Source organism: Pseudomonas sp. zfem003, from assembly GCF_032621675.1.
In the GTDB taxonomy this organism is placed as follows: Bacteria; Pseudomonadota; Gammaproteobacteria; order Pseudomonadales; family Pseudomonadaceae; genus Metapseudomonas; species Metapseudomonas otitidis.
Window position 1 is genome coordinate 728,109 of the sequence record NZ_JAVYJG010000001.1, and the last position, 43,134, is coordinate 771,242.

General features: G+C 67.6%; 24 protein-coding genes and 2 pseudogenes (1 of these 26 cut by a window edge). 12 read left to right on the forward strand and 14 right to left on the reverse strand.

The genetic code is table 11. The annotated features are described in order from the left end of the window. Positions 1-903, reverse strand: the 5' portion of a protein-coding gene (locus tag RTK35_RS03355; protein ID WP_044403718.1) for a zinc-dependent alcohol dehydrogenase family protein. 123 nt of this gene lie to the left of the window's left edge; 903 of the gene's 1,026 nt are visible here — the first part of the coding sequence; it begins with the start codon at positions 901-903; the stop codon falls past the left edge of the window. A gap of 166 nt (positions 904-1,069) precedes the next feature. Here RTK35_RS03355 and RTK35_RS03360 point away from each other — a divergent pair, with 166 nt between their 5' ends. Further along, complete coding sequence (locus RTK35_RS03360) at positions 1,070-1,987, forward strand: LysR family transcriptional regulator (protein WP_074967870.1); 918 nt, start codon at positions 1,070-1,072, stop codon at positions 1,985-1,987. A 26-nt stretch (positions 1,988-2,013) separates the two neighbouring features. Continuing rightward, positions 2,014-2,472, forward strand: coding sequence for an SRPBCC domain-containing protein (locus RTK35_RS03365; protein WP_052807549.1), 459 nt, complete (start codon positions 2,014-2,016; stop codon positions 2,470-2,472). On the opposite strand, the gene RTK35_RS03370 is transcribed toward RTK35_RS03365, so the two are convergent. Next, positions 2,460-3,602 (reverse strand): AAA family ATPase, encoded by a 1,143-nt coding sequence (locus tag RTK35_RS03370; protein WP_316907376.1) that lies wholly within the window; start codon positions 3,600-3,602, stop codon positions 2,460-2,462. The genes RTK35_RS03365 and RTK35_RS03370 overlap by 13 nt on opposite strands. Positions 3,603-3,607: 5 nt before the next feature. Beyond that, positions 3,608-4,471, reverse strand: a complete 864-nt coding sequence (locus tag RTK35_RS03375; RefSeq protein WP_107328400.1) for an RNA ligase family protein — start codon at positions 4,469-4,471, stop codon at positions 3,608-3,610. A gap of 297 nt (positions 4,472-4,768) precedes the next feature. Between RTK35_RS03375 and RTK35_RS03380 the strand changes: the two genes are divergently transcribed. Both RTK35_RS03380 and RTK35_RS03385 read left to right on the forward strand, forming a co-directional pair. Beyond that, a complete protein-coding gene (locus RTK35_RS03380; RefSeq protein WP_282886710.1) occupies positions 4,769-5,482 on the forward strand; it encodes a PH domain-containing protein in 714 nt (237 codons plus the stop codon). Between the two features lie 134 nt (positions 5,483-5,616). Beyond that, the gene (locus RTK35_RS03385) at positions 5,617-7,122 is read left to right on the forward strand and encodes an MFS transporter (RefSeq protein WP_222901705.1); all 1,506 of its coding nucleotides are present in this window, start codon (positions 5,617-5,619) and stop codon (positions 7,120-7,122) included. Here the strand turns inward: RTK35_RS03385 and RTK35_RS03390 are convergent. The 6 genes from RTK35_RS03390 to RTK35_RS03415 form a co-directional block, all read right to left on the reverse strand. Then, positions 7,112-7,342, reverse strand: a complete 231-nt coding sequence (locus RTK35_RS03390) for a hypothetical protein (RefSeq protein WP_222901704.1) — start codon at positions 7,340-7,342, stop codon at positions 7,112-7,114. The two genes, RTK35_RS03385 and RTK35_RS03390, sit on opposite strands and share 11 nt — an antisense overlap. Before the next feature lie 2 nt (positions 7,343-7,344). Then, on the reverse strand, positions 7,345-8,763 hold the full coding sequence (locus RTK35_RS03395; protein WP_316907377.1) for a hypothetical protein: 1,419 nt from the start codon (positions 8,761-8,763) through the stop codon (positions 7,345-7,347). Positions 8,764-8,802: 39 nt separating this feature from the next. Continuing rightward, on the reverse strand, positions 8,803-9,240 hold the full coding sequence (locus RTK35_RS03400; protein WP_044403734.1) for a nucleoside deaminase: 438 nt from the start codon (positions 9,238-9,240) through the stop codon (positions 8,803-8,805). A 115-nt stretch (positions 9,241-9,355) separates the two neighbouring features. Further along, on the reverse strand, positions 9,356-10,702 hold the full coding sequence (locus RTK35_RS03405) for an HlyD family type I secretion periplasmic adaptor subunit (RefSeq protein WP_142016356.1): 1,347 nt from the start codon (positions 10,700-10,702) through the stop codon (positions 9,356-9,358). Between the two features lie 4 nt (positions 10,703-10,706). Further along, positions 10,707-12,863: a type I secretion system permease/ATPase gene (locus RTK35_RS03410; protein WP_074967851.1), complete on the reverse strand. Its 2,157-nt coding sequence runs from the start codon at positions 12,861-12,863 to the stop codon at positions 10,707-10,709. 41 nt (positions 12,864-12,904) lie between these two features. Beyond that, complete coding sequence (locus tag RTK35_RS03415) at positions 12,905-14,254, reverse strand: TolC family outer membrane protein (RefSeq protein ID WP_044403740.1); 1,350 nt, start codon at positions 14,252-14,254, stop codon at positions 12,905-12,907. Between the two features lie 359 nt (positions 14,255-14,613). Here RTK35_RS03415 and RTK35_RS03420 point away from each other — a divergent pair, with 359 nt between their 5' ends. Further along, positions 14,614-30,834, forward strand: a complete 16,221-nt coding sequence (locus RTK35_RS03420) for a retention module-containing protein (RefSeq protein WP_316907378.1) — start codon at positions 14,614-14,616, stop codon at positions 30,832-30,834. Positions 30,835-30,959: 125 nt separating this feature from the next. After that, on the forward strand, positions 30,960-31,298 hold the full coding sequence (locus tag RTK35_RS03425; protein WP_074968056.1) for a tryptophan synthase subunit beta: 339 nt from the start codon (positions 30,960-30,962) through the stop codon (positions 31,296-31,298). A gap of 27 nt (positions 31,299-31,325) precedes the next feature. On the opposite strand, the gene RTK35_RS03430 is transcribed toward RTK35_RS03425, so the two are convergent. Further along, complete coding sequence (locus tag RTK35_RS03430) at positions 31,326-32,303, reverse strand: class I SAM-dependent methyltransferase (protein ID WP_316907379.1); 978 nt, start codon at positions 32,301-32,303, stop codon at positions 31,326-31,328. Between the two features lie 153 nt (positions 32,304-32,456). Here RTK35_RS03430 and RTK35_RS03435 point away from each other — a divergent pair, with 153 nt between their 5' ends. Both RTK35_RS03435 and RTK35_RS03440 read left to right on the forward strand, forming a co-directional pair. Continuing rightward, entirely contained in the window at positions 32,457-33,980 is a 1,524-nt protein-coding gene (locus tag RTK35_RS03435; protein ID WP_316907380.1) for a sensor domain-containing diguanylate cyclase, read from the forward strand. 122 nt (positions 33,981-34,102) lie between these two features. After that, complete coding sequence (locus RTK35_RS03440) at positions 34,103-34,597, forward strand: DUF1543 domain-containing protein (RefSeq protein ID WP_044400559.1); 495 nt, start codon at positions 34,103-34,105, stop codon at positions 34,595-34,597. Here the strand turns inward: RTK35_RS03440 and RTK35_RS03445 are convergent. Further along, positions 34,579-35,277: a GntR family transcriptional regulator gene (locus tag RTK35_RS03445; RefSeq protein ID WP_316907381.1), complete on the reverse strand. Its 699-nt coding sequence runs from the start codon at positions 35,275-35,277 to the stop codon at positions 34,579-34,581. The genes RTK35_RS03440 and RTK35_RS03445 overlap by 19 nt on opposite strands. Positions 35,278-35,281: 4 nt before the next feature. Beyond that, the gene (gene atzF, locus RTK35_RS03450) at positions 35,282-37,096 is read right to left on the reverse strand and encodes an allophanate hydrolase (RefSeq protein ID WP_316907382.1); all 1,815 of its coding nucleotides are present in this window, start codon (positions 37,094-37,096) and stop codon (positions 35,282-35,284) included. 252 nt (positions 37,097-37,348) lie between these two features. Between atzF and RTK35_RS03455 the strand changes: the two genes are divergently transcribed. From RTK35_RS03455 to RTK35_RS03465, 3 genes are all read left to right on the forward strand, one after another. Continuing rightward, a complete protein-coding gene (locus RTK35_RS03455; RefSeq protein WP_316907383.1) occupies positions 37,349-38,077 on the forward strand; it encodes an HD-GYP domain-containing protein in 729 nt (242 codons plus the stop codon). Continuing rightward, complete coding sequence (locus RTK35_RS03460) at positions 38,077-38,607, forward strand: HD-GYP domain-containing protein (protein WP_316907384.1); 531 nt, start codon at positions 38,077-38,079, stop codon at positions 38,605-38,607. The genes RTK35_RS03455 and RTK35_RS03460 overlap by 1 nt, the downstream gene beginning before the upstream one ends. A gap of 302 nt (positions 38,608-38,909) precedes the next feature. Further along, positions 38,910-40,502 carry a malate:quinone oxidoreductase gene (locus RTK35_RS03465; protein ID WP_316907385.1) on the forward strand — a complete coding sequence of 531 codons (1,593 nt, stop codon included), beginning with the start codon at positions 38,910-38,912 and terminating at the stop codon, positions 40,500-40,502. A gap of 62 nt (positions 40,503-40,564) precedes the next feature. On the opposite strand, the pseudogene RTK35_RS03470 reads toward RTK35_RS03465, so the two are convergent. Both RTK35_RS03470 and RTK35_RS30450 read right to left on the reverse strand, forming a co-directional pair. Continuing rightward, positions 40,565-40,855 (reverse strand): annotated as a pseudogene (locus RTK35_RS03470) (DDE-type integrase/transposase/recombinase); the annotation flags it as partial. A 30-nt stretch (positions 40,856-40,885) separates the two neighbouring features. Further along, positions 40,886-42,042, reverse strand: a pseudogene (locus RTK35_RS30450) (IS3 family transposase). Positions 42,043-42,140: 98 nt separating this feature from the next. Between RTK35_RS30450 and RTK35_RS03490 the strand changes: the two are divergent. Then, complete coding sequence (locus RTK35_RS03490) at positions 42,141-43,121, forward strand: IS5 family transposase (RefSeq protein ID WP_222899717.1); 981 nt, start codon at positions 42,141-42,143, stop codon at positions 43,119-43,121. Positions 43,122-43,134 lie beyond the last annotated feature (13 nt).

Sequence of the window (43,134 nt, forward strand, 5' to 3'; positions counted from 1 at the left end):
GGTGAGCTGGTTGATGTGCTCGAGGGCGCGGCGGACGGCCGCCTCATCACGCTCCAGGCCCGACTCCGGATCGCCACCGGTGAAATCCATGACGCAATGACGGAAGAACTGCAGGTGCTTCTTGAACGCCGCGCAGGCCGGGAAGGCCGCATCGTTGCCACCGTTCAGGCCGTAGAGGATCAGCTTGCCGCGCTGGGCGGCGACATCCCCCAGCAGCTTCATCTGCGGGCCGGCGCACTGGTCGAGGATGACCTCGACGCCCTGGCCGTCGGTGAAGCGCTCGACCTCCAGCACCAGGTCCTGCTCTTCGGTGACGATGATCTTGTCGGCCCCCAGTTCCTTGAGGAACGGGCGGCTCTCGGGGTAGCTGGTGGAGGCGATGACCACCGCGCCCAGCGCCTTGGCCAACTGCACGGTCTGCGGCGCCAGGCAATGGCCGGCCTCGGTGACCAGCACACGCTGGCCGGGTTTGAGCCGAGCCAGGTCCATCAGGGCGAAGTAGCCCATCAGCAAGGGGGTGTAGTGCACCGCTGCCTCGACCGGGGTGAGCACCTCGTCCGGGTAGCGCGTCAGGGCGCTGCGCGGCAGCAGCACCTGGTCGCCCCAGGTGGGGTAGCGGTTGGGGGTGCTGGCGGGAAAGCTGGCCACGGCCACGCCGGGTTCGAGGTCATCGACCCCTTCGCCCACGGCCTCGACCACGCCGGCCATCTCGAACCCGACACCCGACGGCAGGCGTGCCGACTCGGAGGCCAGGTTCTGACGCCAGAGCACGTCTTTCCAGCTGACGCCGATGGCACGGGTGCGCACCAGAACCTCGCCGTGCCCGGGCACCGGGGTGGGGAGCTCTTCCAGCTTGAGCACGTCGGCCTCGCCGAACTGATGGAAACGGATCATGCGGGACATCACGCACCTCGCCTGTGACTCTTTACATGGCCACGGACTCTATCCGGGCTTTGTCCACAAAACCACCCGTAGCGATCAATAGTCGTCATAAACGGTGATGATGCGGGCGCTTGACGGCGCCTGCGCGGAGCCTCATTTTTCACCCACTTTTTCCGGAAGCCCATGCATGAACAGGAACGACCTGCGCAAAGTCGACCTCAACCTGCTGATCGTCTTCGAGACGCTCATGCACGAGCGCAGCGTGACCCGCGCGGCGGAAAAGCTGTTCCTCGGCCAGCCCGCCATCAGCGCGGCCCTGGCCCGCCTGCGGTCACTGTTCGACGACCCGCTGTTCGTGCGCACCGGGCGCAGCATGGAGCCCTCGGCGCGGGCGGTGGAGATCTTCTCCCTGCTGACCCCGGCGCTGGACTCCATCTCCACCGCCATCAGCCGCGCCGCCGACTTCGACCCGGCCACCAGCAACGCGGTGTTCCGCATCGGCCTGTCGGACGACGTGGAGTTCGGCCTGCTCCCCGCCCTGCTCCGCCGCCTGCGTGCCGAGGCCCCGGGCGTGGTGCTGGTGGTGCGCCGCACCAACTACCTGCTGATGCCCAACCTGCTGGCCTCGGGGGAAATCTCCGTGGGCGTCAGCTACACCGACGAGCTGCCGGCCAACGCCAAGCGCAAGACCATCCGCCGCGCCCGCTCCAAGCTGCTGCGGGCCGACTCGGTCCCTGGCCCCTTGAGCCTGGAGGACTACTGCTCGCGCCCCCACGCCCTGGTGTCCTACGCCGGCGACCTCAGCGGCTTCGTCGACGAGGAGCTGGCCAAGCTCGGCCGCAGCCGCCGGGTGGTGCTGGCGGTGCCGCAGTTCAACGGCCTGGGCGCCCTGCTGGCCGGCACCGACATGGTCGCCGTGGTGCCGGACTACACCGCAGCCGTGCTCACCGCCGCCGGTGGCCTGCGGGTGGAGGACCCGCCCTACGGCAACCGCACCTTCGAGCTGTCCATGGCCTGGCGCGGCGCCCAGGACAACGACCCGGCGGAACGCTGGCTGCGCTCGCGCATCCAGATGTACTGCGGCGACCCCGACAGCCTGACCTGAACCGCGCGTACCGCAAGGAGACCGCCATGCAGGACACCCAGACCCTCGCCCTCCACACCCACCGACGCTTTGCGCAATCGGCCGACGCGGTCTACAGCGCCTGGCTCAACCCGGCGCTGGCCTGCCGCTTCCTGTTCGCCACGCCCGGTGGCGAGATGCGCGTCGTCGACCTCGATCCCCGCCCCGGCGGCCACCTGCTGATGGTGGAGTTGCGTAACGGCGAGAAGGTCGAGCACGTCGGCGAATACCTCGAACTGGTCCGCCCCCAGCGGCTGTCCTTCACCTTCGGCATCGGCCGGGACAGTGCCGAGCGCGACCGCGTCGACGTGGACATCAGCGCCCTGGACGAAGGCTGCGAGCTGCAGTTGACCCATCACCTGGACGCCCGCTGGAGCGAACAGGCCGACAACGCCCGCGCCGGCTGGGAGGCCATGCTGGCGCACCTGGCGGCGGCGCTGGAATCGGTGAAGCCTCACACCACCTGATAGACCACCCGGTTCGCCTCGCTGGGCACCGGCACCTCCCACTTGAACAGCATCCGCGCGATGTCCTGGTTGCGCAGGCTGCTGTCGCGCTGGCGATTGCGCCGGAGGATCTCCGCCTCCGGCTGCTCCAGGTAGACCAGCTCCACCCGCGCGTCGTAGGCGTAGAGCAGGTCCAGGGTCTTCTTGCGCATCTGTGCCGACAGGTGCGTGGCATTCCACACGAAGGGCCGCCGCGCCCGCAGCAGTCCCCGGGCCTGGTCGATGGCGTAGTGCGCAGCGGCCCCTTCGTTCTGGCCGTGGCGCAGGCCCAGTGCCTCGCGAGCGTCGTCGAAGGACACCACCGGCAGGTCCGGCCGGTGGCGCGCCTGCCAGGTGTTCTTGCCACTGGCCGGCAAGCCGGCCAGCACCACCACCTCGGAGCCCTCCACGGCCCGGTGCAGCGGGTAGTCCGGCAGCACCCGCGCACCACGGAAGTACTGCACCCGGGTGTGCTCGTCGACGAAGGCCTTGGGCGCGTGCAGGCAGCCCTCCTCCTCCGCCAGTTGCTCGAACAGGTCGATCTCGTCCAGCACCGCCTGCTTGCCGTCGAAGCCACGCCCCAGCATGTCCGCCCGCGCCACCGCGCAGAGCATCCACAGCGGCAGCTCCCAGGACAGCCGGTGCAGGGTGAATTCCACCGGGCGCCCGCTGCGGTCGCTGCTGAGGGCGAAGAACGGCAGCTGGTGCACGGCGATGATCCGGCAGATGCGCTCGCGCAGCTCGAACGGCACACCAGCGCGCCACAGCAGGATGCGCGCATCGATGGCGCCGCGCCGCGAATGGCCCGGCTGGCCGATGCGGCCGGTGCTTTCGTCGATCACCGTGGTGTCCGGCTTGGCGATGTCGTGCAGCAGCGCGGCGAAGAACAGCACGAAGCGCGCGTCCGCATCGGCAGCGGCATAGGCCGTCTGGGCCAGCAGCGCGCCCACCACCATCCGGGTGTGGATCCAGACGTCGCCCTCGGCGTGGTAGAGCGGGTCCTGCGGGGTATCGGCCAGCCGCCCGAGGGACGGGATGGCCGCCAGGCAGGCGGCGAAGTCCGCCGCCTGGCCGGGGTTGGGCACCAGGGCCCTGAGGGTTGCCATGTCCATGGTCTTCAGTCTCCTTGGGCAGCCAGGCTGGCCCAGGTCACCACCGGCTGCGGGGCGTAGAGGTCAACGCCCGGTGCCAGCAGGTTGGGAATGTACGGCTGCCGTGAATGGTGCAGGCCGCTGTCGAGAATCGCCTGGACGAAATCCGGGCGGACCCACTTGGCGCGGCCCAGGGTGTGCCGGGCGTCCTCGATCTTCAGGTACAGCCCCTCCATGTGCTCGGAGTGGTCGCCGTTGGCCAGCGCCCGGGCCAGGTCCAGCCCTTCGCGCCGTACGGTGCGCTCGAAGCTGGCGCGCCAGTCGGGCGAACGCGCCAGGGAGGGGCCGACCAGCCGCAGCAGATCGGCCAGCCGAGGCGGCGGCGGGCCCTCGTGGAGCACCGGCACCGACAGCACCGGGCCACCCGCCAGCAGCCCATGCCGCGCACGGGTGGACAGGAAGGCCTGTTCGGTGCGGTCCCAGATGTCGAACTCGAGGAACAGGTGCGGCAGCCGGTCGTAGAACACCGAATGCAGCTTGCTGCACACCTCGCCGAACATCACGTAGCGGTCTTCCAGGCGCTCCAGCAGCCAGGCTTCGTGGGCGCAGGCCCATTGCTTGAACTGGCCGAACTGGCGCTCGCGGCTGCCGCCGATCAGGTAATGCCCTCGGGATTGCAGCAACAGCTCGCCGCCGGGCGAGAAGCTGATGGCTGCGTTGGCGCCGTCGAGTTTTTCCTCCACCACCAGGTGGCAGCCGGCCAGGTCACGGTAGGCGAGCTGGTCGGCATCGCTGTCGCCGAGCTGCAGCCGCGACGACTCCAGGTGAGGCGTGCGCGGGTACTTGAACAAGTCGAGGTTGAGCGTCGAAACGCGGACGTGGTCCGTCATGGTCTTCTCCTTCTTGAAACAGGGAAAACCGACGACGTGATGCAGCGGGATCAGTGAGCGTGCGAATGCACGGCCAGCAACAGAGCTTGTCGAACCGTCGTCGGTGTCAGGCGAGTTGGCTGGCGCGGGGCATTGGCTTCACCACTTGAGGGAAGGGGGTGGATCGGAAGGGCGCGCATTGGACCGCCACACCACCCGGCCTGTCAAGGCCGTGAGCGTGATGCACCGCACACCGGGTTGCCCGGAGCCGAGTGCGATGGCACTCTGCGGCCCTTTTTCACACTCTGGAAAGCCTCCATGGATCGGATCGAAGCGGCGCTCACCACCATCAAGTCCCTGCTGCTGGGGGACGAGACCATCCTCCAGAGTTCGCACCAGCTGCGCCTTCACGCACTGAAGCACCGCCGCGAGGTGGTGGTCGCCACCAACATGCGGCTGATCATCTTCCGCCGCCGCCTGATCGGCGGTTACCGCATGCACGACATCCGCTGGCAGGACCTGCAGGACGCCGCCATCGACGAGAACCTGCTGCAGGACCTGTTCGGCGCCGAACTACGGTTGCGCCTCTACAACGGCCTGCTGATCCGCCTCAACGGCCTGGAGGTGGTCAGCGCGCGGGCCCTGTACGTGTACTGCCAGCAGCAGGAACAGGAGTGGCGCGAGAGGAACCGCGTCCGCGGCATGGAAGAGCGCGGGCTCGGCTTCACCCGCTTCGACACCCTCTTCGACCCGTCCATCCCGGGCGCCAGCAAGCGCACCACGCAGTCGAGCTCCAGCGTGTCCTACAGCGGCGACAGCGACAGCACCACGACCCCGATCTTCAACGCCGAAGTGACGGGCGACATCGGCGCCCTCCAGGGGCTGTCCAAGCTGGTCAACCCGCAAACCGCCTTCGCCAGCGCCGACAAGCTGGCCAAGGCCATGGCCGATGCCAAGCAGCAGTTCGAGTCGGGCAAGCTCTCGAAGGCCGAGTACCAGAGCCTGAAGATGAAGATCCTCAGCGACCTCTGAACCACCACCCGCCAGCCCCGTTTGCCGGTCGGCCCCGTGCCGGCCGGCAGACAACCTGAACTCCCCTCCCCCTCGCGCGCTCTCCAGATCATGGCCAGCCCCGGCGCCGGCCCCCATGGATCAAGGAGCCCGTGATGAACAGCCCCTCGCTGACCGCACACGCCCGTCCAGGCCAGGACGCCACCGGCGACGAAACCCGCCACTACGACACCGACCTGCCGGCGCGGCTCGACCGCCTGCCCTGGGGGCGCTTCCATACCCTGCTGGTGATGGCGCTGGGCATCACCTGGCTGCTGGACGGCCTGGAGGTGACCCTAGCCGGCTCGGTGGCCGCCGCCCTCAAGCACAGCCCGGCCCTGCACATGAGCAACACCGACGTGGGCCTGGCCGGCGGCATGTACATCGCCGGGGCGGTGCTGGGGGCACTGTTCTTCGGCTGGCTGACGGATCGCATCGGTCGCCGGCGGATGTTCTTCATCACCCTCGCGGTGTACATCGCTGCCACGGCCGCCACCGCCTTCGCCTGGAACCTCTGGAGCTTCCTCCTGTTCCGCTTCCTCACCGGAGCCGGTATCGGCGGCGAGTACTCGGCGATCAACTCCACCATCCAGGAGTTCACCCCGGCCCGCTTCCGTGGCTGGGTGGATCTGGGCATCAACGGCACCTTCTGGGTCGGCGCCGCCCTCGGCGCGGTGGGTTCGGTGGTGCTGCTGGACCCGGACGTGGTGGGTGGTGACATGGGCTGGCGCCTGTGCTTCGGCATCGGCGCGGCGCTGGGGCTGGTGATCCTGCTGATGCGCCTGTGGCTGCCGGAAAGCCCGCGCTGGCTGATGATCCACAACCGCCCGGACGAAGCAAAGGCCATCATCGACGCCATCGAGGCACGCTTCCGCCGCGAGGGGCACACACTCGCCTCCGTCGACCACCTGCCGCGCATGCGCCTGCGCGGGCGTGACCACACGCCCCTGGCGGAGGTGCTGCACACCCTGTTCGTGCGCCACCGCCGCCGCGCCCTGGTGGGCCTCAGCCTGCTCACCAGCCAGGCGTTCTTCTACAACGCCATCTTCTTCACCTACGCCCTGGTGCTGACGGACTTCTACGACGTCCCGGGGGACCAGGTGGGCTGGTACATCCTGCCCTTCGCCCTCGGCAACTTCTGCGGCCCGCTGCTGCTGGGCCGGCTGTTCGACCACGTGGGGCGACGGGTGATGATCAGCAGCACCTACATCCTCTCCGGCGTACTGCTGACCCTGAGCGGCTACCTGTTCCAGCAGCAGATGCTCGACGCCACCCAGCAGACCATTGCCTGGATGGTGATCTTCTTCTTCGCCTCGGCGGCGGCCAGCTCGGCCTACCTGACAGTGGCCGAGACCTTCCCGCTGGAGGTTCGCGCCCTGGCCATCGCCGTGTTCTATGCCTTCGGCACCGGCCTGGGCGGCATCATCGGGCCGCTGCTGTTCGGCCAGTTGATCGAGAGCGCCGAGCGCAGCCAGGTGTTCATCGGCTACCTGATCGGCGCCGGGCTGATGGTGGCGGCCGGGGTGATCCAGGCGTTGTGGGGCGTGGCGGCCGAGCGGCAGCCGCTGGAGAGCGTGGCGAAGCCGCTGTCGCAGGTGGAGCCGGAAGCGGTCACTGCATGAGCGTGCCGAGGGTCACCACGGCGCCCAGCAGCACGAACAGCCCCACCGTGCAGGTGATGGCGCTCTCCCAGCCATCGTCCAGCCAGTGGCCCCTGGGGTAGCGCCCCAGGGTGCCCAGGCGCAGGACGACGCGGCCGACGCTGAACAGCACCCAGCGCAGCAGCACCTCCACCAGCAGTTCGCCCAGCAGGCGGCCGACCGCGCCCAGGAGGCTGTCCATGGCTAGTAGAGAGGCCGGCTGCCGAGGGTGAAGTCCACGGCCAGTTCACGGTCGTAGCGGGTGGCCCGCGCGTTCAGGTGCTCCCAGCTCAACGTGCCAAAGCGCAGGTAGAGCCGCCCGCCTCGGCTGTCTGCCGAGAGCAGCGCCACCTGGCCGGCCTCGCGGCTGCCGTCGGTGGCCTTCAGGTCAAGCCGGTACTGGCCCAGCAGTTGGCCGTAACGGTCGACGTGATCGAGGGAGATACCCCCCAGGTGCCAGTCGCTGAGCAGCAGGTAACTGTCACCGAGGCAGGCCACCTGGCGTATGGCGGAGTCGGGCTGGTACCACCAGCCCTGGCCCGCCAGCTCGTTGTTGTAGCCGGCCGGGCTGGGGCGCACGCTGACCGCACCACAGCCGACCGGGCGCCCGGCGAACAGGGCCGGGTCCACCAGGGTGGCGGGCTGCAGTTCATGCAGGTTCAACGGCGTCTCCGGGTAGCCCCAGGGGAGATTGATGCGCGGCGGCGGGACCAGCACCTTCTGCAGGAAGCTGGCAGCAGGCGCATCCCGCAACTCCGGGTACCCATCGGGCGCCTGGCCGATCACCGGCCGGCCGTCGCCGACCCAGGCCTGGCGATTGCCCAGGCGTAGGTCCTCGGCCTGATCGAACACCTCCACATCGCTGCGCCAGGCGGCAGGCTCGGAATCCGGAATGGGGCTGATGCGCTCAATGACCACATAGCGCGAGGGCTCGCCGGCCCAGGGCACGGAGCGCCGCGCACCCCGTGGCAGGGCCTGGTAGGTGCGGCCGTCCGCGTGCACGCTGCGATACCCGGCGGCCAGCAACGGGGCAACCGTGACCTCGGCGAAGCGAGCCGGGCCCTCCCGCAGCACGGTGATCTCCGCCGCCGGGCGGGTGGCGGAAATGACCTGGGCAGCCGGCTGGTCGCGGGTCACCCAGTACAACGGCCCACCGACGGCGATGACCACACCCAGGCCCGCCAGCAGGCGCAGGGCGAACACGTCGCCGCTCTCGCGCATGGCCAGCAGGATGCGCACCATGTAGTGCAGCCCCACCAGGGGCGGCCATACGAGCAAGGCCGACAGCCCGGCCGGCATGGCACCGAGAAGGAGGCCCATGGAGAGCGGCAGGAAGGCCAGCTCACCGGCCAGCAGCAGGCAGAAGGCGAAGAGGTTGGCCAGCCCGCCCGCCTCCTCGGGCTCGATGAACAGCGTCCACACCAGGCCGGCCATGCCCAGCCAGGCGCCGGTGGTCAGCAGCAGCCCGAAGCCCGACCCGCCCGGTATCAGCAGGCACAGCAGGGCGAACGGCAGGGCCGCCAGCACCCCGAAGACATAGCAGGCACGGCGCAACGCCGGCCAGTTGCGGCGCAGGAAGGGCTCAGGGGCAACTGCCCCGAAGGCGGGTGGTGGGTTGTGCATGGTGTCGTCCGTGAACGCGCGCGCAGGCGATCCGCTCGCCTATTCGCCGATGTCCTCGTTCCAGAGTTCGGGGCGGGCGGCGATGAAGTCTTCCATCAACCGGATGCAGGTGGCGTCCTGCAGCACCTCGACCTCGACCCCGCGTGAGCGCAGCAGCGCCTCTTCGCCGAGGAAGGTGTGGTTTTCGCCGACGATCACCTTGGGAATGCCGTAGAGCAGGATGGCGCCGCTGCACATGGAACAGGGTGACAGCGTGGTGTACAGCACGCACTCGCGGTAGACGCTGGCGCTCTGCCGGCCGGCGTTCTCGAAGGCGTCCATCTCGCCGTGGCGGATGGCGCTGCCCTCTTGCACGCGACGGTTGTGGCCACGGCCGATGATGCGGCCCCGGTGCACGATCACCGAACCGATCGGGATGCCCCCTTCGGCGAGCCCCTGGCGGGCTTCGTCGATGGCGGCCTGCATGAATTCGTCCATGGGCGCTCCTGCGTACGCGGTGGAACCTGGGTTTCTCGGCCTGCGCGGTCGCAAGCCGCGCAGACCCTAGGTGACGGACGGCAGGCTGTCCACCCTCGCCTGCCCGAGCTGTGAATCAGCGCTCGCGCAAGGCCTCGGCGCGGGCGCGGATGATCGGCTTGAGCAGGTAGCTGAGAATGCTCTTCTTGCCGGTCATGATGTCCACCGAGGCCACCATGCCGGGGATGATCAGCAACGGCTTCTCGTCGCTGCCCAGGTGGCTCTTACGGGTGCGCAGCTTGATCAGGTAGAAGCTGTTGCCGTCCTCGTCGGTGATGGTGTCCGCGCCGATCTGCTCCAGGTCGGCCTGCAGCCCACCGTAGATGGTGTAGTCGTAGGCGGTGAACTTCACCATGGCCTTCTGTCCGGGGTGGAGGAAGGCGATGTCCTGGGGCCGGATGCGCGCCTCCACCAGCAGGGTGTCGTCCAGCGGGACGATCTCCACCAGGTCGCTGCCCGGCTGGATCACCCCGCCGATGGTGTTCACCAGCAGCTGCTTGACGATGCCCCGCACCGGCGAGGTGACCAGGGTGCGGTTGACGCGGTCCTCCAGCGCCTTGCCGGTGGCCTCGGCCTTGTTCAGGTCGGTGCGCGCCTCGTTGAGCTGGGTGAGCGCCTCGCTGCGGAAGCGCGAGCGGGTCTCGGCGACCTTCTGCTCCACCTCCTTGATGGCCGACTCGGCCCGGGGAATGGCCAGGTTGGTGGCCTCCAGCTGGCCGCGCACCTCCACTTCGGAACGCTTCAGGCGCAGGACCTCCACCTTGGAGATGGCCCCTTCCGCCACCAGCGGCTCGGAGATGGCGATCTCCTGGCGCAGCAGCTCCAGGCTGTTGCGGTACTGGCCCTGCTTGGAAACGAATTCGCGCTGCTCCTGCTGCTTCTGCACCAGCTGCTGCTCCAGCCCGGCCACTTCGTCCCTGAGCTGCTGCTGGCGGCTGCGGAACAGCGCCTCCTCGCTCTCAGCCTGGCCGGGGGCCTTCTGCCTCAGCGCATCGGGAATGGCCAGCTCGCGGCCGTCCACCTCGGCGCTCAGGCGCTCGACGCGCAGGGCCATGGCCACGCGGTCGGCCTCGGTCTCGCCGACGTTGGACTGGAAGCGCGTGGGGTCCAGGCGCAGCAGCGGGTCGCCCGGCTCCACCACCTGGCCTTCGTGGACGAACAGCTCGGAGATGATGCCGCCCTCGAGGTTGGAGATCTTCTGCAGCTTGGACGACGGAATCGCCTTGCCCTCGCCCCGGGTCACCTCGTCGATCTCGGCGAAATGCGCCCAGAGCCCGAGGAACAGGGTGAAGCCGATCAGCGTCCAGATGGTCAGGCGCACCACACGGGGCGCGTCCTCCACCAGGGCCTTGCTGACTTCCGGCAAGGGTTGGTCGGCCAGGCTTTCCTGGCCCTTGAAGTAGCTCATCAGGCCTTCGCCCATCGACTTACGCGACACTGATCTGCCCCTTCTTCAGCGCTTCCATCACGGCTTCCTTCGGACCGTCGGCGATGATCTGCCCCTTGTCCACGATCACCAGGCGGTCCACCAGGGACAGCATGGAGGCGCGGTGGGTGACCAGCAGCACGGTCTTGTTGGCGACCACGGCCGCCAGGCGCTGTTTCAGGCGTTCTTCGCCGGTGTTGTCCATGGAACTGGTGGGCTCGTCGAGCAGCAGGATCGGTGGGTCCAGCAGCAGTGCCCGGGCCAGGGCGACGTTCTGCCGCTGGCCGCCGGAGAGGTTCTGGCCACGCTCGCCCACCTGCAGCTCGTAGCCCTGGGGGTGCAGCCGGGCGAATTCGTGCACGCCGGACAGCTCGGCAGCCTGCAGCACCAGCTCGTCCTCGACGTAGCGGGCGCCGGACACCAGGTTGTCACGCAGGGTGCCGGCCAGCAGCTGGATGTCCTGGGGGACGTAGCCGATGTTGTGGCGCAGGTCGCTGACGTCCAGCTGGCGCACGTCCACGCCGTCCACCAGCAGGCTGCCGGAATCGGCCTGGTAGAGCCCGACGATCAGCTTGGCCAGGGAACTCTTGCCCGAGCCGCTGCGGCCGACGATGCCGACCTTTTCGCCGGGGCGGATGATCAGGTTGATGGTGTTCAGCGCCGGGTTCTGCTGGTTCGGGTAGGTGAAGGACACCTGGCGGAACTCGATGGCGCCCTGCAGGCCCTGGCGGGTCAGCGGCCGCTCGTCTTCGTGGCGTTCCTGGGGCAGCGCCATCATCTGGTTGACCGAGAACATGGTCAGCCGCGCCTGCTGGTAGCGGGTGATCAGGCCGGAGAGCTGGGTCATCGGGCCCAGGGCACGGCCGTTGAGCATGTAGCAGGCGATCAGCCCGCCCATGCTGAGGTCGCCGGCGATGATCATGTAGACCCCGGCGACGATCATCACCACGCCAGCCAACTGCTGGATCAGCAGGGTCAGGTTCAGCGAGAGGCTGGAGAGCATCTTCACCCGCAGTTCGAGGCGGCCCAGGGTGCCGATGGTCTGCTCCCAGAGGTACTGGCGCTCGCTCTCGGCGTTGTTGACCTTCACCGCGTCGAGGCCGGCCAAGGTCTCGATCAGGCTGGACTGACGCTCGGCGGACAGCGCCATGGTGCGGTCCATGGTCTCCACCAGCGGCTTCTGCAGCAGCCAGCCGAGGGTGCCGGCGAGCACGAAGGCCACCAGCGGCACCCACACCAGGTGCCCGCCGAGGATGCCGATCACCAGCAGGATCAACAGCGTGAACGGCAGGTCGATGACGCTGGTCATGGTCAGCGAGGCGAGGAAATCCCGCAGCGTCTGGAACTCATGGATGTTCTGGGCAAAGCTGCCGACCCGCGCGGGCCGGTGCTTCATGGCCATGCCGACGATGCGCTCGAACAGCGTGGCGGAAATGATCATGTCGGTCTTCTTGCCCGCCAGGTCCAGGCACAGGCCGCGCATGGTCTTGAGCAGCAGGTCGAAGACGTAGGCGCCGGAAATGCCCACGGCCAGCACCCACAGGGTGGCGGCGGCCTGGTTGGGCACCACGCGGTCGTACACGTTCATGACGAACAACGGCGCGCCGAGGCCGATCAGGTTGATCAGCAGGCTGGCCGCCACCGCGTCGACGTAGAGCCAGCGGGAACGCTTGAGGGTGTCGCGGAACCAGTGCTTGACCCGGGGGATCAGCGTGCCGTGGTTGAGGTCGAACTTGTGCCGCGGCTGGGCGAAGAAGGCCTGGCCGGCATAGTCCTCCGCCAGGGTCTCACGGGGGGCGCGCACTTCGCCGCCGTCGCTCTCGCTCAGCAGCAGGCGTGCATCGCCGTTGGCTTCCCAGCCCAGCAGCACGGCGCAGCGACCCTCCTTGAGGATCAGCATGGCCGGCAGTGCAATGGCCGGGATCTGCTCCAGCTTGCGCTGCAGCAGGCGCCCCTGCAGGCCGGCCCGGGCGGCCGCACGGGGCAGCAGCTCGGGGGTCAGGCGCTGGCCGGGCAGCGGCAGCCCCGCCGTGAGCATGGCCCGGCTGGCCGGGCGCTGGTGCTGAAGGCAGAGGCTGAGGAGGCTGTCGAGCAGGGGGTCATCGAGCTGTCCGCGTGGATCGTTGGTGAAGGGCAATCGACTGGCTTCTTGATCCACGCTGGAACACTCTTTTCAACGGTACGGGGGTTGGGCGCTGCTCAGTTGAGGCCCGGCAGGTTCACTTCGGGCTTCAGCTCACTCTGAACGACGCTCGCCATGGGAGCGACGACACCCTGGCTCTTGAGCAGCTCGCCCATGGTGGCTTTGATCCGGTACTGAGTAAACAGCTCCAGATAGCGAATTTCAGCCAGGCGACGGGACGCGGTGAACAGCTCGTTCTCGCTGTCCAGCAGGTCCAGCAGGGTGCGTTCGCCGATGCTGAACTGCTTCTGGTAGGACTCGCGCACGCGGCTGCTGTAGTCCACGTACTGCTGGGCGATGGGCATCTGCTCGCGGGCGTTGGCCAGGGCGTTCCAGGACAGACCCAGGTCTTCGTTGAGCACGCGCAGGGCGTTGTTGCGGATGTCCAGGGCCTGGTTCACCTGGTAGGACTTGGACTCCAGGTCGGCCTTGTTGCTGCCGCCGGCGAACAGGTTGTAGCGCATGCGCAGCATGGCCTGCCATTCGTTGACGTGGCCGTTCTGGCCGTCCAGGTCGTTGTCGGCGCCACGGCGCAGTTCGGCATCGAAGCGCGGGTAGAAGGTGGACTTGGCGGCGTCGTACTGCTTCTCCGCAGCGGCCACGTCGGACTCGGCCGAACGCAGGATCGGGCTGTTTTCCAGCAGGGCGCGACGGGCCTCGGCCAGGTCGGCGGGCAACTGGCCCGGCAGGCCGGACGGCTCGGTCAGTTCGAGCGGGTCGGTGCCCACCACGCTGAAGTAGTTGGTGCGGGCATCGGCCAGGTTGGTCTGCTCGGTGATCAGGTTGTTGCGGGCCTGGGCCAGGCGCGCCTCGGCCTGGTCCTGGTCGGCCAGGCGCCCTACCCCACGGGTGCTGCGCAGGGTGATCTGGTCATAGATGCGCTGGTGGCTCTTCAGGTTCTCCTCGGCCAGGCGGACCATCTCCTGGCGCTTGATCACCTCGATGTACACCTGCGCCACGTCCAGCGCGGTGCGCTCGGAGGTGCCCAGCAGCGAGTAGGCACGGGAATTCACGGTGGCCTGCTGGCGCGCCACTTCGCTGGAGGTGGCGAAGCCGTCGAACACCATCTGCTGCAGGGTCAGGGCCGACTCGCCACGGGTCATGGTCCGCCAGTGGTCACCCTGGCCACGGGTGGTGGTGTTGTCGCTGCCTTCGCGGCCATAGCCGGCCACCACGTCCACACGCGGCAGGTAGCCGCCCTTCGCAGCCTTCAACTGATAGTCAGCCGACAGGCGGGCATTCACCCCGGCCTGGACTTCCGGGTGGTACTCGATCGCACGCTGCATGGCCTCCTGCAGGGTCTGCGCGTGCAGGGGAAAGCTGGCGACAAGGGCAAAGGGCAAGGCGGTAACAAAGCGCAGACGCATGGAAAGGCATCCTTTCATGGAAATTCGGTGGGTTTCTGTCCGGGCAAGATTCCGTCAGGGAATTGGCGTCAACCTTGCTCAAACAGCGAGCAGAAATCCGTGACCCAAGTCAGTCCTGATCCTTCTGTCAGAACTATCTTAAATAGCTGCGAATATCAAAGTGACATTACGTAGGCAATTGTTTAGGATGGCAGTCAATTGGTCAATACTTTGGCATATACCCAATAGCGAATCTGAATAAGCCAAATTACTGACGCCAGCTTTTCAACACCACCGAATCAATGAAGGAATGCAGCGCCGATCCACCTCTGGAACGACTCGGCGCCGCAAGCTGAAGCCAAACCAGGAGATTCACCCCCATGAGCACTGTCGTAGCCGTAGTGAAAAGCGTCATCGGCCAGGTCGTTGCACTCTCCGCCGAGGGTGTGCAGCGTCAGCTCTTCGAGGGGGATCGGATCTTCCAGGGTGACGAGATCGTCACCGGCGCGGCCAGCATGGTCACCATCGAGCTGCCCGATGGCCGCCTGATCGACCTGGGCCGCGACACCCGCTGGGCCAGCAATGAATTCGCCCCCCAGGCCGCCGATGACGGCGCCGCCCAGACCGCGCCCAGCGCCGAAGAGCTGCAACAGGCCATCGCCGCTGGCGTCGACCCGACCCAGACCTTCGAAGCCACCGCTGCCGGCGCCACCAGCGCTGGCGGCTCCACCAGCGGCGGTGAAGCCGGCGGTGGCCGCAGTTTCGTCCTGCTGGACCCTACCGGCGGCGTCGTTGAAGCGCAGATCGGTTTCGCCACCCAGGGCCTGGCCAACGGCGTCTCCGGCACCACCGAGACCCAGGGCGCCCTGCCCAACATCGCCCCGCAGTTCACCGGCGCCGATGGTGGCGCCATCACCACCTTCAGCCTGAGCACGCCGGAAGACACCCCGATCAGCGGCACCTTCACCGCCCGCGATGCCAACGGCGACCTGATCACCTTCAGCGTCACCCAGGGCCCGGCCAACGGCACCCTGGTGTTCAACCCCAACGGCACCTGGACCTACACCCCGGCCCAGGACTACAACGGCGCCGACAGCTTCGTCGTGACCGCCACCGACGGCCGCGGCGCCTCCACCCCGCTGACCGTCAACCTGGGCATCACCCCGGTCAACGACGCACCGGTGGCCAGCGGCACCTACACCGCCGACGTCAACGACACCGCCGGCCTCGACACCTTCGCCGACATCAAGGGCCAGCTGACCGCCACCGACGTGGACGACACCCAGCTGACCTGGAGCGGCAGCGGCAAGGGCGCCTACGGCGAACTGACCGTCAATGCCGACGGCACCTACACCTACGTCGTGGACGCCAAGGCCGTGAACGGCCTGCAGGACGGCGAGAAAGCCAGCGACAGCTTCGTCGTCACCGTGCGCGACCCGTCCGGCGCCAGCGACACCCGCGTCATCACCATCAACTTCAATGGCGCCAACGACGCGCCGATCGCCACCGCCAGCAGCGCCGACGTCACCGAAGACCAGACCGTGAGCGGCACCCTGCAGGCCAGCGACGCCGACAAGGGCGCAGTGCTCAGCTACAGCCTCACCGACAAGGCCCCCGCCGGCTTCAGCCTCAACCCGCAGACCGGTGCCTGGACCCTGGACGCTGGCAACGCCGCCTACCAGTCCCTCGCCGAAGGCCAGAAGCTGACCCTCACCGTGCCCTATGAAGTGACCGACCAGTTCGGCGCCAAGAGCACCAGCACCCTGACCATCACCGTCACCGGCGTGAACGACGCCGCCGTGCTCGGCAGCGCCGACGTGCAGCTGGATGAGACCGACAGCGCCCTCACCACCGGCGGCACCCTCAGCATCACCGACATCGACAGCCCGGCCACCTTCGTCGCCCAGACCGGCACCGCCGGCAACTACGGCACCTTCAGCATCGATGCCGCCGGCAACTGGACCTACGTCGCCAATGCCGCCTACAACGAGCTGAACGTCGGCCAGAAGCTGGTGGACACCTTCCAGGTCACCAGCGCCGACGGCACCAAGACCAGCGTCACCGTCACCATCAACGGCACCAACGACGCCGCCGTGCTGAGCAGCGCCGACGTGCAGCTGGACGAAACCGACAGCGCCCTCACCGCCGGCGGCACCCTGACCATCACCGATGTCGACAGCCCGGCCACCTTCGTTGCCCAGACCGGCACCGCCGGCACCTACGGCACCTTCAGCATCGACGCCGCCGGCAACTGGAGCTACGTCGCCAACTCCGCCTACAACGAGCTGAACGTCGGCCAGAAACTGGTGGACACCTTCCAGGTCACCAGCGCCGACGGCACCAAGACCAGCGTCACCGTCACCATCAACGGCACCAACGATGCCCCGGTGGCCGTGGACGAAACCGTCACCCTGGACGAGGACAGCGTCGCCACCGGCAACGTGCTGACCAACGACAGCGACGTCGACAGCACCAGCCTGAGCGTCACCGGCTTCAGCATCGCCGGGCAGAACTACCAGGCCGGCGACACCGCCTACCTGTCGGTGGGCAAACTGACCCTGCTGGCCAACGGCGAGTTCTCCTTCACCCCCAACGCCGACTACAGCGGCGTGGTACCGGCCGTCACCTACACCCTCAGCGACGGCTCCCTGAGCACCACCGGCACGCTGCAACTGGTGATCAACCCGATCAACGACGCCCCGGTCAACAGCGTCCCCGGCTCCCAGGCCCTCGACGAAGACGGCAGCCAGACCTTCAGCACCGCCAACGGCAACGCCATCAGCGTCACCGACGTGGACGGCGACACCCTCACCACCACCCTCAGCGTCGGCCACGGCACCCTGACCCTGGGCAACCTCGGCAACGGCGTGACCTTCAGCGGCAACGGCACCGGCACCCTGGTGCTCTCCGGCAGCGCCCAGGCCATCAACGCCGCCCTGCAGGGCCTTAAGTACGTCCCGTCCGCCGACTACAACGGCCAGGACACCCTCAACGTCCGCACCAGCGATGGCCAGCTCACCGACAACGACAGCATCGGCCTGACCATCAACCCGGTGAACGATGCCCCCGTGGCCGGCGCCACCGACGCCGCCACCGAAGAAGACGCCGCCCCCATCAGCGGCCAGCTGGATGGCAGCGACGTCGACGGCGACACACTGACCTACACCCTCAGTGGCCCCGCCCCGGACGGCTTCCAGCTCAACCCCAACGGCACCTGGACCCTCGACCCCAGCGCCGCCGGCTACCAGAGCCTGGCCAAGGGCCAGGTCCTGACCCTGACCATTCCCTACAGCGTCAGCGACGGCAGCCTGAGTGCGAAGAGCACCCTGACCATCACCGTCACCGGCACCAACGATGCGCCGAAGATCGATGCCGCCACCGCCGCAGCCAATGAAGGCGATGGCGTCATCACCGGCCAGATGGTCGCCACCGACGTCGACACCGGCGCCCAACTGACCTTCACCACCCCCGCCACCGTCGACGGCCTGACCCTCAACAGCAACGGCAGCTGGAGCTTCGACAGCAGCCACAGCGCCTACGACAGCCTCAAGGCCGGCGAGCAGCTGGTGATCAAGGTGCCGGTCACCGTCACCGACGAATTCGGTGCCAGCAACACCGCCAACCTGGAAATCACCGTCACCGGTACCAACGACGCCCCGGTGGCCAGCGCCGTGTCCGCCAGCGGCAGCGAAGACCAGCCCGCGCGCATCCAGGTCGACCTGGCCGGCAGCGACGTCGATGGCACCGTCACCGGCTTCGTCATCACCGGCCTGCCCCAGCACGGCCAGCTCTACGCCTCGGCCAATGGCGGCACCCCGCTGAAAGCCGGCGACAGCGTCACCGGCCCGGTCTACTTCGTCCCGGACAGCGACTGGAATGGCACCACCACCTTCCAGTACCAGGCCGTGGACAACAACGGCGCCACCTCCACCAACGCCACCGCCACCATCAACGTCTCCCCGGTGAACGATGCGCCCGTGGCCAGCCCCACCAGCGCCAGCGCCACCGAGGACGGCCCCACCGTGGGCGGCCAGCTCGCCGCCACCGACGTCGACGGCGACAAACTGACCTTCAGCCTCAAGGGCAACGCCCCGGCCGGCTTCAGCCTCAACCCCGACGGCACCTGGACCCTGGACCCGAGCAACGCGGCCTATCAGTCCCTGGGCGCTGGCGAGAAGCTGGTCATCCAGGTTCCGTTCACCGCCACCGACGGCCAGCTCAGCAGCGACAGCGTGCTGACCCTGACCATCACCGGCGTCAACGATGTCCCGGTGGTCACCGGTGCCATCAGCGTCGGCACCGACGAAGACGCCGCCGGCCAGGTCATCGACCTGCTGGCCAAGGCCAGTGACACCGATGCCAACGACGTGCTCAACGTCGTCAACCTGCGCGAAACCAGCGGCAACGATGCCTCCGGCGTGACCGTCAGCGGCAACACCCTGGTGCTCGACCCCAGCGCCTACAACTACCTGGCCAAGGGCGAGAAGGTCACCCTCACCTACGAGTACCAGGTCAGCGACGGCCATGGCGGCCTGGTCACCACCCAGGCCACCGTGGTGATCGACGGCGTCAACGATGCCCCCGTGGTCAGCGCGGCCATCGCCACCACCACGAACGAAGACGCCGGCGCCCAGCAGGTCGACCTGCTGCAGAACGCCAGCGACGCGGACCGCAGCGACGTGCTCTCGGTGGCCAACGTCAAGCTGGTCGGCAGCGGCGACACTGCCGGCGTGACCGTCTCGGGCAACACCCTGCAGGTCAACCCCAACGCCTACAACTACCTGGCCGCCGGCGAGAAGCTGGTGCTCACCTACAGCTACGACGTGGTCGACGGCAACGGCGGCGTCACCCCCACCACCGCCACCCTGACCATCGAAGGCCGCAACGACGCGCCGGTGCTGGAAACCACCGTGCAGACCGGCAGCGTCACCGAACGCGCCGACGGCGTGCCCGGCGAGAACGCCGGCAACCTCAGCGCCACCGGCGACATCGGCTTCGAAGACGCCGACCTCAACGACAGCCACAGCGTCAGCACCCAGCTGGTCAGCGCCACCGACGGCAATGGCCAGGCCGTGGCCGCCCTGGGCAGCCTCGCCGCCACCCTCAGCGATTCCGCCACCGGCGACGGCCAGGGCTCCGTGCACTGGACCTACAGCGTGCCGGCCGGCTCCCTGGACTACCTGGCCGCCGGCGAGACCCTGACCCTGGTCTACCGCGTGACCGTCACCGACGGCAGCAACGCCAGCGCCAGCCGCGACGTCACCATCACCGTCACCGGCAGCAACGACGCCCCGGTGGTCAGCGGCGTCATCACCTCGGTGACCAACGAAGACGCCCAGCCCTACAGCATCAACCTGCTGCAGAACGCCAGCGACGTCGACGCCAAGGACGTGCTCAGCGTCATCAACCTGAAGCAGATCGGCACCGGCAACGCCGCCGGCGTGACCTTCGACGCCGCCAGCAACAGCCTCAAGGTGGACCCGTCCGCCTACAACTACCTGGCCAAGGGCCAGAACCTGGTCCTGAACTACGAATACGAGGTCAGCGACGGCCACGGCGGCCTGATCAAGACCAGCGCCAGCGTCACCATCGAAGGCCGCAACGATGCCCCCGTGGTGGACAACAACGCCATCACCGTGGCCGAGGAAAGCGTCGGCACCCCGCTGGGCCTCAAGGCGCCCACCGATGTGGACGGCGATGCGCTCACCATCACCGTCACCGGCCTGCCCGTGGTCGGCCGCGTGACCCTGGCCGACGGCACCACCGTCAGCAATGGCCAGACCCTCACCAGCGCCCAGCTGCAGGGCCTGAAGTACAACGCCCCCGCCGACTACAAGGCCGGCGACCCGGTGGGCAACTTCACCTACAGCGTCAACGACGGCACCACCACTGTGGTCGGCAGCGTGGCGGTCAGCGTCACCCCGGTGAACGACCTGCCGGTGGTGGACAGCAAACCCCTCACCGTGGCCGAGGAAAGCGTCGGCACCCCGCTGGGCCTCAAGGCGCCCACCGATGCCGACGGCGACGTGCTCACCATCAAGGTCACCGGCCTGCCGGTGGTCGGCCAGGTCACCCTCGCCGACGGTTCCCTGGTCAGCAACGGCCAGACCCTCACCAGCGCCCAGCTGCAAGGCCTGAAGTACAACGCCCCCGCCGACTACAAGGCCGGCGACCCGGTGGGCAGCTTCACCTACAGCGTCAATGACGGCACCGCCACCGTGAACGGCAGCGTCGCCATCAGCGTCACCCCGGTGAACGACCTGCCGGTGGTGGACAGCAAGCCCCTCACCGTGGCTGAGGAAAGCGTCGGCACCCCGCTGGGCCTCAAGGCGCCCACCGATGCCGATGGCGACGTGCTCACCATCAAGGTCACCGGCCTGCCGGTGGTCGGCCAGATCACCCTGGCCGACGGTTCCCTGGTCAGCAACGGCCAGACCCTCACCAGCGCCCAGCTGCAGGGCCTGAAGTACAACGCCCCTGCCGACTACAAGGCCGGCGACCCGGTGGGCAACTTCACCTACAGCGTCAATGACGGCACCGCCACCGTGAACGGCAGCGTGACCATCAGCGTCACCCCGGTGAACGATGCGCCCGACGCCCGTGACGACGCCCCGACCCTCAGCGGCCTGAAGGGCAGCTACTACGCCTACCGCGAAGGCGCCGACGGCCCGAACCTGAGCAACCTGGCGATGGTCAAGGACTTCATCGCCAAGCACGCCGCCGACGCCACCTTCACTGCCACCTCGCTGAACTACGGCAACGGCGTGAGCAGCGACCTGGGCGGCAACGGCAACCTGCAGAAGTTCCTCGGCAGCGACGCCGCCAGCCTGAACACCGACCCGGCCAACACCTCCGACGCCATCGTCGAGCTGAGCGGCTCGGTCAACCTGGCCGCTGGCAACTACCAGCTGCGCGTCACCGCCGACGACGGCTTCAGCATCGTCATCGACGGCAAGGTGGTGGCCGAGTACAACGCCAACCAGGGCCCGACCGCCCGTGAATTCGCCACCTTCAACGTGCCCACCAGTGGCGCCCACCAGATCCAGATCATCTATTGGGACCAGGGCGGCCAGGCCCAGCTCAAGGTGGAGATGCGCCCCGAAGGCGGCAGCTACACCGTGCTCGGCGGCAACAGCCTGAGCCACGGCCTCGACGGCCTGGTGACCGCTGAAGACACCCCGCTGACCATCGAGCCCGCCACCCTGCTGGGCAACGACACCGACGTGGACGGCGACAGCCTGACCATCATCAGCGTGCAGAACGCGGTCAACGGCACCGTGGCCCTGGTCAACGGCAAGGTGGTGTTCACCCCGGCGGCCAACTTCAACGGCACCGGCTCCTTCACCTACACCGTCAGCGACGGCAAGGGCGGCACCGACACCGCCACCGTCAAGGTGGGCGTCACCGCGGTCAACGACCTGCCGGTGGTGGACAGCCACGGCCTCACCGTCAACGAGGAAAGCGTCGGCACCCCGCTGGGCATCAAGGCGCCCACCGACGTGGACGGCGACGTGCTCACCATCAAGGTCACCGGCCTGCCGGTGGTCGGCCAGGTCACCCTCGCCGACGGCACCCTGGTCAGCAATGGCCAGACCCTCACCAGCGCCCAGCTGCAGGGCCTGAAGTACAACGCCCCCGCCGACTACAAGGCCGGCGATGCCGTGGGCAGCTTCACCTACAGCGTCAACGACGGCACCGCCACCGTGAACGGCACCATCAACCTGGCGGTCAACCCGATCAACGACCTGCCGGTGGTCAACAACGCCAACGTCAGCGTGGACGAGGACAGCACCCTCATCAGCCAGCTGAACGCCACCGATGCCGATGGCGACAGCCTGACCTACACCCTGAAGACCGGGACCAACAACGGCACCCTGGTGTTCGACACCGCCACCGGTCAGTACACCTACAAGCCCAACGCCAACTACAACGGCCCGGACTCCTTCACCGTCACCGTCAACGATGGCAAGGGCGGCGTGGTCGACGCCGTGGTGCGGATCACCGTCAACCCGGTGAACGACCTCCCGACTTCCAAGCCGCTGGACCTGACCACCGTCGAAGACAATGCCGCCACCGGCAAGATCGATGCCCGCGACGTAGACGGTGACACCCTCACCTACAGCATTGCCAACGGCAACGGCCCGCAGCACGGCACCGTCACGCTCAACCCTGACGGCACCTTCTCCTACATGCCGGCCAAGGACTACAACGGCACCGACGCCTTCACCGTCACCATCAGCGACGGCCACGGCGGCGTGACCACCAGCCTGGTCAGCATCAATGTCCTGCCGTTCAACGACGCGCCGGAAACCACCGACCAGACCAAGGAAACCGACGAAGACAAGAGCGTCAGCGGCCAGATCGTCGCCACCGACGTGGACGGCGACAAGCTCAGCTACGTGATCCAGTCCGGCGTGGCTCACGGCTCGATCCTGCTCAACACCGTGACCGGTGAGTACACCTACACCCCGAACAAGGACTTCAACGGCACCGACACCTTCACCATCCGGGTCTACGATCCGAAGGGCGGCTATGCCGACTCCGTGGTGACGGTCAAGGTCAACCCGGTCAACGATGCACCGACCTCCGGCCCGCTGTTCCTGACCACCGTCGAGGACAACGCCGCCAACGGCACGATCAATGCCCGCGACGTGGACGGTGACACCCTCACCTACAGCATCGCCAACGGCAACGGCCCGCAGCACGGCACCGTCACGCTCAACCCCGACGGCACCTTCTCCTACATGCCGGCCAAGGACTACAACGGCACCGACGCCTTCACCGTCACCATCAGCGATGGCAAGGGCGGCGTAACCACCAGCCTGGTCAGCATCAACGTCCTGCCGTTCAACGACGCGCCGGAAACCACCGACCAGACCAAAGAAACTGACGAGGACAAGAGCGTCAGCGGCCAGATCGTCGCCACCGACGTGGACGGCGACAAGCTGAGCTACGTGATCCAGTCCGGCGTGGCCCACGGCTCGATCCTGCTCAACACCGCCACCGGCGAGTACACCTACACCCCGAACAAGGACTACAACGGCACCGATTCCTTCACCATCCGGGTCTACGATCCGAAGGGCGGCTATGCCGACTCCGTGGTGACGGTCAAGGTCAACCCGGTCAACGACGCACCGACCTCCGGCCCGCAGTTCCTGACCACCGATGAAGACACCCCGATCGACGGCCGCGTGATCGCCCGTGACGTAGACGGCGACACCCTCACCTACAGCATCGCCAACGGCAACGGCCCGCAGCACGGCACCGTGGTGATGAACGCCGACGGCACCTACACCTACCAGCCGGCCAAGGACTTCAACGGCACCGACACGTTCACCGTGACCATCAGCGACGGCCACGGCGGCACCACCACCAGCCTGGTCAGCGTCATCGTCAACCCGGTCAACGATGCCCCGAACGCCCCGAACAGCACCGCCAGCGTGGACGAGGACGGCACCCTGACCAGCCGCATCCCCGCCACCGACGCGGAGGGCGACACCCTCACCTACACCCTGAAGACCGGCACCACCAACGGCACCCTGGTGCTCAACCCCAACACCGGCGAGTACACCTACAAGCCCAACGGCGACTACAACGGGCCGGACAGCTTCGTGGTCACCGTCAGCGACGGCAAGGGCGGTGTCACCGACACCGTGGTCAACATCACCGTCAAGCCGACCAACGATGCCCCGACCGCCTCCCCGTCCAGCATCAGCACCGACGAGGACACCCCGGTGGACGGCCGTGTGACCGCCCGCGACATCGACGGCGACACCCTCACCTACACCATCGCCAACGGCAACGGCCCGCAGCACGGCACCGTGGTGATGAACGCCGACGGCACCTACACCTACCAGCCGGCCAAGGACTTCAACGGCAGCGACGCCTTCACCGTCACCATCAGCGACGGCAACGGCGGCACCACCACCAGCGTGGTCAGCGTCACCGTCAAGCCGGTCAACGATGCCCCGGTGGCGCCCAACAGCACCGCCAGCGTGGATGAAGACGGCACCCTGACCAGCCGCATCCCCGCCACCGACGTGGACGGCGACCGCCTCACCTACACCGTGAAGACCGGCACCACCAACGGCACCCTGACCCTCGACCCGAACACCGGCGAGTACACCTACAAGCCCAACGGCGACTACAACGGCCCGGATCGCTTCGTGGTCACCGTCAGCGACGGCAAGGGCGGCGTGGTCGACACCGTGGTCGACATCACCGTCAAGCCGGTGAACGATGCGCCCACCGCCGTCAACGACACCGCCACCACCCAGGAAGACACCCCCGTCACCATCGACGTGCTGGCCAACGACCGCGACGTGGACGGCGACAGCCTGACCCTGACCGGCGCCAGCGCGCAGCACGGCAGCGTCAGCATCGTCGACGGCAAGCTGGCCTACACCCCCACTGGCAACTACAGCGGTGCGGACACCATCACCTACACCGTTACCGACGGTAAGGGCGGCAACAGCACCGCCACCGTCCAGGTGGGCATCCAGCCGGTGGCCGACGCCCCGAACCTGGGCGCCCAGGCGCCGAGCGGCACCCCCGCCGCCACCGGCCTGCTGCAACAGAGCTGGAACAACCTGGCCCTGGGCAGCGGCGGCAACGGCGCCAACCCGGCCACCCTGAAGAGCACCATCGACGCCGCCGGCACCCCCACCAGCAGCGGCAAGCTGGCCGATGCCCACATCGACAGCGTCAACGCCGGCGTGGCTAACAAGCTCTCCGGCCTGATCTACCTGGAAGCAGGCCAGACCTACACCTTCAGCGGCACCGGCGACGACAGCGTGATGGTCGTGGTCGGCGGCACCACCGTGGGCAGCGCCACCTGGGGCGGCAACGGCGGCCAGTTCAGCGGCAGCTACACCGCCCAGCAGAGCGGCTACTACACCCTGGACATCTACCAGCACAACCAGAGCGGCCCGGGCACCCTGGACGTCAACGTCAAGGTCGGCAACGGCCCGGTGCAGGACCTGTCCAGCGCCAACGTGCAGCTCTACACCAAGGCCAGCGACCTGGCCGGCAACGGCCTGCACCTGTCCGACCTGCATGGCAGCGACGGCAAGGGCTACTACCAGCTCTACAACGTCAACGAGGGTGACGAGGACAGCAGCATCCCGCTGTCGCGCCTGACCGCCTCGCTGAACGACACCGACGGTTCGGAAAGCCTCTCCGTGGGCATCTCGCAGATCCCCGCAGGCGCCACCCTGACCGACGGCGTGCACAGCTTCACCGCCACCAGCGGCAGCACCACCGCCGACATCAGCGGCTGGAACCTGGGCAATCTGAGCATCACCCCGCCGGCCAACTACAACGGCACCTTCGACCTGAAGGTCACCGCCACCGCCACCGAAGGCGCCAACGGCGACAAGGCCTCCACCTCGCTGACCCTGCCGGTCACCGTGCACCCGGTGAACGACGCCCCCGCCGGCGCCGACAACACCGTGCAGACCGACGAAGGCACCCCGCGCAGCTTCAGCGCTGCCGAGTTCGGCTTCAGCGACGTGGACGCCGGCGACAGCCTCAAGGCCATCCGCATCAACAGCCTGCCGGGCAACGGCAGCCTGAGCCTGAACGGCACCGCCGTCACCGTGGGCATGCTGGTCACCGCGGCGCAGATCGCCTCGCTGGTCTACACCCCCACCGCCAGCGGCAGCAGCAGTGGCTCCTTCAGCTTCTCCGTGCAGGACCAGAGCGGCCTGTTCTCCAGCCAGCCCAACACCATGACCATCCAGGTGGCCAACCTGGATGACGCACCCGGCCTGGTCGACAGCAGCGTCACCTTCGCCGAGAACACCGCCGCCGGCACCACCATCGCCGACCTGAGCGACCGCTTCACCGGCACCGATCAGGACCGCGACGGCGAGCCGCTGTTCTACAGCATCACCGGCGGCAACGACGCCGGCCTGTTCAGCATCAACGCCAGCACCGGGGTCATCACCCTGGCCAACGGCAAGACGCTGGACTACGAGACCGCCACCCAGCACCAGCTGCAGGTCAGCGCCACCGACGGCAAGACCGCTGCCACCGCTACCGTCACCGTGAACGTCACCAACGTGAACGACAACGGCGTGGTCATCAGCGACAGCGACACCGCTGCCAACCAGGTCAACGAAAACGCCGCCAACGGCACCGTGGTCGGCGTGACCGCCAAGGGCGTGGACGGCGACGTGGGCGCCACCATCACCCAGTACGAGCTGACCGACAACGCGGGTGGTCGCTTCGCCATCAACGCCACCACCGGCGTGGTCACCGTGGCAGACGGCACCAAGCTGGACTTCGAAACCGCCACCAGCCACACCATCGTGGTCAAGGCCACCAGCTCTGACGGCAGCACCAACACCCAGTCGTTCACCATCCAGGTGGGCAACGTCAACGACAACGGCGTGGTCATCACCGACAACGACGCCGCCACCAACCTGGTCAACGAGAACGCCGCCAACGGCACCGTGGTCGGCGTGACCGCCAAGGGCGTGGACGGCGACGTGGGCGCCACCATCACCAAGTACGAGCTGACCGACAACGCGGGTGGTCGCTTCGCCATCAACGCCACCACCGGCGTGGTCACCGTGGCAGACGGCACCAAGCTGGACTTCGAGAGCGCCACCAGCCACACCATCGTGGTCAAGGCCACCAGCTCCGACGGCAGCACCAACACCCAGTCGTTCACCATCCAGGTGGGCAACGTCAACGACAACGGCGTGGTGATCACCGACAGCAACACCGCCACCAACCAGGTCAACGAGAACGCCGCCAACGGCACCGTGGTGGGCATCACGGCCAAGGGCGTGGACGGCGACGTCGGCGCCACCATCACCAAATACGAGCTGGTGGACAACGCCGGCGGCCGCTTCGCCATCAACGCCACCACCGGCGTGGTCACCGTCGCCGACGGCACCAAGCTGGACTTCGAAACCGCCACCAGCCACACCATCGTGGTCAAGGCCACCAGCTCTGACGGCAGCACCAACACCCAGTCGTTCACCATCCAGGTGGGCAACGTCAACGACAACGGCGTGGTCATCACCGACAGCGACGCCGCCACCAACCTGGTCAACGAGAACGCCGCCAACGGCACCGTGGTCGGCGTGACCGCCAAGGGCGTGGACGGCGACGTCGGCGCCACCATCACCCAGTACGAACTGGTGGACAACGCCGGCGGCCGCTTCGCCATCAACGCCACCACCGGCGTGGTCACCGTCGCCGACGGCACCAAGCTGGACTACGAGAGCGCCACCAGCCACACCATCGTGGTCAAGGCCACCAGCTCCGACGGCAGCACCAACACCCAGTCGTTCACCATCCAGGTAGGCAACGTCAACGACAACGGCGTGGTCATCAGCGACAGCGACACCGCCAGCAACTTCGTCAACGAGAACGCGGCCACGGGCACCGTGGTCGGTGTGACTGCCAAGGGCGTGGATGGCGACGTCGGCGCCACCATCACCCAGTACGAGCTGACCGATAACGCGGGTGGCCGCTTTGCCATCAACGCCACCACCGGCGTCGTGACCGTGGCCGACGGCACCAAGCTGGACTTCGAGAGCGCCACCAGTCACACCATCGTGGTCAAGGCCACCAGCTCCGACGGCAGCACCAACACCCAGTCGTTCACCATCCAGGTGGGCAACGTCAACGACAACGGCGTCGTGATCACCGACAGCAACACCGCCACCAACCAGGTCAACGAGAACGCTGCCAACGGCACCGTGGTGGGCATCACGGCCAAGGGCGTGGACGGCGACGTCGGCGCCACCATCACCAAATACGAGCTGGTGGACAACGCCGGCGGCCGCTTCGCCATCAACGCCACCACCGGCGTGGTCACCGTCGCCGACGGCACCAAGCTGGACTACGAGAGCGCCACCAGCCACACCATCGTGGTCAAGGCCACCAGCTCCGACGGCAGCACCGCCAACCAGTCGTTCACCATCCAGGTGAACAACGTCAACGAGGCCCCGGTGGTGGTCGCGGGCGCCAACGTCACCGGCGTCGAAGACACCAACTACACCTTCGCCTGGAGCGACTTCAAGGTCAGCGACGTCGACGCCAACAGCACCCTGTCGATCAAGATCGAGAGCCTGCCGATCGAAGGCAAACTGCAGATGCAGGTGAACGGCACTTGGACCGACGTCACCGCCAACAGCACCATCACCAAGTCGGCGATCGATGCCGGCGGCCTGCGCTTCGTGCCGGACAGCAACGAGTCCGGCCACGACAGCTTCGGCGGCAGCGGCGTCGGGCTGAACCAGGCCACCTACGCCACCTTCAAGTACAGCGGCAGCGACGGCGCCCTGAGCACCGCCAGCAGCACCATGAGCATCGACATCACCCCGGTGGCCGACGTGCCGACCCTGACCGTGAAGTCCGCCGCGGCCAGCACGCTGTTCACCACCACCTGGGAATCGGCGCCCAACAGCGACAACACCTCCCAGGACGTGGCCGGGCCGACCTTCGAGAACTGGTCCCTGGTCACCACCGGTGACGTGCGCAACGGCGGCAACAACGTCTTCGAAATCTGGGCCAACGGCGACAGCATGCAGAACCAGGCCGGCGGCTACGTCACCGTCAGGCTGCCGGGCACCAACAACGGAGACGCGCTGGAGCTCAACGACGCGGGCGGCAGCATGTCCCAGACCCTGGGCGTCACCCGCAACGTCGCCACCGAGGTCGGCAAGGTCTACGAGCTGAACCTGGACTACGCCGGTCGCTCGGGCTTCGACGCCAGCTTCACCAAGATCGCGGTCTACCTCGGCACCACCCTGGTGGGCGAGTACAGCTCCACCAGCAGCCAGTCCAGCCTGAACTGGGAGAACATCCACTTCAGCTTCACCGGCACCGGCAAGACCGAGGCGCTGACCATCAAGCTGGCCGGCACCTCCACCGACTCCAGCGGCCGTGGTGCACTGATCGACAACATCACCCTCACCTCGTCCCAGGGCGTGGTGGCCGGTGACGGCGGCGTCAGCGGCAAGACCAGCATCGCCCTGGCCAACTACATCAGCGGCGCGCTGACCGACACCGACGGTTCCGAGAGCCTGCGCTACGACCTCTCCAACCTGCCCAGCGGGGCCAGCGTGGTGGTCGGCAACACCACCCTCACCGCGAACGCCGGCGTGGTGTCCCTGACCGCAGCCCAACTGGCCACCGCCAAGCTGCTGGTCAGCGGCTCGGTACGCGGCGAGATCGGCCTGGACATCAAGGCCGTGTCGGTAGAGCCCAACGGCACCACCGCCAGCTCCGCCAGCCAGCACCTGACGCTGAAGATCGTCGACGGTGGCGTCGGCCATGAAAGCTTCACCACCAACACCATCAACGTCGCGGACACCAGCACCTCGCTGTCCAGCGGCCTGACCGGTGAATACTGGGGCTATGCCGAAAGCGGCACCGCGCGGCCGAACCTCACCAGCCTCAAGCTGGTGGAGGACTACGTCGAGTCTCGCACTGGCAACAGCACCAGCCTGATCGGTTCCAACGACAACGCGGCCGCCACCTCGGTCAACGCCACCTTCGTCGCCAACGTCATCGACTACGGCCTGAAGAACGGCACCACCGTGTTCAGCGACGACCTGGGCGACAACCGCACGGTGTCCAACGGCACCACCATCGGCAACGTCAGCAACACCATCCAGAACAACCTGTACGACTTCCTCACGGCGGCCAGTACCGGCAACGTCTCCAACCTCAAGGCCGGCGGCGCAGGCCTGGGCGACACCTCGGACGCGATCATCCGTGCCCACGGTTTCCTCGACCTGGCCCAGGGCGGCACCTACGACATCCGCGTCACCGCGGACGACGGTTACCGCCTGCTGATCGGTGGCCAGGTGGTAGCCGAAGCCGACTACATCCAGAGCACCACCACCAAGGTGTTCAGCGGTGTCGGCCTCAGTGGCGACCTGCAGGCCCTGGAACTCCTGTACTGGGATCAAGGCGGCGCAGCGAGCCTGAAAGTTGAGTTCAAGCTCAGCGGCAGTGCCGACTCCACCTACAAGGTGCTGGGTGCCAGCGGCAGCGGGCTGGAGATCTTCCAGGCCCCGGGCGCCGGGCAGGAACTGGTGCAGACCGACACCGGCTGGGCGCTGCACACCATCGGCACCACCAACGGCACCGAGGCCAGCGACCTGATCAACGGCAGCAAGTACTCCGACATCCTCAACGGCGGCAACGGCCACGACGTGCTCTACGGCAACGCTGGCAACGACCTGCTCAATGGCGGTGACGGCAACGACCTGCTGATCGGCGGCGTGGGCAACGACACCCTCACCGGCGGTGCCGGCGCCGACATCTTCGTCTGGAAGGCCGGCGACCTCGGCAATGACGTGATCAAGGACTTCAACGCCGGCGAAGGCGACCGCATCGACCTCAGCGACCTGCTGCCCGATGCCGCCAACGCCAACAACATCCTTGACTACCTCAAGGTCGACACCGCCACCAGCACCCTGCAGGTGAGCACCAGCGGCAACGTCGCCAACGGCGCCGATGTGACCATCAAGCTCGAAGGCGTGGACCTGACCCAGTACGGGTCGACCTCCTCGCAGATCGTCAGCTCGCTGGTGGCCGGCTCCGACCCGCTGGTGAAGACCGAGCACAGCTGATGAAGCCCCTTCCCACCGCGCCAGGGCGCGGTGGGAAGGCTGCCCTGCCCGGCCATTCTTGCCTGCTTGCCAGGCCACGCGTATAGATGTGCGTCCGGCGAATCATGTCCAACCAGGGGGTACCCATGCTTTACGTGCAGCGCGACGACCAGGGCAAACTGGTGCGGGTCGAAGCGGCCGAGTTCGCCGGCCACACCGGCCAGCTCCCCGCCGACGACCAGGACGTGCTCGCCTGGTACTCCAACCAGGCCATCGAGGCCAGCCTGCTGCAACTCAAGCAGAGCGACAGCGAGATGATCCGGGTGCTGGAAGACCTGATCAGCGTACTGATGACCAAAGGCGTCCTGCGCATCACCGACCTGCCGCCGGCCGCCCAGTCCAAGCTGCTCAGCCGGACCCAAGCGCGGGAAGCCCTGGGCGGGCTCAACCGGCTGATCAACGACGACGACGCGGGCGTGATCTGAGCACAGCCCCGCGCACGTCCCTCCGGGCTAGTGCCCTACCTCAGGCTCCAGGCCGGCCTGCCCGGCCCCTTCCCACTCGAACACCAGGGCCTTGAGCCCGCCTTCCGGGTCCTCGTCGGCGAATTCCGGCGGGTTGGCCAGGCGTTCGCGGAACACCAGGCCAGGCGCTTCCTCCCCCATCGTGCGAATGATGAAGTCGGCCCCGGTGGCCGGGTCGTTCACGCAGGCCAGCACCCGGGCGCCGGGGGCCAGCAGTTCCGGCACGCGGCGGAGGATCTTGCGGTAGTCCCGGTCCAGCTCGAAGCTGCCGCGCTGGAACGACGGTGGATCGATGATCACCAGCCCGTAAGGCCCTTCCCGCTTCAGCCGCCCCCAGGACTTGAACAGCTCATGCCCCAGAAAGCTCACCCGCCCCAGGTCATGGCCATTGAGACGGTGGTTGTCGCGCCCACGGGCCAGTGCCGCGCGGGCCATGTCCAGGTTCACCACCGCCTCGGCGCCCCCGGCGATGGCCGTCACGGAGAAGCCGCAGGTGTAGGCGAACAGGTTCAGCACCCGGCGCCCCGCCGCCACCTCGCGCACCCAGCGGCGGCCATGGCGCATGTCGAGGAACAGGCCGATGTTCTGGTTGCGCATCAGGTCCAGCCGGTAGGCCAGGCCGTCCTCGTGCATGGTCCAGGCATCCACCGCCTCGCCCCACAGGCACTCGGTCTCACTGCCGGGTCGATAGCGGTGCTGCAGCAGTACACTGCGAACGCTTCCAGCAGGCCAGACAGGGGCCTCGGCCAGCGCCAGCAGCAGCGCACGCAAGCCTTCCAGCGCCTCGGCCGGCGGCTCACGGAACAGCGCCACCAGCACCACGCCCTCCAGCCAGTCCACCGTGACGTGCTCCAGCCCCGGCCAGAGCCGGCCACGGCCATGGAACAGGCGCCGGGTCTCGGCCGGCGGCTCGGCCAGGGCCGTGACGAGTCGGTGCCGGAGGATGTCGAAGGAATCGGGAGTCATGGCGATACGCGTCGGGAAAAGGGGCGGCATTCTAAACCAAGGGCCGCCTCGCTGGAGTCATCGGCGCCTTCCGCTACGCTCACAACCAAGGTTCCCCGCAGGAACCGATAAGGCCGCCCGGACCCGCAGTACCCAGGATCACGACCCGACAGCATGAATGCACCCGCCCCCTCCAAGCCCCCTCCCCACCAGCGCACCCAGCAGCTGGCGCGGCTGTTCACCACCCTGACCATCCTGGCGATCCTGGCCATGGAGGCCTGGCAGGTCTGGCTCGACTACCGGCAGGAGTTCCACCGCGCCGAAGTCAGCGCCACCAACGTCACCGGCGCCGCCGCCGAACACGCGCGCGACGCCATCCGCCAGGCCGATGCCCTGCTCTACGACCTGATCGAACAGGTCGAGCATGACGGCTTCGAACGGCTGGACACCGCCCGCATGCACCGGCTGATGAAACGCCAGCAACAGTTCCTGCCGCAGCTCCACGAGCTGTTCATCTACGACAAGGACGGCAACTGCGTGGTGACTGACCGCGAGGTGGGCGGCCAGCCGATGAACAACGCCGACCGCGAGTACTTTCGCTACCACCGGGACGACCCCGACCACCGCGTGCACATCAGCCAGGTGATCCGCAGCCGCTTCACCGGCGACCTGGTCATCCCCATCTCGCGGCGCATCGAGGACCGCAACGGCCAGTTCGCCGGCGTCGCCGTGGCCACCCTGGAAGTGGCCTACTTCAACCGTTTCTACGAAACCTTCGACCTGGGCGATCGCGGCATTATCGTGCTGGCCGAACAGAACGGCACCATCCTCGTCCGCCACCCCTTCGACCCCTACGCCACCAGCCGCAGCCTGGCCAAGACCCACATCGTCAAGGACCTGCTGCCGGAAGCGCCAGCCGGGGTCACGGTGGCCCGCTCCTCGCTGGACGACGTCGAGCGCCTGTTCAGCTACCGCCAGTTGCAGGACTACCCCCTGCTGGTGGAGACCGGCATCTCCACCCAATCCATCGCCGCCCCCTGGCTCAACCAGGTGGCCCGCTCATGCCTGGTGGTGGTGGTGGTGATCGCCGGCCTTGTCGTGTTCGCCGCCACCCTGGTGCGGCAGATGGAACAGGGCGCGCTGGCCGAGGAGGAGCTGCGCCTGGCCCACGAAACCCTGGAGCAACTGGCCCTAGAGGACGCCCTCACCGGCCTGGCCAACCGCCGCCGCCTGGACGCCGTGCTGCCCATTGAGGCCAGCCGGGCCCGGCGCCTGGGCACACCGCTGGGCATCGTCATGCTCGATATCGATTACTTCAAGCGCTACAACGACCACTACGGCCACCTTGCCGGCGACCAGTGCATCCGCGCCGTCGCCCAGGTACTGGCCGGCTTCGCCCGCCGCCCCGGCGACCTGGCCGCGCGCTACGGCGGCGAGGAAATGACCCTGCTGCTGCCCAACGCCGACCCCGAGGACACCCAGCGCATCGCCGAACAGATCCGCCAGGCCGTACGCGCGCTGGAGATCCCCCACAGCGGCAGCGACCACGGCGTGGTCACCGTCAGCCTCGGCTACCACGTGTACATGCCCCTGCCCCTGGACAACACCCACGAAGCGCAGCTGCTGCGGGCCGCCGACGAAGCCCTGTATCACGCCAAGGACGCCGGCCGTGACCGGGTTCACCCGCCGGCATCCTGAGCCCGGCAGGCCGTCGAAAAGCGCTGCACTCCGCCCCACACCCTGCGCTACCATGGCGCGCCGCCCGGCAGTGGATGCCGGGCGCCTCTCCTCCCCTGTTCTTCCAAGGAACGACAACGACAATGCTGTACGTCGTCATGCTCGGTGGCCGGCACCCCCGGGCCAAGATCGAAGTCCACGACGTGGTGTTCGCCTTCGCCGACACCATCGAAGACACCTACCCCCGCCTGCGTGAAGAGTGGTTCGGCAGCCGCGAAGGCCTGCACATCGACTCCTGGATGGCCATCGAAGGCGTCGACGGCTACCGCGTCAGCCTCAGCAGCCTGGCCCCGGCGCCCGGCTCGCCCCGGCTCTACTTCATCAACCTCGGCGGCTACGAACCCGGCTCCTTCGGCGAAGCCCACCGCTACCTGCTGGTGGTCGCCCGCGACCGCGCCGAAGCCAAGGAGCGCGGCAAGCGCCGCATGCACGCAGGCTGGGACAAACCCCACACCGACGCCCTGCTGGACGTGGACGACTGCATCCCCATCGACCTGCTCGACGGCCGCTACGTCCACCTCACCGAAGGCGAGCACCGGGGCATCACCCAGCGCAGCGACTACATCGTCCTGTCCTGACCCCCACCGGCCACGCACCGGGCCGCCCGCAGCCGCGCGGCGGTCACCTGCCGCACCTGGGCGCGGCTCTGGGCGATGTGGGCGGTCATGCGTGCGCAGGCGTCGTCCACATCCCGCCGCAGGATCGCCGCGAGCACGGCGGCGTGCTCCTCGTAGGTAGCGGCGATCCGCCCTTGCACCCCGAAATCCAGGCGCCGCACCACGCGGATACGCTCGCTCACCTCGCGGTGCACCCGCGCCAGTTCCGGGTTGCCGGCGGCCGCTACCAGTTCGCAGTGGAAGGCCTCGTCCCAGGCCGCCACCTCGGCATCCACCTCGCTGCGCCGGGACGGTGGCACCTGCCAGCGCGCGCAGAGCGGTGCCAGGCTGGCGGCAGCATCGGCGGCCTCGCACAGTCGCTCGATGGCCGCCCGCTCCAGCACGATGCGCAAGTCGTACAACGCCTCGAAGCGCTCGAACTCGAACGGCAACACCTCCCAGCCGCTGCGGAAATGCACCTGCAGGTAGCCCTCCTGCTGCAGGCGGTCCAGCGCCTGGCGCACCGGCGTGCGACTCACCGCCAGGCGCGCGGCTACCTCGCCCTCGCTGAAGCGGTCGCCGGGCAGCAGGCGGAAATCGGCAATGTCGTCCTTGAGCTGGCGGTAGACGGTCTCCGCCAGGCGTGGCGGCCCGTTCACCATCGGCTCAACGACCGCCCAGCGTCGCCACGTAGGCGCGCCAGCCCCCGAAGGCCGTGATGTCGCGGGCGCCTTCCAGGCCGCAGGGCTCGCAGATGAACCCCTTCACCCAGCGGCCATCCTCCAGTTGCAGGCTGCCGATCCCCAGGGGCGGCGGCACCTCGGCGACGAACTCACCGAAACGCGCCAGGGGTACGTCCCACAGCTCGACGATGATCGCGGCACCCTCCTGGCCGCGCACCAGGCCGGGCTTGGGCGGCACCGAGCCGGCCAGCGCGTGCAGGCGGTAGCACGGGGCGGTGCGGGTCTCCTCCACCCGCACCGCACCACGGGTGGTCAGCTGATGGTTGAGCGGCATCCCGGTCAGGTGCGCCCCCACCACCGCCACCCGCACGCACTCGGGCGCCGGGACGGGCGGCGCCGCTGGCGGCAGCGAGCGCCCGGTGGCCCCCAGCGGCAGCCCCAGCGCGGCCTGCCAGCGTCGCCCCAGGCTGGCCAGGGCCTGGTCGTGCCAGGCCGGGGCGATCAGGGTGATGCCGGCCGGCAGGCCGTCCTCGCGGAACCCCGCCGGCAGCGCCAGGGCACTCAGGTCAGCGAGGTTGGTGAAGTTGGTGTAGGTGCCGAACTGGCTGTTGTAGAGCAGCGGCTCGCGGGCCATTTCCGCCTGGGTGCGCAGGGTCGGTGAGGTGGGCACCAGCAGCGCGTCGAACCCTGCCAGCACCTGCTGGATGCGTCGGGCCAGCGCCGCCCGGCGGTACTCGGCGCGGTAGGCGTCGCAGGCGCTGAAGTCGCGGCCGCTCTCGACGATGCCCCGCACCACCGGGTCCATCGCCTGGGGCCGGGTCTGCAGCAGGCTCCCCACGGCCACGGTGCGCTCGGCCACCCAGGGCCCCTGGTACAGCTCGCGGGCCAGCTCGGTAAACGGACCGAAGTCGATGGGCACCACCTCGGCGCCCAGGGCCTCGAAACGCTGCACGGCCTGCTCGAACACCGCCTGGTTGCGCCGGTCGCCGAAGAACTCGGGCGCCTCGGGCACCGCCAGTCGCGGCCGTGCCCCGATGGCCACCGGCGCGGTGGCCGGGTTGCGCCGTGCATAGGCGTCCGCTTCATCGAAACCGCCGGCCAATCGCGCCACCTGCTCGGCATCGTCCACGGTCAGGGCGAACACCGAGATGCAGTCCAGGCTGCGGCAGGCCGGGACCAGCCCCTGGGTCGACAACCAGCCCCGGGTGGGCTTGAGGCCGACGATGTTGTTGAAGCCCGCCGGCACCCGCCCCGAGCCGGCGGTGTCGGTCCCCAGGGCGAAAGGCACCAGGCCACGCGCCACCACCGAGGCCGAGCCGGAGCTGGAGCCCCCGCTGACATAGGCCGGATCGAAGGCATTGGGCACCGCGCCAAAGGGCGAACGCACCCCCACCAGGCCGGTGGCGAACTGGTCCAGGTTGGTCTTGCCCAGCAACACGGCACCGGCCGCCTGCAGCCGCGCCACCACCGTGGCATCGGCCTCGGCGAGGTAGGCGAACGCCGGGCAGGCGGCGCTGGTGCGCCAGCCGGCGGCGTCGATGTTGTCCTTGATGGCGAACGGCACGCCATAGAGAGGCAGGGCCGCCAGGTCGCCACCCGCGGCCTCCAGCTGGCGGGCCAGGGCGGCGAGACGCTCGGTCAGCTGGGCCGGTTCGGCCAGCACGATCCAGGCCGGGTCTTCCCCGCGCAGGGTCTCCAGCAGCTCATGCAGGCAGTCGGGCTGCAGGCGGCCGTCACGGTAGGCCTGCTGCCAGTCGTGCAGGGTCCAGCCGGTGGTGGGCAACAGCGGGGTCTTCATCGGGGCGCTCCATCTTGTATCCAAGTTGGCGACGCCCGCTGCAAGCGCCGGACCAGAAGCCGGGAACCCAGTCACCACGCGGCCTGTCGCATCTGCAAAGGCCCCACGCACCTGGCTGGACGCCCGCCGACGGTGCGTGAGCGCCTCATCGCAGGGCCTCCGTCGAGCGGCACGGCCCATCGCTTGGACGGGCTGCTCTCGGCCCCCCGAAAGCGCTAGACTTGCCAGCATTTCGCCATCCCGGTCCCCGGCATGCCCACGAGCCCTGTCTACATCACCCCCGACCAGCTGTGCGTCGGCCTCTACATCCAGCTCGAACTGGGCTGGTGGGAACACGACTTCACCTTCAGCAACTTCAAGATCCGCGACGACAACCAGGTCACCGCCCTGCGCAAGCTCGGCCTCAAGCGCCTGCGCTACGACCCGTCGCGCAGCGACTGCGAGCCCCTGCCGCTGCAACCGATCACCGCGCCGACCGAGGTGCTGGAGGACACCCCGCCCCCGCCAGCACCGGAAGAAGCCGCGCGCCAGGCGCGGATGGTCCAGCTGAGCAAGCTGCGCACGCGCCTGGCCGAGGTGGACCGCCGCTTCGTCCAGGCGAGCCAGCGGGTCAAGGCGATGAACCAGGCCCTGCGCAACCAGCCAGAAGATGCCCTGCGCCAGGCTGGGGAAGTGGTAGGCGAATTGGTGGAAGCCATCCAGGGCGAAGACGGCGCCGCGCTGCACAGCATCAACGGCAAGGCCCACGACGATGCCTACGTGCACCCGCTCAACGTCACCGTGCTGTCGCTGATGCTCGGCCGCCAGCTCGGCTACGACAGCGAGGCCTGCCACAGCCTCGGGCTCGGCGCCCTGCTCCACGACATCGGCAAGATGGACATCCCCAGCCAGGTGCTGCTCAAGCCCGAGCCGCTGACCCGCCCGGAACAGCTGCTGCGCCAGCTGCACACCGAGTACGGCCTGCGCCGGGCCAGCAGCTGATGCTCGACGACGAAGTGCTGCGGGTCATCCACGAGCACCACGAGCACTGCGACGGCACCGGCTACCCGCGCCAGCTGTCCGAGGCCGCCATCGGCCGGCTGAGCCGGGTGGTGTGCATCACCAACCACTTCGACGGCCTGTGCAACCCGCGCGACCCGCGCGCCGGCCTCAGCCCCCACGAAGCGCTGAAGCAGATGTTCGCCCTGCACCGCTCGCGGTTCGACGACGTGATGCTCAAAGCCTTCATCCGCTGCATGGGCGTCTACCCGCCGGGCAGCCTGGTGCAGCTGGAGGACGATCGCTACGGCCTGGTGCTCGGCATGCACCCGAGCCAGCCGCTGAAGCCGACGCTGATCCTCTACGACAGCCAGGTGCCCAAGGAGGAAGCCCTGATCGTCGACCTGGAGCGCGAACCGCGCCTGGCCATCGCCTCCGCCCTGCGGCCGGCCCAGGTGCCGCCCGAAGCACTGGACTACCTCAACCCTCGCCAGCGCATCACCTACTACATCGACCCGCGTACCCGCGGCTGAGCCGCGTGGGCGGATTTCCGCCACCCATTGCCTCCCAGACCCCGCCATGGTGGCGGGTACCCGCCAGCCCACGGCCGGCATGCCTCCCGGCAAGCCCCGTGCCACCTGGCCTGCGACCATCTGGCACAGCCCTTGCTATTTCGGCCGCCCACGGAGGTCTCAGGACCACCGTTCGCAGCCGCCGCCACATGCGACGGCCAGAAGAACGCAGCGCCACCGCCCGGTCGCGCCCTCACAAAGGGCCCGGCCACACCGCGTGCACAGGGTGGCAGGCGCAGCCCGGAAGACTGGAAGGTTCATCGATGAAGAAACTGCTGCTGGCACTGACGTGCCTGAGCGTGGTCGGCTGCTCCCAGCCCGACGCCCCCGAACAACCCCTCGACGTGCTGCTGATCGGCGGCGGCATCATGAGTGCCAGCCTCGGCACCTACCTCCACGAGCTGGAGCCCGAGTGGACGATCGAGACCTTCGAACGCCTCGACCAGGTCGCCGAGGAAAGCTCCAACGCCCTGAACAACGCCGGCACCGGCCACTCGGCCTTCTGCGAGCTGAACTACACCCCCGAGACCGCCGACGGCGGCATCGACATCAGCAAGGCCGTGGCGATCAACGAATCCTTCGAGATCTCCAAGCAGTTCTGGGCCTACCAGATCGACCGTGGCGTGCTGAAGAACCCCCGCTCGTTCATCAACAACGTCCCGCACATGAGCTTCGTCTGGGGTGACGACAACGTCGCCTACCTGAAGAAGCGCCACGCCGCCCTGCAGCACAGCAACCTGTTCCGCGGCATGGAATACAGCGAAGACCACGCGCAGATCGCCCAGTGGGTGCCGCTGGTGATGCAGGACCGCGACCCGGCACAGAAGATCGCCGCCACCCGCATGCCCATCGGCACCGACGTGAACTTCGGCGAGATCACCCGCCAGCTGTTCGCCTCCCTGTCCGAGTCGCCCAAGTTCAAGCTGAACCTGAGCCATGAAGTGCGCGACATCGTGCGCAACGAAGACGGCACCTGGAAGGTGGTGGTGGCCGACCTGGCCCACGACGGCGCCGAGCGCGCGGTCAACGCCCGCTTCGTGTTCATCGGTGCCGGCGGCGGCGCCCTGAAGCTGCTGCAGAAATCCGGCATTGCGGAAGCCGAAGGCTACGCCGGCTTCCCGGTGGGCGGCTCCTTCCTGATGACCCGCAACCAGGACGTGGTCGCCCGTCACCACGCCAAGCTCTACGGCAAGGCCTCGGTCGGCTCCCCGCCCATGTCCGTCCCGCACCTGGACACCCGCGTGGTGGACGGCCAGGAAGTGCTGCTGTTCGGCCCCTTCGCGACCTTCTCCACCAAGTTCCTGAAGAACGGCTCGCACATGGACATGTTCAGCGCCATCACCACCGACAACATCGGCCCGATGACCACCGCCGGCATGGACAACCTGGACCTCAGCCAGTACCTGGTCGGCCAGCTGATGCTCGACCAGGACGACCGCATGGCCGCCCTGCGTGAGTACTTCCCCGATGCACAGGACGCCGACTGGGAACTGATCCAGGCCGGCCAGCGCGTGCAGGTGATCAAGAAGGACCCGGTGAAGGGTGGCGTGCTGCAGTTCGGCACCGAAGTGGTCAGCGCCGCCGACGGCTCCATCGCCGCCCTGCTGGGCGCCTCCCCCGGTGCCTCCACCGCCGCGCCTATCATGCTCAGCGTGCTGGAGAAGACCTTCCCCGAGAAGCTCAAGAGCGACGCCTGGCAGGCCCGCCTGAAGGCCATCATCCCGTCCTACGGCCGCAAGCTGAACGACGACCTGGAGCTGACCAACAGCACCCGCGCCTGGAGCCACGAGCGCCTGCAGCTGGAGTTCATCCCCGTCCAGCCCGAGAGCGCCCCGGCCCCGGCCGCCACCCTCTGATCCCCCCGCCCCGCCCGTCCTGGGCGGGGCATTTTTCCCCGGTTAATGATAACGTTGCTGCACCGCTCCATCGGTGAGTTGTCCCAGCAGTTACCTCGACGGCTCATGCTTTGCTCTATCCGATATCGCCACAGCCGCTGCCGAAACAGGCAGCTTGCGTACTGGCTGCCCTGATCGGAATGAAACAGCACCTGCTGCGGTTTGCCTCGTTGCTCGTAGGCTATGTCCAGCGCCTTGATGACCAACTCAGCATCCGGCTTGACGGAAAGTGCCCAGCCGATCACTCGCCTTGTATGCAGATCCAGCACCGCCGCCAGGTAATGCCAGCGACCTTGCGTCCAAATGTAAGTGATTGGTCTGTCCCGGGACTGGTGGACAGGTAGTTAAGAGCTACTGCTCGCATTTCGCCGCTCAAACTCCATCGGACTGAGATAGCCCAACGTCGAGTGGCGACGGCGGTGATTGTAAAAGCGGATGTAGTCGAACAGGTCGGTTTTCGCCTCCTGGTAGCTGGCGTAGCGAGTCAGGTACACCCGCTCAGCCTTCAGCGAACGGAAGAAGCTCTCCATCGCGGCGTTGTCCCAGCAGTTCCCCGGACGTGAATGGCTGGGCACGATTCGATGTCGCCGAAGCAAGGCCTGGTAGTCGTACGCGCAGTATTGGCTGCCACGATCCGAGTGCAGCAGCACTTCTTTTTTCGGCTGTCGACGTGCAACGGCCATCTCCAGCGCGGCATGTACCAAAGCCTGCCGCATGCGGTGGTGCATCGCCCAACCGACGACAGCGCGTGAATAGAGATCGAGCACGACGGCCAGATACAGCCAGCCTTAGGCCGTCCGCACGTAGGTCATGTCCGAGACCCAGTGCCGATTGGCGCGATCCGAGGCGAACTGGCGATCCAGATGGTTCGGGGCAATCGGCAGAGCATGACGACTGCTGGAAACCAGCCGCCAACGCTTGCGCGAACGAACACGCAGGCCGGCTTCGCGCATCAGTCGGGCGACTCGGTGTCGACCACACGCATGCCCCATGGCCGCCAACTCGGCCTTGATTCGGCGATGGCCATAGATCCCATTCACCTCATGGTGGATGGTGCGGATCTCCTTGCTCAGACGCCGATTCGCCATCTCTCTCGCCGAAGGTGGCCGCTGCTGCCATGCATAGAAGCCGCTGCGGGATACCCGCAGCAGCCGACACATTGGCGCTACGGGATAGCGACCGGCCAACGCCTCGATGGCGCGGAACTTCACTTCGTGGGCTGCGAGAAGATGGCGAGCGCCTTTTTTAAAACATCGCGCTCCATGGTGACCTGAGCCAGTTGCTGGCGTAGACGACGCAGTTCCGCGCTCTCGCCTCGCTGCTTGCCGTTGCCCGGAAAGGCATCGTCACCTTGCTGCTCGTACTGGCGCTTCCATTTGCCCAACAGGCTTTCAGCGATGCCCAGCGTCTCGGCTACATGACGAAGCGGCGTGCCTGCAAGTACTTGGTCTACCGCCTCGCGTTTGAAGGATTCGGGAAAACGTCGTCTGGTCTGGGTCATGAACACTCCTTGCGGTGGACATTATCCACCTAAGGAAAGTCTGAAGAAGACTTCCCGAATCTGGTGAAATACACCGATCCCGTTGCCTAAGTTCTCCGATGAAGCAGATGACCTTCGCCGACGCCGAGTACGCCGGTAAGCGCAAGCAGACCCGCAAGGAGCTGTTCCTGATCGAGATGGATCAGGTGGTGCCGTGGAAGGGGCTGATTGCCCTGATCGAGCCGCACTACCCCAAGGGTGAAGGCGGCCGTCCGGCGTACCCGTTGATGGCGATGTTGCGCGTACATCTGATGCAGAACTGGTTCGGCTACAGCGATCCAGCGATGGAGGAAGCGTTGTACGAGACCACCCTCCTGCGCCAGTTCGCCGGCCTGAGCCTGGAGCGCATTCCCGACGAAACCACCATCCTCAACTTCCGCCGCCTGCTGGAGAAGCACGAGTTGGCGGCTGGGATTCTGGCGATGATCAATGGCTACCTGGGTGACCGGGGTCTGTCGCTGCGCCAGGGCACTATCGTCGATGCCACGCTGATCCACGCCCCCAGTTCGACCAAGAACAAGGACGGCAAGCGTGACCCGGAGATGCATCAAACGAAGAAGGGCAACCAGTATTACTTCGGCGCTAAAGCGCATATCGGTGCCGACGAAGAATCGGGCTTGGTGCACAGCGTGGTGGTGACCGCCGCCAATGTCGCGGACATCACCCAGGTCGACAAACTGCTGCACGGCGAGGAAAACGTGGTGTGTGCCGACGCTGGTTATACCGGAGTCGAAAAACGCCCTGAACATGAAGGCCGCCGAGTCATCTGGCAGGTCGCGGCCCGACGCAGCACCTATAAGAACCATGGCAAGCGCAGTGCCTTGTACAAAGCGATCCGCAAGATTGAGAAAGCCAAGGCTCAAGTGCGGGCGAAGGTTGAGCATCCATTCCGCGTGATCAAGCGGCAGTTCGGCTACACCAAGGTGCGCTTCCGCGGATTGGCCAAGAATACTGCGCAGATGGTGACGCTCTTTGCCCTGTCGAATCTGTGGATGGCCCGCCGACATTTGCTGGCCAGCGCAGGAGAGGTGCGCCTGTAACGCGAGAATGGCT

Coding starts and splice junctions, on each gene's coding strand:
- RTK35_RS03360 (WP_074967870.1), top strand. CDS start 1,070: ATGAACAGGAACGACCTGCGCAAAGTCGACCTCAACCTGCTGATCGTC.
- RTK35_RS03365 (WP_052807549.1), top strand. CDS start 2,014: ATGCAGGACACCCAGACCCTCGCCCTCCACACCCACCGACGCTTTGCG.
- RTK35_RS03370 (WP_316907376.1), bottom strand. CDS start 3,602: ATGGACATGGCAACCCTCAGGGCCCTGGTGCCCAACCCCGGCCAGGCG.
- RTK35_RS03375 (WP_107328400.1), bottom strand. CDS start 4,471: ATGACGGACCACGTCCGCGTTTCGACGCTCAACCTCGACTTGTTCAAG.
- RTK35_RS03380 (WP_282886710.1), top strand. CDS start 4,769: ATGGATCGGATCGAAGCGGCGCTCACCACCATCAAGTCCCTGCTGCTG.
- RTK35_RS03385 (WP_222901705.1), top strand. CDS start 5,617: ATGAACAGCCCCTCGCTGACCGCACACGCCCGTCCAGGCCAGGACGCC.
- RTK35_RS03390 (WP_222901704.1), bottom strand. CDS start 7,342: ATGGACAGCCTCCTGGGCGCGGTCGGCCGCCTGCTGGGCGAACTGCTG.
- RTK35_RS03395 (WP_316907377.1), bottom strand. CDS start 8,763: ATGCACAACCCACCACCCGCCTTCGGGGCAGTTGCCCCTGAGCCCTTC.
- RTK35_RS03400 (WP_044403734.1), bottom strand. CDS start 9,240: ATGGACGAATTCATGCAGGCCGCCATCGACGAAGCCCGCCAGGGGCTC.
- RTK35_RS03405 (WP_142016356.1), bottom strand. CDS start 10,702: ATGGGCGAAGGCCTGATGAGCTACTTCAAGGGCCAGGAAAGCCTGGCC.
- RTK35_RS03415 (WP_044403740.1), bottom strand. CDS start 14,254: ATGCGTCTGCGCTTTGTTACCGCCTTGCCCTTTGCCCTTGTCGCCAGC.
- RTK35_RS03420 (WP_316907378.1), top strand. CDS start 14,614: ATGAGCACTGTCGTAGCCGTAGTGAAAAGCGTCATCGGCCAGGTCGTT.
- RTK35_RS03425 (WP_074968056.1), top strand. CDS start 30,960: ATGCTTTACGTGCAGCGCGACGACCAGGGCAAACTGGTGCGGGTCGAA.
- RTK35_RS03430 (WP_316907379.1), bottom strand. CDS start 32,303: ATGACTCCCGATTCCTTCGACATCCTCCGGCACCGACTCGTCACGGCC.
- RTK35_RS03435 (WP_316907380.1), top strand. CDS start 32,457: ATGAATGCACCCGCCCCCTCCAAGCCCCCTCCCCACCAGCGCACCCAG.
- RTK35_RS03440 (WP_044400559.1), top strand. CDS start 34,103: ATGCTGTACGTCGTCATGCTCGGTGGCCGGCACCCCCGGGCCAAGATC.
- RTK35_RS03445 (WP_316907381.1), bottom strand. CDS start 35,277: ATGGTGAACGGGCCGCCACGCCTGGCGGAGACCGTCTACCGCCAGCTC.
- atzF (WP_316907382.1), bottom strand. CDS start 37,096: ATGAAGACCCCGCTGTTGCCCACCACCGGCTGGACCCTGCACGACTGG.
- RTK35_RS03455 (WP_316907383.1), top strand. CDS start 37,349: ATGCCCACGAGCCCTGTCTACATCACCCCCGACCAGCTGTGCGTCGGC.
- RTK35_RS03460 (WP_316907384.1), top strand. CDS start 38,077: ATGCTCGACGACGAAGTGCTGCGGGTCATCCACGAGCACCACGAGCAC.
- RTK35_RS03465 (WP_316907385.1), top strand. CDS start 38,910: ATGAAGAAACTGCTGCTGGCACTGACGTGCCTGAGCGTGGTCGGCTGC.
- RTK35_RS03490 (WP_222899717.1), top strand. CDS start 42,141: ATGAAGCAGATGACCTTCGCCGACGCCGAGTACGCCGGTAAGCGCAAG.